We start from the raw sequence: 57671 nt of genomic DNA, 5'->3' as shown, positions 1-57671 counted from the left end.
ACGCGGCTGGTTATCGACGTTCGGCCAGATCATGGCCCACGGTAGCGACGGATCGGCAATGCGGCCCGGCAGTTCGGCGTTGATGAAATTGCCGAGACGGCCAAAGGCGTAACCGAGCGGCACCATCGGCGCGATGAAATCCCAGACGTCGAGCACGTTGCGGTCTTTCTTGCGGGCCCAGACGCCCATCATCAGCAAGACGCCGAGGAAGCCGCCATGGAAGGACATACCGCCTTTCCACACCTTGAAGATTTCGAGCGGATTGGCGAAGTAATAGGCTGGCGCATAGAACAGCACTTCGCCAAGTCGCCCGCCGACGATCACGCCGACCACGCCATAGAACAGCATGTCTTCGATGTCGTCCCTGGTCCAGCCCGCTCGCACGATTTGCGGCTGCTTGATGCGAATGCGCGCCAGCCAGACAAACTGCAAGAAGGCGGCGAGGTACATCAGGCCGTACCAGTGAATGGCGATCGGGCCGATCGAAATCGCGATCGGGTCAGGCATCGGGTGAATCAGCATGTTCTATGTCTTTCTCAGTAATTCCAGGAAGGCGTGCAGTACGGGCGAGGCATTGTCGCGCCGCCAGGCTAATCCCGTTTCCACCAGCGGCGTGCGGTTCGTCAGTTCACGATATTCGACACCGGGCCGCTTCAGGTTGGATACGGATTGTGGCACAAGCGCGATGCCCATGCCGGCCGAGACCAGGCCGATGATGGTCTGCATCTGGATCGCTTCCTGTCCGATGCGCGGTGTCAGCCCCGCTTCGTGATAGCAGGCGAGGATGGCATCGTGCAGGGCAGGGGCGATGCGACGCGGAAAGATGATCAGCGGCTGGTCACTCAGCGTTTCCAGCGCGGCTTTCGCGTTGCCGCGCACGGCAGGCAATCCTTTGGGCACGGCCAGGATCAAAGGTTCAGAAAGCACGGGCAGATAATCGATTTCCAGCCACGCTTTCTCGGGCAAGGGCGGAATCAGCAGGCCGACGTCGATGCGGCCTTGCAGCAGTTCTTCCAACTGCACATCGGTGGTGGCTTCGCGCAGATCGATTTCGACAGCCGGATAGGTTTCGCGGAATTCGCGCAGGAAGGCGGGCAGCACGCTGTAGTCGGCGGTCGAGACGAACGCCAGCGACAGCGTGCCCGATGCGCCGGAACTTGCACGTCGCAGCAGATCCGGCAGCGCTGCCGTCTGTTGCAGGATGCGCTGTGCTTCTGGCAGCAGCGCGACCCCGGCTGGCGTCAGCGACACGCTGCGGCTATTGCGGCGGAATAGGGCGGTGCCTAGCGAATTTTCCAGTGAGCGGATCGCCAACGACAGCGGTGGCTGCGTCATGTGCAGGCGCTGTGCGGCGCGGCCGAAATGCATTTCTTCGGCAACCGTGAGGAAATAACGTAACTGGCGGAGTTCGATATTCATGAGGCGAACGCGAATGGCTTATTGATACTTTAAATATATCAATAAATGTTGAATCATATATTTGACAGTCGTCATTGCGCAAGGCATGCTGGCGACTTCAAAAACCATGGAGGCATCATGGCATTCAACCGCCGCTCAAAAAACATTACCCAGGGTGTGTCCCGCAGCCCTAACCGCTCGATGTATTACGCACTGGGCTACGAGAAGGAAGATTTCGACAAGCCGATGGTCGGCATTGCGAATGGCCACTCGACAATCACGCCGTGCAACTCCGGTCTGCAAAAGCTGGCGGATATCGCCATCAAGGCCACCAAGGAAGCCGGTGCCAATCCGCAGGTATTCGGTACGCCGACGATTTCGGACGGGATGTCCATGGGTACCGAAGGCATGAAGTTTTCGCTGATTTCGCGCGAAGTCATTGCTGACTGTATCGAGACCGCAGTCAACGGCCAGTGGATGGATGGCGTGCTCGTCATCGGCGGTTGCGACAAGAATATGCCGGGCGGCATGATCGCCATGCTGCGCACCAACGTGCCAAGTATTTATGTCTACGGCGGCACCATCAAGCCGGGTAACTGGAAAGGCAAAGACCTGACCATCGTTTCTGCATTCGAGGCTGTGGGTGAATTTACCGCTGGCCGCATGTCGCAGGAAGATTTCGAAGGCATTGAGCGTAATGCCTGCCCATCGTCGGGCTCGTGTGGTGGTATGTACACGGCCAACACCATGTCGTCTTCGTTCGAAGCGCTGGGTCTGTCGCTGCCTTACTCGTCGACCATGGCGAATCCGGATGACGAGAAAGTCGGTTCGGCTGCAGAATCCGCACGCGTGCTGGTCGAAGCCATCAAGAACGATTTGAAGCCACGTGACATCGTCACGCGTGAAGCGATCGAAAACGCCGTTGCCGTCATCATGGCAACCGGTGGTTCGACCAATGCCGTGTTGCACTTCCTGGCGATCGCACACGCAGCAGAAGTCGATTGGACCATCGACGATTACGAGCGCATGCGCAAGAAAGTACCGGTCATCTGCGATCTCAAACCATCGGGCAAATACGTTGCGACCGATCTCCACAAGGCTGGCGGTATTCCGCAAGTCATGAAGATCCTGCTCGACGCCGGCATGTTGCATGGCGATTGCATGACGATAACCGGCAAGACGGTTGCTGAAGCACTGGCCGATGTCCCATCGGTGCCGCGTGCGGATCAGGACGTCATCCGCCCAATCGACAAGGCCCTGTACAACCAGGGCCACCTTGCCATCCTCAAAGGCAATCTGTCGCCTGAAGGTTGCGTTGCCAAGATCACCGGTTTAAAAAATCCGGTCATCACCGGCCCGGCACGTGTGTTCGAAGATGAATACTCGGCAATGGATGCCATCATGGCCAAGAAGATCAATGCTGGCGACGTGGTTGTCTTGCGTTACCTCGGCCCTAAAGGCGGTCCGGGCATGCCGGAAATGCTGGCACCAACCGGTGCGTTGGTTGGTCAAGGTCTGGGTGAATCCGTCGGCCTGATTACCGACGGTCGTTTCTCCGGCGGTACCTGGGGCATGGTGGTTGGCCACGTTTCGCCGGAAGCATTTGTCGGCGGTACGATTGCGCTGGTGGAAGAAGGCGATTCGATCACGATCGACGCACACAATCTGCTGATTCAGCTCAACGTGCCTGACGAAGAAATCGCACGTCGTCGCGCCAACTGGAAACAGCCCGCACCGCGTTACACGCGTGGCGTGTTGGCCAAGTTTGCCGCGTTGGCATCTAGCGCCAGCAAGGGCGCAACGACGGGTTGAGTCGATTGCGACAATGACGCATCGTGCTGACTTTCGAGATTCGCAAGATCGAGAAGTCTGATGCGTCTTGAAACGCGATGGATACGGAAGGACTGCGCTTCGTATGAGCTGAAGCGCAGTCCTTTTTATTTGGATGAATGCGTTGAGCGATCAGAAAGCGATGTCCCTGTAAGTCGCTTTGGGAATGCTCTCGTGATGCGTATGTTGCTCACTCATCCGTTACCGTCATCGCGTAGACGGCATCAACATGCTGGCATTACATAATTTGAAGGCTTCGCACCTACCTTGAACGCATCTGTCACGCCAGCACTGTTCTCCGTGATTTTCATCATCGCTATCGGTTTCTTCGTGGCGAAGATGCGATGGGTACGGCAGTCTGCGATTCATGATTTGTCCAATCTGGTGTTTTACGTCCTGACGCCTGCCTTGCTGTTTCGCACCATGATGAGTGTCAAAGTGAGCGAACTGGATTACGCCACGATTGGCGTTTATTTTCTGGCGGTGGCCGTGGTTTTCATTGTCACCCTGCTTGCTTCAGGTGTGACGACGTTGTCGGCGGCACGCGCCTTGGCGCACACCTTCAGCAATACCGTGATGATCGGTATTCCGCTCGTCAATCTGGTGTTTGGCGAAGAAGGACTGATTTCCCTGTTCACGCTGATCTCGATCCATGCCCTGGTGTTGATGACGGGCGGCACCATTGTGTTCGAACTGGCTGCGGCACGTCAGCTTGGGCGTGACGGCGGGGCGGGCAATATATGGCGAACATTGGCTGTTGCGGTGAGAAACAGCATCCTGCATCCGATTCCCATCCCCATCATTGCGGGAGTGGTGTATGCCCAAACAGGATTCGGGTTGCCCGCGATGGTTGATAAACCGTTGCAGTTGATGGGGCAGGCCCTGGGGCCGATGTCATTGCTGCTGGTGGGCGTCACGCTTGCGTATAGCCAGCTGAAGGGCAATTTGTTGCCGGCGTTGCGCATCGCCGTGGTCAAAACCATGCTCCATCCGCTGGTATTCATCCTGTGTGCCTGGTTGTGTGGCTTGAAAGGCATTCCCATGGCGACGATGGCAATGGCGGCTGCGTTGCCAGTGGGAGCAAACGTCTTCCTGTTTACGCAGCGCTACAAGGTGGCAGAGGATGAGGTGTCGGCCAGTATCGCCTTATCTACATTGCTGGCTTTTTTCAGTTTGCCGGTTGTTTTGCTCGTACTCAATCGCTGGATATGAGCACGCATTGGTAACGCGAGCTCGTGGATTTTTGCAACCCGCTAGCGCGATAAAGGCCGCCTGCCTGCTTTGATTTTTCCGCCGTAGCTCTCAAACAATCATGGTCTTCCGCTGAAAAAGTGGCGTGCCGAAAGACGCTTTAAGAAGCGTCATGTGCATTCCGCCGTGCATCTGCTGTCCGATCGTTGTCCATGCGTCTCATGATCGAAGCATGTGTTGAGATGCTTGATTTTTGTGAGCCTGGTAGCGCAAAAGAGCGGGCACTTATCTGTCGATTGTCTTGTCGCTGTGCAGCAAGGACTGCACACGATTTGCTAGTGCTTCCGAAGTGAAGGGTTTGGTCAGAATCTGCATGCCTTGTTCAAGATGGCCGTGATTGAGCACGGCATTTTCCGCGTAACCCGTCACGAATAGAACTGGCAAGGCGGGATGCCGCTCTCTGAATGCATCGGCAACCTGCCTGCCGTTCATGCCATTGGGCAGGCCGACATCGGTAATCAGAAGATCAAGAGCCGGGCAGGCATCCAGCGCTTTCAGTGCCGAGGGGCCATCTTCGGCTTCGACCATGAAATAGCCAAGATCCTTGAGGATTTCTGTTGCAACCATGCGCACCAAGGGTTCATCATCCACGATCAGGATCGTCTTGCCCGCATTACCACTGAGTGATGACTGTTGTTCGTATGGATTGTCTTCCGCTTCCTCAGTGCCGAGATGGCGCGGCAGATAGAGCGAGATGATCGAGCCCTTGTTCACTTCCGATTGAATGCGTACCGCGCCGCCTGACTGGCCAGCGAAACCGTAAACCATGGATAGGCCAAGACCGGTGCCCAGTCCGATCGGCTTGGTGGTGAAAAAGGGATCGAACGCACGTGCCATCACATCTGGCGTCATGCCGGTACCGGTATCGTGGACGCAGAGCATGACATATTGACCTGCAGACAACCCGTGTTCGATCGCAGCCTTGTCATCGAGCACACAATTCGTGGTCTCGATTTTTAGATTGCCGCCGTCGGGCATGGCGTCGCGTGCATTGATGCAGAGATTGAGCAGCGCGTTTTCTAGCTGGCCGACATCGACGAAGGTATTCCACAAACCGCTGGCAGCGATGGTCTGGACGGTGATGGCCGGGCCGACACTACGGCCGATCAGTTCATGCATGCCGCCGACTACGCGGTTGACGCTAGCGGGTTTGGGATCCAGCGTTTGGCGACGTGCAAAGGCGAGCAGGCGTTGCGTCAGCGAGGCAGCACGTTTGATGCCCGATTGTGCGGCATTGACGTGGCGCTCGATATCGGCAAGGCGGCCTTGCGTCATGCGTGCCTTGATCAAGTCAAGGCTGCCAAGAATGCCGGCGAGGATATTGTTGAAGTCGTGTGCGAGGCCGCCGGTGAGTTGTCCGACTGCTTCCATTTTTTGCGCCTGACGTAAGGCATCTTCCATCTTGAGCAGTTCGGCGGTGCGATCTTCCACACGCTGCTCCAGCGTCTCGGTGAGAGCGCGTAACGCCGTGTTGGCGCGATCACGCTCTGCCTCGACGGCACGACGCCCTTCGACATCGATCAATACGCCGGGAAATTTCAGAGGCGTACCATCGGCTGCCAGTTCTACCCGACCATTCGCTTCCAGCCAGTAATAATTGCCGTCCAGACGGCGTGTTCGATATTGGTGGGCATAGGCACCGCCGCGTCCGATGGCTTCGGCAATCGCGTGGGCAAGGCCTTCCTGATCGTCGGGGTGAACAGTTTCCACAACTTTTGCCAGAGGCAGTCCGCTTCTGGCCTTGTCAGGATCAAAACCGAAAGACGAGGCGAATGCTTCATCCACGATGAACTGATCCGTCTGCAGATCCCATAACCACGTGCCGATGATGGCACCTGCCGCCAGTGCCAATTGAACACGCTCCACATTTTCGCGTAGCGCTGCTTCGGTCTGTTTTCTAGCGGTGATGTCACGAAACAGAACGGCCACCTGACGCATATCGCGAGAACCCACGCGTTTGGCGGAAACTTCAATATGGCGTTTTGCCGAGATGAATTCCTGTTCAAAACGAATCGGCTCGCCAGATTGCAGCACCTTGCCATAGACGGCGAGCCAGGTATCGGCATGATTCGGTTCGATTTCACGCAGGCGTTTGCCGACGATGTCATGAATGCCGGTGTGACGTTGATAACCTGAGTTGGCTTCGATGTGGACGTAATCGCTCAAGGGGCCGTGCGGGCCATCGATGAACTCGATGATGCAGAAGCCATCATCAATGGCTTCAAACAGCGCTTCGCGTTGTCGTTTGTAGGAGGCGATATCGTCTTCCAGTTCTGCCAGGCGGACGGTGGTGGTATCAGTGTGCACGGCGTTCATGTCTTTCAATGCCAATGGGGCATGTAATGAGCGTGGATGGGCGATTCATGTAACAAAGGGGGGCTGCATGGTAATGCGCACCCAGCCGATTGTTTGCTGTTGTACTGCGGGCAATGCTGCGTGGATATAGATTGTGTTCAGCCACGTTCTCGTCTTGCTGCGCAGTGAAGAGAAGAGCGCTGATACGATCTGCTCGGCTCGGTAAGGGGTACGTGACGAAGATAAGGCATTGCTCATGCTGAGGCGCGCAGAAGAGACGCAAAATTCTGGAAGGGATTCTTGTTAATGGGGGCCTTGTTCGAGCTATCTGGCGCACGTCAGTCAGGGATTTTCTGATTTACAAGCTGCAAGCGAGACTCTATAGCCAGAGAGCAAACCGATCATTTAGTTCACGATTTAATGCTATCTGGAAATTTATATTTTCTGACGGAAATATAGCATGGCGCCCTAAAGTGTCTTGAGGAGACGGGCGGAATGATCATTCGTCGCGACACGCCATACTGTGCATGCGTGAAACCCAATAAAAAAGCCGGACAACGGTCCGGCTTTGGTGGGTTAGTACAGTTCTTATTGTGCCGATACGATCGGTTTATCCCAGTTGGCATTGCACCACGCACGTTCTACGAAATGCTGTTTTCCTTCCGGGCAGTAAGCCGGATTGCCGCCAGCCACTTTCGCCTTGTCGGATTGATCCACTTTGCAGCGCCATGTTGCAGATGCCGGTTGTGCAGCCGTACAGACTGGCAGTTTCGATTCGACATGTCCGGTGAAGTAATAGATGACGGCAGGCGATAGCAGCAGGATGGCGATGATCACGCCCAAAATCGAGAATTGCGCCATTTTCGAGAATTGATCGATGACGGAGGGTTTGTGCGCATGCGGAGTATGGGGTGAGGTATCGGACATTGTTCAAGAAAATGTTAAAAGAAGTGGAAGATTGTAGAGCATCACGGATCTATATCCCCTTGTGTGACCAGCAATTCGTCCAATGAGAGGGTCATGCATGCATTGTTGAACATAAAAAAAAGCCGGACGATGTGTCCGGCTTTTTTCTTGGTTCATGACGCATCAAGCGATCTGGTCGAGCGCCTTTGCAAGATTCTCTACCGTACGATCGATGTTGTGCAGTTTGTCCAGACCAAAGAGGCCGATGCGGAAGGTCTTGAATTCCGGACCTTCATCGCATTGCAGCGGTACGCCAGCAGCCGTTTGCAGACCGGCGGCGACGAATTTCTTGGTCGATTGAATGCCATCGTCCGTCGTATAGGCAACGACAACACCCGGTGCTTCGTAGCCTTGTGCTGCCACGCTCTTGAAGCCGCGTTCGGCCAGCAACGCACGAACGCGATCGCCAAGCTGTTGTTGTTCGTCGCGCACTTTGGTGAAACCGTAATCTTCGGTTTCTTTCATCGTGTCACGCAGGATGGTCAGCGCATCAGTCGGCATCGTGGTGTGATAAGCAACGTTGCCTTGTTCGTAGGCTTCCATGATTTGCAGCCATTTGCGCAGATCGCAGGCAAAGCTGGTGCTTTGCGTATGTTCGATACGTTCGCGGGCGAGTTTGCTCAGCATGATGAAGGCGCAACCGGCCGAACCGCTCCAGCCTTTTTGCGGTGCACTGATCAGGACATCCACGCCAGCTGCCTGCATGTCTACCCAGATGGTGCCCGAGGCAATGCAGTCAAGGACGAACAAACCACCCACTTCATGCACGGCATCCGATACCTTGCGCATGTATTCGGTCGGCAGCATGATGCCCGATGCGGTTTCCACGTGCGGTGCAAACACGATAGCCGGCTTGGCCTGCTTGATCGCGGCCACGACTTCGTCGATCGGTGCCGGCGCAAAAGGTGCCTGGCTGCCTGCTTCGATCTGGCGCGCTTTCACAACCGTGGTTTCTGACGGAATGCGGCCGGTTTCAAGAATCTGCGTCCAGCGGAAGCTGAACCAGCCGTTACGCAGCACGAGACACGGTTTGTCGGTGGCGAACTGGCGCGCAACGGCTTCCATGCCGAAGGTACCGGAACCCGGCATGACGATTGCCGAGTGCGCGTTGTAGACGTGTTTGAGCGTCCGCGAAATATCGCGCATTACGCCCTGAAAGCGTTGCGACATGTGGTTGATTGCACGATCCGTGTAGACCACGGAGTATTCGAGGAGGCCGTCGGGATCGACGTTGGGAAGGAGACCGGGCACGATTGTTCCAGAAGAAAAAATCCGACCGCATCAAGATGAACTTGATTAGGCCATGAAAGCGACAGAAATGTCGAAAAAGAGAGATTTTACCGCGTGAAGACATTTCTGGCTTGCGCTATCCGACTTTTTGCGCCGAACCGGTGCGTGGACGATGTGTAAATGGCACACCGGTGCCTCTGTTTCTCAAGGATTCGTGAGGAAAAGAGCGTTTGTAGGCTGGTGGGCCTGTTTATGGGGCAGGCCGTGCAGAGGTTGTTACGTATTCGGTACCACGCGCACCGAAAACGCTTCATCGATAAAGAAGCCATTGTCAGGAAAGCCGGTTTCATCCTTGAAACCGAACCAACTGAAATTGCCCTTGGGTTCGATGGTGAGCATGATCTTGCGCACGGTGTGCGTCTGATCGAGTGTGGGAGTGGCCGCCCAGTTCTGCATCAATTGCTCGATGACCAGCAGTTGCTTGGCGTACTGACCGTTATTGATGCGCAAGAAACGATCGTAAAGATCCTGATAAGCCTCGAGCGAGAGCGTGCCGCCTGGTGCCAACAACATCAGGAAGGGCGGAATGATGCGTGCGATGGTATCTGGCTCGGTCATCAGTACCTGATTCAGGTACGGGAAGGTATCCTTGTCGGCATCGCGATAGAACTGCTCGGGCGTAAAGCCCAGCGCGAGAAAGCGCTGGTAGATCTTGTGGCGCTGCAGTTCGTGATCCAGCACATTGATGAAAGTCGGCATGGCTTCCTGATCGAATACTGAAGAAATACCGAGCCGGATGCGTCGATAGCCTGCAAGCTGCAAGTCGACATGCAGCAGCTCCTGGGCCAGTGCTGCGCTTGGGTGGCGGCAACCTGCGTATTCGATGACAGCGCGCTCGTCTTCGACACTCGACAACCAATCGCTGCTTTTTGATTTTTCAAACTTGAGTTTAGTTTTCTGCTGCACGCTTTGCAGCAGAGAGGCAAGGCGGGAATCGGAACGGGCTTTGTCGATGACACTCATGGGAATTGCGAATAAATGGAATGAAGGCACGATTATGCGACACATCTGCACAGGTATTGCCAATCAAAGCGCATGTCGGACTCCAGGGACGATGCGTGCTGATGTGATGCAACGACTAGGTTGACGCCTGTTTGCGTCGTTCCTTTTCTTCGTACATGGTCTTGTCGGCGTGATCGAGCAGAGTTTGTTCGCTTTGTCCATCCAGCGGATAGCGTGCGATTCCGATGCTCGGCTGGATGTGCAGCGTATGTGCCTCAAATTGCATGGGGCGTTGTACAGCGGCACGAATTTTCTCGGCGACCAGCATGGCGTAATCGGGCTGCTGCATGCTTTCAATCAGTACCACGAACTCATCGCCGCCGATGCGGGCGACGGTATCGGCTTCGCGTATGCACTGCTGCATACGTTGCGCAACTTCGCGCAGCAATTGATCGCCGGTTGCGTGACCATGCGTATCGTTGATTTCCTTGAAGCGATCAAGATCGAGAAACAGCACGGCCATTTGCTCGTTTCTACGGCGCGCACGTGCGAGACTGGTTCGCAATCGATCGAACAGCAAGCCGCGGTTGGGCAAATCGGTCAGGGGGTCGTATCGCGACGCATGCTGCAATTGTGCATACAACTGCTTGCGTTCAACGGCCGTGGCGATTTGCGTCGAAACGAAACGCAGCAACTCCTTGTCCTGTTCCGTATATTGGGTGCCACCTGCATAACTGCGCAGGAAGATGGCGCCGATGGTGTCATCGGTTGCGATCAAAGGGACAGCCAGCCAGCACAGCGCGTGGTACCTGCCAACGCTACGCAATCCTAGCGGCAGGTTGCTGTTTTCACTGCGGCACAGTAATGCGGGTTGTCGGCTGGTGACGATTTCCGGGTACAACTGTTCGGCCGAAGTACGAAGGTGATCGATCGGTTCATCATATTGATCCACGTGATAAACAAAATCCAGCGTGGTGCGATCGGGCTTCTGCAACGCGATCGAGAAATTTTCTGCGGGGAGCAGCGAGCTGATGATCTGGTGGATGCGTTCGAAAAGGTCCTGCAGATTTTCAGCGACGTGCGCGGCTTCCGAGATGGCGTACAGCGCAGCACGGATGGCTTCTGCCTTCTTGCGATTGGTAATGTCGCGGGCAACGGCGATGCGTACGCCATTTTCGGCTGACCACCGTGCAGACCACATGATGTGGACGATCTGTCCATCCTTGCGCAAGTAACGGTTTTCGATGTTGATTTTGCTATTGCCAGCCATGATGTCTTCGGCAATCGATTGTGTCGTCGCACGATCATCCGGATGGACGAGATCAAGCATGGGTTTGCCGATTACTTCTTCCGGCGCATAGCCAAAAATTTGTTCAAACGCACTACTGACGAAGACAAAACGACCATCGGGATCGACGATACAAAGGGCATCTGGCAGAAGATCAAGAAAGCGTGAGGCAGGGATGTTGAAGTTTGTTTCCATGAGGCATGGACGTCAGCCGAAAGTAATGGTTCCTACGCAGCGACACGGCAAATGCAAAACAATGTGTCGTGGTTACTTGAAGGTGCGTTTGACGCGATCCGCGCGCGTTTTCTCGAGTTGTTCGTGCGCCTTGCGTTTATCTCGGCCCAACATGCGCTCGATGTATTCGAACCAGAGAAAGGCGAGAGCGAACAGGCCGACGACCCACCACCATGACATGTCTGCGACAGGTCCGATCGCCAGCAATTTGAGGGCGACAAAAAGGACAATCAGAATGATCAATGGCATGGCTTTCTCGTGCAGGCAGTATGTGCTGCGAGCATAAGGCGAAAATTTCCTCTGGTCAAAACTGGCAGGGGAATATTGCGACAGGGCGCTGCGGCATGTTGCGTGGATGCCAAAAGCCACGCCAACCATGCGGTGAAAAAGAAAGATTACTGGTAGTGCGCAGTGCCCGTTTGCAGAAGAAAAGATTGCCCGCCTTATAGGCGGCGGACAATCTCAGGGAAAAGAACAAACGATCAGAAGGGAATGGTGGCCGATAGCAGCAGGGCGCGTGGCGAACTGATGGTCAGACCGTTGGAGGAGGCGCTGGCCCAGTAAGTCTTGTCCAGCAGATTGGTAATGCTTGCGCGCAGTGTGACAGGGTGGCGTTGTGCCGGGAAGGTGTAACGTGCGCCTACGTCAAGCCGGGTCCAGCCGGGAATTTCCTTGATATTGGTTGCATCGACGTATTGCGACGTCGTGTGCAGCACCCGTGCTGACCATGCCATGCCGTCGAGAAAAGGCGTATCCCAATCCAAACCCGCATTCCAGGTAAAGCGCGGTGAGCCTTGTGCCACCTTGCCTTCCGTATTGGCGACACTGGAGCGTTCCGTGCGTGCATCCAGATACATGACGCCTGCCAACAGGCGCAGGCCGCGTTGCGGTTCACCGAAGATATTGGCTTCCAGGCCGCGATTGCGCTGCATGCCGCTTACGGAAAAGATGTTGGTAGCGGTATCGAAGTAACCACCGGGTTTGCGTATTTCAAAGAGACTGACACTCGCGCCAAGTTTGCCGTAGTCGAATTTGGCGCCGATTTCCTTCTGTTTTGATTTCACCGGACGGAACACGGCATCTTGATTGATTGCCGCAGTTGGGATGGCTGGCGCTTCGCTCAGGCCTTCGATGTAGTTGGCATACAGGGAGACGTGTTGCCATGGTTTGACGAGTAATGCGACGGCCGGTGTCCATGCCTGTTCATCGAATACCTTGTTCAGGGAACCATTGGATTGGAATCGCTCATTGACTACACGTTGCAAACGGCCACCGATAGTCAGTTGTACGCGGTCTTCCATCATCGAAAGTGTATCTGCCAGTGCAAAGCTGACCAGTCGTGAACGATTTGTCTTGGGCACACTGTCACTCAAACCGGCCAGCGACGGTGCACTGGTAATGGCGGGTGTGTAAATATTGGAATTGGTCGTAGGAGAGACCGAAAGGCTAAGATTGCCGAAATCCTTTTCCAGGAAAGTGGCACTAGTCGTAATCGCATGCGCAATCGATCCGGTTTGTGCACGGGTCTTCAGACCAACTTCCGCAGTCCGTACACTTTCGCTGCGCAGGAAATAGTTTGGCTGTTCACTAAAATTGCCCGTTGCATTGTTCAGGGTAATGCCTTGACGCAAAAAATCGTAATAGCCTTTGCGAATGCCAAATGCCCCGTAAATGGTGGTTTGCTCGCCTACATCATGTTCTGCCCGCGTTGCCAGGTAGTGATCACGTGATTTGGCGTATGTCCATGCCGGCGCATAGTTGGAGGCAAGTAAATTGGCATTGGGGACGGGAGCGTTTGCGCCGAGAGAGACCCGTTCCTGCGGTGCATCCACCGTACGATCCTGATAACCGACATCGGCAGATAACCGTGTATGGACACTACGGTAATCCATGCCGAGCGTGAAGAGCCCACGTTGCTGACGCTGATTATCAACGGCGGTATCGCCGCTACGGTAGGCGCCGTTGAGGCGCACGCCAAATTGGCCTTCTTCCCCGAAACGCTGTCCGAGATCCAGATGCGCGCCAACCGTACTATCGCTGCTGTAGCTGGTGGTGATTTCTCTTGTTGGGGTATCACCCGCCCGTTTCGGAACAATGTTGATGGCACCACCGACCGCGCCGCCTGGTGCCATGCCGTTGATCATCGCACTGCTGCCTTTGAGTACTTCGACGCGTTCGAGACTTTCGACGGCAACCGCGTAAGTTGGCACGATGCCGTATAAGCCGTTCAGTGCGATGTCGCTGTTCAACAACGAAAAGCCGCGGATGGAGAACTGATCGAAGCGGCTGGTACGCGGGTTGATGTTTTGCACGGACGCATCATTCGCGATCACGTCGGCAATGCTGTCTGCCTGTTGTTGCTGAATCAGATTGCTCGTATAAGCCGTCAGGGAAAACGGCGTATCCATCACGTCGCGCTGGCCAAGCATACCCAGTTGTCCGCCGCGTGCGACTTGTCCGCCAGCGTACACCGGAGCAAGATCGCCTGTGCTGGCCGCGGTCACGTTGACTTGTGGCAGGACATTTTCAATGTTGCTTGCTTCACGTTCGCTGACGATCGAGAACGAGCGATTGTCGATAGTACGAATATGCAGTGACGAGCCTTGCAGCAAACGGGAAAGTGCTTCTTGTACGGTCAGCTTGCCTTTGATGGCCGGCGCAGTCTTGCCAGCCGTAATGTCGCTGACAAACAGAATCTGTGCGCCAGTCTGGCGTGCCAATGCATTCAGTGCCTGATGCAATGGCTGTGAAGAAATATCGATATCGACGGGGGATGATTGGGCAAAGACCGACGCCGACAGCGTCAGACCTGCTGCCAGAATGGTCAGGCGGGTTTTCAGTTTTTTCATGCAGTCTTCTCCAGTAAATGAGGCTAGCTACCGGAGAAGCCGAGTCAGACTTCGTCGATGTACACCTTGTGTCGATAATTATTTTTCAGTGCGCGATACGAAGCGATCCTTGTCATTGCGCAAGTAAAGATCGTTATTTGTCTGTGCGAGAAGAAATCGCCACGCTGCCATCGGTGCGATGTTCGATCCGTACCGGCGCGAGCGTTGGCAACATGGTCAGCAATTGTTCGAGATTGTCGATGTCGAACTGCCCGCTGATGCGCACATCGCCGATTGCGGAGGCGACCATGACGGGGTGGTGACGATAGCGGTTCAGTTCGGCAGCCAATTGGCGCAGGGGCGTGCGATCAAAATACAGTTTGCCGTGCCGCCATCCGGTTGCCAGTTCGGTATCTGTTGCGTGGATGGCTTGCAAGCCGGCCTGATCGACACGGATGGTTTCTCCTGCTCGCAGGATCGGCCCGTTCTGCGTCGTGCTTTCAGGGAAAACCTGCACACTGCCCTCAACCACCGTGACATCGGCGCCGTTTTCGGTATTGCGCACATTGAATACGGTACCGATATCGACCACTCGCGTATGGTAAGCATGCACGACAAAACTGCGCAGACGCGAGTGCGATACCGTGAAGAGCGCTTCGCCGCGTTCCAGATAAACCTGGCGCGAACGCAGATGGTGGGCAATCCGTAATGACGAATCGGTGTTGAGAGCAATCTGGCTGCCATCATGCATTTCCCAGACGCTGCGTTCGCCGATACGCGTGGCGATGTTTTCCGTGTGGTAAACCGGATCAGCCCACAACAAGGCGCCGATGACCAGCATGCCTAGGGTTGTCACGGCAGCTTTCTTTCGGCGTTTGCGTGCTTCGGCGCGTCCTACGATTTCACTGATGCCGGGCAATTGCGCGCGCAAGTTTTCTTCGAACATCATGAGCGCTTCATCGTCCAGCGTGGTGGGCGACGTACGCTTGGGATTGCTGGTGGAAGTGCCGGAAGCGATCGATTCGGGCAGGCGTGAACTCACGTTTCACCGTTCATGACAGGTGCTAATCCGGCGACGGCACGCGCCATGTGACGTGCCACCATACCGCGCGAGATGCCGAGCTTGTTTGCCACTTCTGCCTGCGGCAAGTGATAGAGCTTGTGCAGAATGAAAACATCGCGACAGCATTCGGGCAGCGCCTGCACGGCGGCCAGCAGTGCCTGCTGCTTTTGCTGGAAGGCGATGTTGAGTTCTGCACCGGAGAGCGCGGCATGTGCAACCGGTTGCTCCGGAATGTCCGGCATGCTTTCGACGATCCCGGCACGGACCTTTTCCACGCGATAGCGATCGATTGCCAATTGCGTTGAAACGTGGCGCAGGAAGGCGCCCGGCGCGCGCACATTTTCTGGCGGTCGCTCCAAAAGTTGTACGCAGACGTCTTGCAACACGTCCTTGGCGAATCCCTTGTCGCCGAAACGGCGACGAAGATGATCAATTAGCTCGTCGTAACGGCAGACAAATTCGTCGATCAAGGTGGAATGGGGAGGATTTGTGAGCACTGCAGCAACAATGGAAGGCGCGAGAAGATGTTTTTAATGAATGATACTTATTATCATTTTAGGTGCTGCATGGTCTGTAACGCAACAATATGTCTGCACGCTGTTGTCTGGTTTTGACAAGACATCTTGAAACTCGGTTTGCTTTGTGAGCAAAGGTAACGTTTCCTTGCATGTGAACGTTAACAGTACAAACTTGTGCATGTGACGTTTTGTCTCATCGGTCACTCTGTCAAACACGATAGAATTACTACCTCAACCGCATGGAGAGCTGTATGAAGCGTTCGTTGTTACTCTGTCTGCTGATGGCGGGTTTCGGTCTGTCGAATGCCGCGCTGGCGGATGCCAATCTGGCGCGCTCCAAAAACTGCATGGCTTGTCACGCAGTTGGCAACAAGGTGCTTGGTCCATCCTTCAAGGACATTGCCGCCAAGTACAAGGGGCAGAAGGGTGTCGAAGACAAGCTTGCACAAAAGATCACTAAAGGTGGTAGCGGGGCATGGGGGGCCGTGCCGATGCCTGCCAATACGCAAGTCAGCGATGCCGAAGCCAAGCAACTCGTGCAGTGGATCATGACGCTGAACTGATCAACTGAATTTTTCCTGAAAAGCGCCTTGAAGAGGCGCTTTTTTTTCGTCATCGTTTTTTCGCGCACCGCTCGCATCTCGGACGAAATGATCAGCGTTGTCTATATGGCATCACCCCACTTCAGTGCGGCGAGCTGTGCATTCTTGCGCCTGGCTTACAGCCGTAGTCCATTTAAAAGCATGGCTGCACCATCAACATGCCATTCCAGTAAATATCCATAAATTCCGATTGGTATGGTTTTTGCTGAACATAATTCAAGCTACTTGAATAAAAAATTGTGCGTTTTTCCCATTCAAGTGGCCGTAAGTCATCACGAACGGTTCATTTACACGGAGGTTGAAGTGGGTAAAGCCAATGAAGTATTCAAGAAAGTAGTGCTGTCCGCGGCGGTCAGCCTGAGCGTGCTAGCCATGCCTGCATTTGCGAAAGAAGTGGTCAAGATTGCCTTTGTCGGACCGCTGACGGGTGGGACTTCATCCATCGGCCTGGGCGGACGCAACTCGGCTGATCTGGCAGTGCGTTTGCGTAATGCCGATCCCAAAGCGAAATACACCTACCAATTGGTGACGCAGGATGATGAATGCCGTCCCAATGTGGGTGTGCAGGTGGCAACCAAGCTGGCATCGGACAAAAGTATTGTCGCCGGCGTCACGCATTTCTGTTCGGCCGTGGCAATGGGCACTGCACCTGTGTTTGCGCGTTTCGGCATGCCTGTCATCGTGTGGGGTGCCGTTCTGCCGGAAATTACCTACGGCAATGACTTCAAGGAAGTCCACCGCGTGAATGGGACGATGATCAACCAGAGTGAAGTCGCTGCCAAATTCATGATTTCGCAGGGCTACAAGAAATGGGCGATCATCCATGACACCACCGACTATGGCAAAGGCCATAACAAATACTTCTCCGAATATCTGAAGAAAGATGGTGGCCAAATCCTCGGCACCTTTGGTGTGACTGCTGATCAGCAGGACTTCACGACCGAACTGACCAAGATCCGCGAACTGAAGCCCGATGTCATCTACTTTGGCGGCCTGACACCGCTGGGCGTGCGTATCCGTACACAGATGGAAAAGCTCGGCATCAAGGCACAGTTTGAAGGCACCTCAGGTATCAAATCCGACGCGTATATCCAAGGCGTAGGCGAAAAACTGGCCGAGGGTTCCCTGTCCTTCCTCGAAGGTGCGCCGTGGGAAAAACTGCCCGGCGGTTTGGCATTCACCGGTCAGTATCGTCTGCAGAAGTACAGCGAACCACCAGAAGCCTATGGTCCATTCGCATATGCCGCTGCCAACCTGATCATGGATGCAGTCGAGAAGGTCGGCCCGGATCGCAAGAAAGTGCGTGACGTGCTGAATCAGACCAAAAACGTGGAGACCCTGATCGGCAAGGTCACCTTCGATGATCATCGTCAAAACATCGTACCGCTCGTCACCAAGTATGTCGTCGAAGATGGCAAGTGGGTGATCTGGGAAGACAGCAGCTACGCAGCGGGCAAACGCAAGTTGGCAGGTCAATAAGAACGTGTAGTCAAGATGATCGCAGATCGCTTGCAGAAGCGATCTGCGATCGGACTGGCGTGGAGAAAACCATGAGTTTGATCGGTCAATATGTATTCAACGGATTGATGCTGGGCGTTATCTACGCCATGGTCGCCGTTGGTTTTACCTTGTTTTTTGGCGTGCTGGACGTCATCAAGTTTTCGCATGGCGATACCTTGATGGTGGGCGCGTTCGCCGGCCTGACAGCCTCTGTCGGCATGATGGCGCTGGATATCAGTTCGCCATGGTTGCGACTGGCGGCAGTGGTGATTACCGCGATTGCGGTGACGGGTTTGCTCGGTGCACTGATTGCCAAATTTCTGATTCTGCCTCTGCACAAGGCGCCGCCGCTCAATACGCTGCTGGCGACCTTGATGCTGGGCACCGTAATGCGCGAAGCCGTGCGTCTGTTCTATCCGGATGGTTCGAACTCGCAACCATTCCCATCACTCTTGCCCACTGGCTCGGTCGAACTGGGTGACCTGAGCTTGCGTGCGGATAACGTGATTCTGCTGTTGAGCGGCATTGCGATCATCGCCGGTGTGCATTTCCTGATTACCAAAACACGTCTCGGTATGGCGATCCGGGCAGTGGCACAGGATGGCGAGACCGCGCGTCTGATGGGCATCAACTTTGAAGCGGTCGTGCTGCTGACCTTTGGTATCGGCTCCGCCATGGCGGCACTGGCCGGCGTGATGAATGGTCTGTACTACAACGAGATCAACTTCAACGTAGGCCTGTTGCTCGGTGTGATCGGTTTTGCGGCTGCGATTCTCGGTGGCCTGGGCAATATCTACGGCGCAATCATCGGCGGCTTCCTGTTCGCTGGTCTGCAAGTGCTAGGTAGTGCGACGCTCCCTGCGCTGATTCCGAATATACCAAGTGCCTACAAGGACGTCTTCGCCTTTGCCGTCGTCATCATGCTGATGGCATGGAAACCGACTGGCCTCATCGCCGAAAAGTCAAGTGAACGGGTCTGACATGAACGCCAAGACATCTCTCAAAAAGCCGGCGACCGTGGTGTTGTTTGTCACGTCCGTCGTGATCACGATCTACATGTGGTTGTTCCTGCATGCCGAATCACAATTGGCCGTGGCAGGTCTGATCGCGGGGGCATTGGTCGCCACGATCGCCGGCAAGAAGCTCGGCACCATGCAACATATCGAACAGGCTGCAGCCAGTCGTCCTGGTCTGGCACGTCTGTGGGCCATCGGTGGTGTACTGGCATTGACGGCTGCGTTCTATGACAGTCATTTCATCCTGTTGATGATGGGTGGCGTGTTGCTGTATGCGACGGCGTGCATGGGCTTGACCTTGCAGTTTGGCTTCTCTGGCGTGGCCAACTTTGCCGGTGCTGCCTTCTTCGGTATCGGTAGCTACACCGCAGCCGTTCTCGCCACACATACCGGCTTGCCGCAACTGGTGAACATCGCCTTGTCTGGTCTGGTCGCTGCAATTCTCGGTTCGGTATTGATTCTGCCGGTGCTGCGTACCCGTGGCCACTATGCGGCATTGGTGACGATTGCGTTCGGCATTCTTTTCAAGACCTTTATCGAAGTGAATGATGTGCTTGGTGGGCCGCAAGGTCTGCAGGTACCGAGCATGGAAATATTCGGCTATCAGTTCAACGACGGCTTCACGCTGTTCGGGCTGGATGTGTCGTTCTATGTGTCGTATGTGCTGCTGAGTCTGGTGATCTGCTCCGTGACCTTTGTATTGCTTCGTGCATTGGAGCGTTCATGGGTTGGTTTGAGCATGGATGTCGTGCGTACCGATGAAACAGCCGCATCGACCTTCGGTTTGCATATCAAGCGCTGGAAGATCATCGCCTTCACCATGGGCAATCTGTTTGCCGGTATCGCCGGTAGTGTGTACGGCATGATGGCGGGCTTCATTGCGCCGAACAACTTCACGTTCTCGGATTCGCTGTTGCTGCTGTCGATCACGATTCTCGGCGGTCTGGGTAATCCGATCGGTTTGATTCCTGCTGCGTTGATCGTGATGATCCTGCCGGAGAAATTCCAGTTCATTCAGGAATACCGTGTGCTGTTGTACGCGGCCTTGGTGATCGCGATTCTGCTGTTCCGTCCGGAAGGTCTGCTGCCGCGCAAGACGCGCCTGTTCTTTAGCAAGGGAGCCGCGTAATGACTAATCAAAGCATGACGACTCAACTCATGAGTGCTGATGCAATGCCATCAGCAGAATCCAAAGCGTCGGCCGCTGTGCAGTCTCACCGTGCTGTATCGCAGAAAGATAAATTGGTTGCCGTCAGCGGCTTGACCATGCGTTTTGGTGGTTTGACCGCTCTCGACAAACTCGATCTGCATATCAATCGCGGTGAAGTGCTGGGTTTGCTGGGACCGAATGGTTCCGGCAAGACGACGTTCTTCAACGTGCTGACCGGTTTGTACAAGGCCAGTGAAGGTTCGATCATTTATGCCGGTGGCGAAGTGGTCGGGCAGACACCACAGGATATCTATCGTCGCGGTGTCGCACGCACCTTCCAGCGTTCGCGTTTGTCGCTCCCGCTGACGGTGTTCGACAACATCGTGATTGGTGACTATCAGCACATGCAGCATGGTCTGTTCTTCAACCTGTTCCGCCGCAAGGCATTTCATGCCGAATATGACGCGTATGTCGCCAAGGTCGAAGCGCTGTTGAACATCTTCAGCCCACCGCTTGTATCGCGCATGTTCGAACCGGTCGAGACTTTCACGATGATTGATCGTCGTCGTATCGAAGTGTGCCGTGCCTTGCTGAGCCGTCCGAAGCTGTTGCTGCTGGACGAACCATCGGCTGGCATGACGCATGACGAAACGGAAGCACTGATGGATGACATTCTGCAAGTGCGCGGCAAGCTCGACGATCTGACGATTGTCCTGATCGAGCATGAAATGAATGTGATCGAACGCATCACGGATCGCTGCATTGTTTTCAATTACGGCAAGAAGATTGCCGAAGGCACGTATGCCGAAATCACGGCCGATCCGAATGTACAAACCGCCTATTTGGGAGAAGCTGAATGAGCAAGCTGATCGTCAAAGGCCTCACGACCGGCTACGACAAAGTCAATGTATTGCACGACGTTTCGATCGAGGTCGAGCCTGGCAAGATCACCTGCATCCTTGGTGCAAACGGCGCTGGCAAGAGCACCTTGATTCGCTCGATTCTTGGTCTGACGCCACCACGCCAGGGCGAGATCATGTGGGATGGTCGCAATCTGGCCGGCAGGCAAACGCACTCGATCATCGCTGGCGGCATCTCATGTATTCCCGAAGGTCGCAAGGTGTTCCCGCGCATGAGCGTTGCGGAGAATCTGGCACTCGGTGCTTTCCTGGGAAAAGACAGTGCGCTGGTGCGTGATCGTCTGGCGAAAGTGTATGAAATCTTTCCGCGGCTGAAGGAACGTTCGACGCAGCTGGCCGGCACCATGTCCGGCGGCGAGCAGGCAATGGTATCGATCGGTCGCGGCCTGATGGCCGAACCCAAGTTGCTGGTCATCGACGAACCATCGCTCGGCTTGTCGCCCCTCTATGTGAAGGAAAACTTCAACGTCATCGGTCGTATCAACGAGATCGGCATCACGGTCTTGTTGGTCGAACAGAACGCACGGCAGACACTGGCGATTTCGCACTACGGTTACGTGTTGTCGCAAGGTCGAGTGGTGGCGCAAGGTACTGCTCAGGAACTGGCCAGCAATGATGATGTGCGTTCGGCCTACTTTGGTTAAGCGGAGAATGGTTTGAAAGATTACGCATCTATCTCATTGCAGCAACTGGCAGAACGCATCGCCAGTCGTGACGTGACAGTCGAGGCCGTGGCACATGCCGCGATCGATCGCATCAATACGCTCGAACCGGAAGTGCGTGCCTGGCAGTACTTCGATCCTGCGCAGGTGCTCGAACAGGCGCGCCGTCTGGATGCACAGCCTTCAACAGGTTTGCTGCATGGCTTGCCGGTTGGCGTGAAGGATCTGATGGACACGGCTGACATGCCGACGACCTACGGATCGCCGATTTATCACGATCATCATCCAACTGTGGATGCGGCCTGTGTCGGCATGACGCGCAATGCCGGCGCGCTACTGGTTGGCAAGACAGTGACGACCGAATTTGCCACTTTTCATGCTGGCCCCACCCGTAATCCGCGTGCTGCCGAACCATATACGCCGGGCGGCTCGTCGAGCGGTTCGGCGGCAGCCGTTGCCTGCGGCATGGTTCCGGTTGCATTTGGTACGCAGACGGCAGGTTCCATCGTCCGTCCAGCGGCATTCTGCGGTGTGGTTGGTTACAAGCCGACCTACGGTACCTTGCCATTGGCTGGTATCAAATCGCTCGCGATCAGCCTGGATACGGTGGGCGTGTTGACGCGCACTGTGGCCGATGCCGCGTTCTTTGTCGGTGCGCTGGCACAACTGCCGTTGTCTTCTTCTCTGGCGACGAGCAATCCAAAGGGGTTGCGCGTCGGCATCGTGCGTACACCGCATTGGGATCGAGCGAGCGCCAGCACGCGTGCGGCAATGGCACACGCTGCGCAGTTGCTGGAATCGTCGGGCGCCATTCTGCGCGACGTGACCTTGCCAGCACCGTGCGACGTGTTGAATGCCGCGCAAATCACCATCATGGCGTATGAAGCTGCTGCCGCATTTGCACCAGAACGTGCTTCACAGGCTGATGGCTTTAGCCCATCGTTTGCGAGTCTGCTGGAAGAGGGCTGTCGCATCGGTGGTCAACGCTATTTCGATGCGCAAGCATTGGCAGCAACCGCACGTGCCAAGCTGGTCACCATTTTCGAATCGGTCGATCTGTTACTGGCGCCAAGTACGGAAGGTGAAGCGCCAGCAGGTTTGGCTGCGACGGGTGACCCGGTCTTTAATCGCATGTGGACCTTGCTCGGCAACCCTTGTGTGCACGTGCCGCTCGGCGGTGGTGAGCATGGTTTGCCGATCGGCGTCACGCTGATCGGTGCGCGTTGGGCTGATGATCGCGTGCTGGCTGCGGCATCCGAGCTTGAGCGTGCTTTTGCCGCCGCGGATTAATACAAAGAAATCACGATTTAGGAAAGAATTTCCATGAATGCCTCGAACACGACAGACAGCGCTGCCGAACGCGCCCAGGATTTTGTCAACAATGCGCGTCTGCAATCATCGATCGCTGCGCTTGCCGCATTTGGTGGCCGCGACGATGGGGGCGTGTCGCGTGAAACACTGACGCCGATCGATCTGGCGGCACGCCGACATCTGATCGATTACGCACGCAGTTTGGGATGCGAGGTCATGATCGACGATTGCGCCAATCTGTTTTTCCGCCGCTCGGGAAAGACGGAGCAGTCACCAGTACTCACTGGCAGTCATGCCGATACGCAACCAATCGGCGGCAAGCTGGATGGTGCGTATGGCGTACTGGCTGGACTGGAAGTGATCGCAGCCCTGAACGATGCCGGTATCAGTACGATACGCCCGATCGAAGTCGTGGCGTGGACCAATGAAGAAGGCAGTCGTTTCGGCCCCGGCACCATGGGCTCGAGCGCGTTTGTTACGCCATCTTTGCTGACGTCGTATCGTCAGTCGGTGGACAAGGATGGCATCGTGATGGGCGATGCACTTGATGCGGCATTGAAGGAAGTGCCGGACGTTCCGCGTCGTGCGATGGCTGAACCAATGGATGCGTATGTCGAACTGCATATCGAGCAAGGGCCGGTGCTGGAACGCGCCAATGCTGCGCTGGGTGTCGTCACCGGCATTCAGAGCGTGCTCTGGTATCGTGTGGTTTGTACTGGCATGGCCGCGCATGCTGGCACCACGCCGATGAATGAGCGTAGCGATGCGATGGCAGCAGCGGTCGCAATTGCGTCGCAACTTTATGCACGTGCGGAGCAGGAAGCTGCCAGCAATATGCGACTGACGCTGGGACGTTGGCATGTCAGCCCGAATTCGATCAACACGATTCCTGGTGAAGTGGAATTCACCATTGATGTGCGTTGTGTGGATGCCTCTGTGCTGGTACGTTTCGAACGATTTCTGCAGGATCTGACAACTCAGCATGCATGGCGCGGTCGCATTGTGTTCGAAACGCTCTTCCGACGCGAGCCGACGATTTTTCCGCAAGACATGCGGGATCTGATCGACATTGCTTGCACACGAGCCACGCAGGCAGCGCAACGCGGTTTGCCGCAACATCTCACGTCCGGTGCATTTCACGATGCCATGTATCTGGCTGATCATTGTCCGACCGGCATGATTTTCGTGCCAAGCAAGGACGGCATCAGTCACAATGCTGCCGAGGAAACGGCACCAGCCGATTTGACGCTCGGTGTACAGGCACTGGCTTACACGATCGTGGAACTGGCCAACCGATAGCATCCGATGGTCGGTATTGCGATTGAAGGATAAGGCGAATGAAGAAGAAAAACGATGTGCTGACTGACGAATCTGTCGATAAAAAGGCCGGGCCTTCAGGCTTGGGCGTGCGCCTGCGTTATGCCCGCGTGATTGCCGGGTTGACGCTGTTGCAGGTTGCCCAGAAAGCGGAATGTTCAGAAAGCCTGATTTCCAAGATCGAGCGAGGGTCGGCCACACCTTCGCTCGCCATGCTGCATCGGTTGGCGACTGCGCTCGATACGAATATCTCCACTCTGATGTCGGATCAAGTGCCACCGGCCGGGCCGGTTCTGCGACAGGGAGAGCGTCCAATCATTAAAACGGGTGACATTTCCCTGGAGCGACTGGTGTTGCCGACACGAGGCGGTTTGCTTCAGGCGAATATCCATATCGTGTCGCCTGGCGGCGCTAGCGATGGCCAGATCGAGCATGTTGGCGAGGAAGTCGGATATGTACTGGCGGGGAAATTGGAACTGCGGCTTGGCGAGGAAAGTTATCTGATCGGTCCTGGTGATACGTTCACTTTCCAGAGCAGTACGCCGCATGGCTACCGTAATGTCGGCAAGGTTGAGGCAAGGATCCTGTGGGTCAACTCGCCAGCGACGTTTTAAGGCTGACGATCGTCATGCCTAGCATGCTGCATGAAAAAGCGCCTTGAAGAAGGCGCTTTTTTGTGTCGGCCACCGCTGTCTTATTTCACGACGGTGAGCAATTCGCGCTTGCCATAGCGGTAGGTATAGAGCGTCAGCATGCCGTCCTTGATATCGCCATTGGCATCGAAGGCGATGTTGCCGGTCACGCCCTGATAATTGCTCTTCGCGACTTCCGGCAAATATTTTGCCGGATCGACCGAATTGGCACGCTTCATTGCATCGACGACCGTAAAGGTGGCGTCATATGCATAGGCTGCCGTGTAGACCACATCGACACCGAAGCGCTTCTTGTACTTGGCGCGGAAATCATCGACTGCCTTGCGACGATCTTCGGCGACGCCGCCTGCTTCGGCGCAGACGATCTGGTCGTTACCGAGCGCGGTGCCAGCAAGGCCGGGCAGGGCGCCGGTGCAAATGCCGTCACCGCCCATGAACTTGGCTGTGATGCCCAACTGACGCATCTGGCGCAGCATCGGTCCGCCGACCGCATCCATGCCGCCGAAGAAGATGATATCGGGTTTCTTGGCCTTGATGGCCGTCAGGATGGCATTGAAGTCGGTGGCCTTGTTATTGGTGTATTGCGTAGCGACGATGTTTCCGCCAGCAGCCTTCACGCTCTTGGCGAACTGGTCGGCCACGCCCTGGCCGTAGGCGGTGCGGTCATCGATGATGGCGAAAGTCTTGCCACCCATCCTCTTGACGGCATAGCTGCCGAGCGTTCCGCCGAGTTTGGCATCGTTGGCTACCATGCGGAAGGTGGTCTTGAATTTTTGCTCGGTGTATTTGGGGTTGGTGGCCGATGGCGACAGTTGCGGAATGCCGGCATTGGCATAGATGCGCGAGGCAGGAATCGTCGTGCCGGAATTCAGATGGCCGATGACGGCAGCCACGCGTGCATCGACCAGCTTGGTGGCGGCATTCGTGGCCTGGCGCGGATCGGCAGCGTCGTCTTCCGCCAGCAGTTGCAGCTTGATCTTCTTGCCATCGATGGTGATGCCTTTGGCGTTGATATCCTCCACGGCGAGGCGCGTGCCGTTTTCGTTATCCTTGCCGAGATGGGCGTCGGAACCGGTGGTCGGTGCCACGCTGCCGATGCGCACGATCTGCTCCTGCGCGGCAGCACTGCCGGCAAGCATGAGGGCGAGGGCACCGACCAGAGGAATCATCTTGGACTGCATGGTTTTTTCTCCTGAGGATTGTCAAAAATACGGGTTGCTGCAACACTGGCACAATCTTGCGGCAAAGCCTTGTTTTACCGCATGCCATCATTCACGTCACTGACGGACCTTACAACATTCAAAAAGCGACGCAAAGCATTTTGCCGCTTATTTTGCACACTTCCGCACGAGATACCCATGCCCACACGCCATATTCTCGACAAGGTCGATCGACGGTTGCTGAATCTATTGCAGAAGAACAATCAGATTTCCACACGTGAACTTGCCGACGCCGTGCATATTTCGCAGCCAACCTGTCTGCGACGGATTCGCGACATGCGTGACGCCGGCATCATCAGTGCGGATGTTGCGATGATCGATCCGTTCGCCCTCGGTTACGGCATGCTGGCATTTCTCGAAGTGTCGATTGACAAGCAGGGAGATGAGTACATGCAGGAATTCGAGGCGCGCATGGCACGCGAGTCGGAGGTCATGCAATGCTATTTCGTCTCAGGCGATTACGATTACTTTCTGGTGGTGCATGTGGTCGATATGGATGCGTATTATCAGTTCGTGCGACGGGTGATTTCGGGATCGGGCAATGTGCGGCATTTTCAGTCGCGTTTTCCGATGAAACGGGCGAAGTTCGATACGCGTATCGCATTCGATGAGAAAGCCGCTGAAATCGAGGTACGTATTGGCAAGTGATGGCGTGTTAGCTACTTGCAATCGGTGCTGCGAAGCTCGCTCGTGATAGGCATTGATTGAACGGCAGCAGACCGCGGGTATGTTTCGCTGAATTTGTGCGTGGAAGAATGAAAACGGATGCCTGTTGGCATCCGTTTTTATTTTGCATCAATGCTGTTTCAGCTTGTGGCCGAACAGATTTGCGGTACGCTTCGTGCCGGGCGATGCGGCATGCCGGTGAAGCGGAAATCGAGATCCGGTTCGCGACCGGACACGATATCGGCAATCGCGCGGCCAGAGCCGCAACCCATCGTCCAGCCCAGCGTGCCGTGGCCGGTGTTGAGGAACAGGTTGCCGAATTTCGTCTTGCCAATGTAGGGTACGTTGGATGGCGTCAACGGACGCAAACCGGTCCAATACGCTACATCGTTATAGTCGCAGGCGTTGGGGAACAATTCCTGCACGCGGCGTGTGATCGCTTCGCAACGTGTCGTGTTCAGTTCGCGTGTGTAGCCGTTCAACTCGCAGGTACCAGCCACCCGCAGGCGGTCACCCAGGCGCGAGACCACCAGTTTGTAGCCGTCGTCGGTAAGCGACACGGTGGGTGCGGCATCGCTATCGGTAATTTGGTATGTCGCCGAATACCCTTTGCCCGGATAGATCAGCAGATCGATGCCCAACGGCTTGAGCAGAGGTTGCGAAAAACTGCCGGCGGCAACCACGAAGGCATCGGCATGCAGCGTCCGATGGTGCCCATGCTGATCGATGATTTCCACGCCGGTGACCTTAGCATGGGCGCCACTGTTTTCTGTGATCAGACGTGTAATAGTGGTGTTGAATTGAAAGTCGACGCCGGCTTGTGCTGCTTTGTCGGCCAGCCCGGCGGTGAATTTGTAGACATCGCCTGATTCGTCCGATGCCGTGAAATCGCCACCGACAATCTTGTGGCGCATGCCGGCCAATGCCGGTTCAATACGTACGACTTCATCGGCGCTGATCGAATCGCGCTGGCAACCGAGTTCGCACATCAGACGCGCCGCCGCCAGAGAGTCGTCGAATTCCTTTTGATCGGTGTAGAAATGCAGGATGCCTTGCGTCAGGTGATCGTAGTCGATGCCGGTTTCAGCGCGCACTTGCTGCAAGGTCTGACGGCTGTATTCGGCGATCGACACGATCTGGCGGATATTGTCGGCCGTACGTGCCGGCGTGCATTCGCGCAGGAAGTGCAGGCCCCATTTCCATTGCAGCCATTCGGGACGGAAGCGATACAGCAAGGGCGCATCCTCCTTGCCCAGCCATTTGAGAATCTTGCCCGGTGCCGACGGATTGGCCCAGGGTTCGGCATGCGAGACGGAAATCTGGCAGCCGTTGGCAAAACTGGTTTCTTGTGCTGCGCCGGCCTGACGTTCGAGTACGGTGACCTCGTGGCCGGATTTGTTCAGGAACCATGCGGACGTCGTACCGATGATGCCCGCTCCCAAAACGATGACTTTCATGCCTTTTCTCCCAATATTTGCTCATGCAACATGGGAAATATTGTAAAAATTAATGGTTTTTTTGAGTAATCAATCAATCGCCATAATTTTTTTAAAAATTATTTCATCTTCTTGTTTTTATTTTTAAAAGAAAGAATTTTTAGAAATTTTTATTTTTTGAAAAGTCCAGCTTCCGAATTTCCTCGGCAACCGAATCACGCACGAGTTGCTCCACGCTCAATTGCAGATTGGTGCGAATGGTATCCATCGCTTCGTCCAGGCTGGCGCTGATGCTTTCGCGAATCTGTTCTTCAAGCAAGGGATCCAGCCGTTCCAGAATCGTGTGCAGCGTGCGTTCGCTGATCTTTTGTTCGAGCCGCGTCCATTCTTCGTCGAGCCAATTGTCGATAGGCGCATGCTCGCGCATCGGCCGTGTCGTGCTCGATGATGGGACGACGGTTGCACTCGGTGGTGCGAACGGTGCTGAAGTGGCGGGGGATGCGGCAACGCGCGGCGGCAGGGCGGAGGAAACGGGCAGTTCCGGAATGTCGTCCGGCAAGGCGGTGTGCGCACGCGCGGGAATGATCTCGGTCAGCATCGGAATGCCGGCATCTGGCTTGGAGGTGCTCATGCGTTGTCTGCCACGAAATGCGTCAGCGGATAGCCGCGCTGTTTGTAATAGGCGTAGCGCTCGCGGCCGGCCTGCTTGTCGCCATCCTCGGCGGAAATGACTTCAAACATGCGTTCGAAGCGCGCAAAGTGAGTAGGCGCGGCATCTGACAGATTGATCAGAATGTCGTGGTGCGGTGCTTCCAGCGCTGGATCTGCGCTGAGCAGAATCGGCGTGCGTTCGGCCAGCGCGTCGTTGATGGCGACGTGCGGCAGGAAATCGAGTTCCGAGAAAGTCCACAATTGCTCGTCGAGTTGCGCCATTTGCGTACGATCCTGCACGAGGATCACGATGCGATGATCGGCATTACACGCCTTGCGTGCCAGACGGCAGGCGTAGGCAATCTTGTTGGGGACGTTGCTATGGAAGTCGATACGCGTCATGAATCAGGCTGGCGGGGGCTGGGATAGTTCGATTATACGGAAATGCCCACCGCCTTCGATGCCTGCGTGATACTTCGAAGCAAATTGCCTAGAAACGAAAATTCGGTGGCGCTTTGCCAGCAGCGGGAGGCGTTTCTGTTGATCGTTCCGTACTTGATTCTGCTGCCGGCTTTGCAGCATCGGGTGCAGCTGCCTTGGCAGGCATCGGTGCTGCGGGTTGCGGTGGCGGGTTGCGGTACGTGCGCGGCAATTGACTGTTGACCGGATAGCCGGCAGCAGTCAGGGTCTTGTTCCAGGCATCTTGCTCGAAACCGGTTTCCTTCAGATTACCGGCCACGAGCAACGGCAATTGCGTATTGCCCGCAATCTGTTTGAGGCGGGCGACATCTTCGTTGGTTTGTACGGTTTTTTCGGTGTAGGGCACGCCACGCGTGGAAAGGGCGGTGCGGGCCATATCGCAGCCGCTGCATTCGCGTGATGTGTAGAGCGTCACCGGATGCTTGCGTACGGCTTCGGCCAGTTCGAATGGTAGTTGGGTGCTGGCTGAGGTGGCGGGAAGGTTCTTTTCTTCCACTTTGCCGGTCTTGGCTGGTGGAGTGTCACCGTAGGTGACTTTGCCGTCGGGGCCGACGGACTTGTACATCTGGGCATGCGCACTTGCGGACAACAGCAGGGACAACAACAGCAACGAGGATCTCTGATGCATTCCAGTCTCCTTTGTCGGCGTGAACCGATTGATGTTGAATTAATGTCAATTTTGTCTCAACCGGTCCAGTATGCGCGCCACCGCCTGCCGAAGCAAGCAGCGGCGCACAGAATTACGCCGCCATGCCGCTGTGGCGCAACAGGGCATCAATCGACGGTTCGCGGCCTCGGAACGCCTTGAACGAGTCGATTGCCGGACGCGAGCCACCCATGGCGAGAATTTCCTGCAGGAAGCGCGCACCGGTCCTGGCCGACAGCACATTGCCTTCGGCCTTACCGGCTTCTTCAAATGCGCCATAGGCATCGGCCGACAGCACTTCCGCCCATTTGTAGCTGTAGTAGCCAGCGGCGTAACCGCCTGCGAAGATGTGCGAGAACGAATGCTGGAAGCGGTTGAAGGCTGGCGGCTGCATGACCAGAATCTGCTTACGTACGCCGTTCAATACATCCTGCACGCTCTGGTCGCCGCTCGGGTTGTAGTCGTAATGGATGTGCATGTCGAACAGGGCAAATTCGACCTGACGCAAGGTCTGCAGTCCCGACTGGAAATTCTTCGCCGCGATCATCTTGTCGTACAGCGCACGTGGCAGCGGTTCGCCAGTGTCGGCGTGGGCCGTCATGCTTTGCACGACATCCCATTCCCAGCAGAAGTTTTCCAGGAATTGCGACGGCAGTTCGACGGCATCCCATTCCACGCCCGAAATACCCGACACACCCAATTCATCGACTTGCGTGAGCATGTGATGCAGGCCGTGGCCGAATTCGTGGAACAGGGTAATGACTTCGTCGTGCGTGAAATACGCCGGTTTGGCCTTGCCATCGATCACCATTGGTTCGGTGAAGTTGCAAGTCAGGTAAGCGACCGGGGTTTGGACACCGGCGCTGTCGTTGGTCGTTTCAAGGCGACGACGACCGCGTGCATCATCCATCCATGCACCGCCGCGCTTGCCGCTGCGTGCATACAGATCGAGATAGAACTGGCCGATCAGCTTGCCGTCTTTTTCAATACGGAAGAATTTGACATCCGGATGCCAGACTGCGGCCGAGTCGGATTTGATGCCGACCGAGAACAGCGTTTCGATGGTGCGGAACAAGCCATTGATGACCTTGTTTTCAGGGAAGTACTGTTTGACTTCCTGTTCGGAAAACGCATAACGCTGTTCTCGCAGTTTTTCCGATGCATAGGTGACATCCCATGCCTGCAGATCGTCGATGCCGAGTTCTTTCTTGGCGAAATCGCGCAACTCGTTCAAATCCTTTTCGGCGTACGGGCGTGCGCGCTTGCCGAGGTCTTCGAGGAAGGCAATGACTTCATCCGGCGTCTGCGCCATCTTGGGCACGAGCGAGACTTCGGCGTAATTCCTGTAGCTCAGCAGCTTGGCTTCCTGATCGCGCAGCTTGAGAATCTCGACGATGTTCTGCGTGTTGTCCCATTCCGGGTGATCGGTCAGTTCGGACGCCTTGGTCGCGTTGGCGCGATAGATAGTTTCGCGTAGCGAACGGCTGTCTGCATATTGCAGCACAGGGAAATACGAAGGGAAGTGCAGTGTGAACTTCCAGCCGGGTTTGCCGGCCTTTTCGGCAGCGGCGCGTGCAGCCTGTTTGGTGTCGTCCGGCAAACCGGCCAGTTCCGCCTCGTCTTCGATGAACAAAGCGTAGTCGTTGGTGGCGTCGAGAATGTTTTCCGAGAACTTTGTCGTCAGTTGTGCGAGTTTTTCCTGAATCTCGGCAAAGACGGGTTTTTGCTCGTCCGAGAGTTCGGCACCGCCAAGACGGAAATCGCGCACGGCGTTTTCGATGATCTTCTTGCGCGCAGCCGAGTAGCCGGCATAGTCAGGGCTCGATTGCAGCGCCTTGTATTTGGTGAACATCGTCAGGTTTTGCGACAGTTCGGTCCAGAACTCGGTCAGCTTGGGCTGATTGTCGTTGTAGGCGGCGCGCAGCTCGGGCGTATCGACCACCGCATTCAGATGGCCCACGATGCCCCAGGCACGACCGAGTTTCTCGGTCACGTTTTCCAGCGGTTCGACAAAGTTTTCCCACGTGACGGGCGCAGTCGAGGATTCGAGTTCCTTGACCACGTTGCGACATTCATCGAGCAAGCCATCGATGGCCGGGCCGATGTATTCGGGCTTGATCGCGTCGAAGCGTGGCAGGTCGGAAAAGTCGAGCAGGGGATTCAGGGCAATATTCATTGGTTGTCTCTTTCCGCCGCTTCGATCGTGTTGACGAGCAGCATGGTAATGGTCATGGGGCCGACGCCGCCTGGTACCGGCGTGATATGTCCTGCAACTTCCTTGATGGCGTGAAAATCCACGTCGCCACACAACTTGCCGTCGTCGTCGCGGTTGATACCGACGTCGATGACGATGGCACCCGGCTTGACCATGTCGACCGTCAGCGTGTTGCGACGACCGGTGGCAGCCACCACCACGTCAGCCTGACGCGTGTGATAACCGAGATCCGAGGTGCCGCTATGACAGATGGTGACGGTCGCGTTGGCTTGCAAGAGCAGCAGCGCCATCGGTTTGCCGACCGTGTTGCTACGGCCGATCACGACGGCGTGCTTGCCCTTGAGGCTGGTGCCCGTGCTTTCGATCAGTTTCATGCAGCCATAGGGCGTGCAGGGACGGAAGCCGTCGAGGCCGGTCAGCAATTCGCCGGCGCTGAGCACCGAGTAACCGTCTACATCCTTGCGTGGCGAGATGGCTTCAATCACCTTGGTCGGGTCAATATGCTTGGGCAACGGCATCTGCACCAGAATGCCGTGAATTTTCGGATCGGCGTTCAATTCGGCGATACGCGCCAGCAAGGCGGCTTCGCTGAGGTCCGCATCGTATTTTTCCAGCAGCGAATAGAGGCCGTTGTCTTCGCAGGCCTTGACCTTGTTGCGCACGTAAACCTGCGAGGCCGGGTCTTCGCCGACCAGAATCACGGCCAAACCGGGTTGTTTGCCTTTTGCCGTCAGGGCAGCGGCGCGTTGCGCGATATCGGCGCGCAGTTGTTTGGAAAGCTGATTGCCATCAATGATTTGTGCGGTCATGAATGAAAAGATAGAGGTTGGATGAACGGAAAGCGGAAACTGATTATATAGGTGCACCTGATTCCCACGTCACGGTTGCAGAATTTGCATGGTGACGAAGGCGGACAAGCATGTGCCGAAGCGCTAATCGATTGACCTATGGATAGGCGTTTCCAAGCCTGATTGCTTGGCTTGTTTATAGAGAGGTTGCCAGTGATCCGATTCTTTCTGATCCATATTTGAATAGAACGAAAATGGTCTGCAGAAACATCAAATTTCACATTGTGGAAAATCATATCGCAATTTGGAAATTGTAAAAACTGCTGTTAAACTCCGAGCCGTTCGCATGACAATGCACCCAGCAGATTTTCAAAATCGTCCGCCCGCTTTTACAAAAAGCGGCATCAGATAAATCAGGAGACACATCTATGTCAGCCCAGCTCGACCAGGTACTCGCGCAAGCCGCCAACGATCCAGACGTCATGGAAACGCAGGAATGGCTTGACGCCCTCGAAGCCGTCATTGAAAACGAGGGCCCCGAACGCGCCCATTACCTCGTCGAGCGCATGATCGATCTGGCGCGCCGCCGCGGCTCGCACATTCCTTTCTCGCCGACCACGGCCTACGTCAACACGATTCCGGCTGACCTTGGCGAAAACTCGCCGGGCAACCTCGAATACGAAGAACGTCTGCGCTCGTGGATGCGCTGGAACGCCATGGCGATGGTCGTCAAGGCCAACCGCGCTGACGGCGATCTGGGTGGCCATATCTCCAGCTTTGCCTCGCTGGCCAACATGCTGGGCACAGGTTTCAACCATTTCTGGCACGCCCCGACCGAAGATCACGGTGGCGATCTGATTTATATCCAGGGCCACTCGTCGCCCGGCGTGTACGCGCGTGCCTTCCTCGAAGGTCGCCTGAGCGAAGAACAATTGATCAACTTCCGTCGTGAAGTCGATGGCAAAGGCTTGTCGTCGTATCCGCATCCGAAGCTAATGCCTGACTTCTGGCAGTTCCCGACCGTCTCGATGGGCCTGGGCCCGTTGATGGCGATCTATCAGGCACGTTTCCTTAAGTATCTGCAGGCACGTGAAGTTGCCAAGACCGACAACCGCAAGGTCTGGGTCTTCTGCGGCGATGGCGAGATGGACGAAGTTGAATCGATGGGCGCAATCGGCGTGGCCGGTCGCGAGCAGCTCGACAACCTCGTGATGGTCGTCAACTGTAACCTGCAGCGTCTGGACGGCCCGGTGCGCGGCAACGGCAAGATCATTCAGGAACTCGAAGGCGAATTCCGCGGCGCAGGCTGGAATGTGGTTAAGGTCATCTGGGGTTCCAATTGGGATCCGTTGCTGGCGAAAGACAAAGAAGGCATTCTGCAGCGCGTGATGATGGAAACGCTGGATGGCGAATACCAGAACTACAAAGCCAAAGATGGTGCGTATGTTCGTAAGCATTTCTTCGGCAAGCATCCAAAGCTGCTGGAAATGGTCTCGCGCATGTCCGACGACGACCTCTGGCATCTGCTGCGTGGCGGTCACGATCCGCACAAGGTCTACGCCAGCTTCAAGGTTGCGCAAGAACACAAAGGTCAGCCGACCGTCCTGCTGGTCAAGACCGTCAAAGGTTACGGCATGGGCAAATCGGGCGAAGCCCGTAATACCGCGCACCAAACCAAAAAACTGGACGACGAAGCTGTGCGCGAAATGCGCGACCGCTTCGCATTGCCGATCGCTGACGATCAACTGGCTGATGTACCGTTTTATAAGCCGGCAGACGACGCACCGGAAATCAAATACCTGCACGAACGTCGCAAGGCGCTCGGTGGTTATCTGCCGCAGCGTCGCGTCAAGTCGGATGAAAAACTGGTTGTGCCTGAACTGGCAACCTTCAAGGCCGTGCTCGATGCCACCGCAGAAGGCCGCGAAATCTCGACCACGCAAGCCTATGTGCGCTTCCTGACGATCCTGTTGCGTGACGCCAGCCTCGGCAAACGCGTCGTGCCGATTCTGGTTGATGAATCGCGTACTTTCGGTATGGAAGGTCTGTTCCGTCAGATCGGTATCTACAACCATCAAGGTCAGTTGTACGAGCCGGTCGATAAAGATCAGGTCAGCTACTACCGCGAAGACAAGGCCGGTCAGATTCTGCAGGAAGGTATTAACGAAGCGGGCGCAATGGCATCGTGGATCGCGGCGGCAACGTCGTATTCGACCAATGACCGCATCATGGTGCCGTTCTACACGTTCTACTCGATGTTCGGTCTGCAACGTATCGGCGACTTGGCATGGGCAGCGGGCGACATGCGCGCCCGCGGCTTCCTGCTCGGCGGTACCGCCGGTCGTACCACGCTGAACGGCGAAGGTCTGCAGCACGAAGACGGCCACAGCCACATCATGGCGTCGACGATTCCAAACTGCGTGCCTTACGATCCGACCTTCGCCCACGAAGTTGCGGTCATCCTGCACGACGGCCTGCGCCGCATGGTGACGAACCAGGAAGACGTGTTCTACTACATCACACTGATGAACGAGAACTACGCGCAGCCTGGTCTGAAAGCCGGTCAGGAAGAAAACATCCTCAAGGGCCTGTACCTGCTGCAGGAAGGTCAGAAAAAGGCCAAGCAACGTGTACAACTGATGGGTTCGGGCACGATCCTGCGCGAAGTCATCGCGGCCGCCGATCTGCTGAATGACGATTGGGGCATCGCTGCCGATATCTGGTCGGCACCATCGTTCACGCTGCTGGCACGCGACGGTCAGGATGTCGAACGCTGGAACATGCTGAATCCAACCGCGAAGAAGCCACGCGTTGCGCATATCACGCAATCGCTGCAAGGCACGAGTGGCCCGATCGTTGTTGCCACCGACTACATGCGTACGTTTGCCGAACAGGTGCGTGCCTTCATTCCGAAGGATCGTTCGTACAAGGTCTTGGGTACCGATGGTTTCGGTCGTTCCGACAGCCGTGCGAAACTGCGTGAGTTCTTCGAGGTCAACCGTTACTTCGTGACTGTGGCTGCCTTAAAGACGCTGGCGGACGAAGGCGCGATCGAGCAATCCGTGGTCGCCGACGCGATCAAGAAGTACGGTATCGATCCGAACAAGGCCAACCCGGTCACCCAGTAATTCCGAAAACATTATCTCCTGTCATCGGCAGGCTGCCGGCTGGCAGATGCGACGCAAGTCGGCATCGCCAGCCGCCATCGCGATGAGGGATACGCAAACGAGCGGAGAAAGAATATGAGCATGGTGGAAGTCAAGGTCCCCGATATCGGCGACTTCAAGGACGTGGAAATCATCGAAGTGCTGGTCAATCCGGGCGACACGATCACGGTGGATCAGTCGCTGATCACCGTGGAATCCGATAAGGCCAGCATGGAAATTCCTTCGAGCCACGCGGGCGTGGTCAAGGAAGTCAAGGTCAAGCTCGGCGACAAGGTCAACGAAGGCTCGTTGCTGGTCACGCTGGAAGCGAGCGAGGAAGCCGCGAAGCCTGCCGAAAAAGAAGAAGCCAAACCAGCGGCCAAAGAAGAGCCGAAGGCAGAATCCAAAGCAGAAGCAGCCAAAGCGGAAGCGCCCGCTGCAACGACGGCACCTGCACCACAACCGGAAGCCAAGCCAGCGCCCGCACCTGCAGCACAAGCGCCTGCACCCGCTGCGGCACCGCAGCCAGCAGCTCAAGCTGCCGCACCCGCACAACGCGCTGACAGCAAGGCCCACGCTTCGCCATCGATCCGCAAGTTTGCACGCGAACTGGGTGTCGATCTGGGCAAGGTGACGGGTAGTGGCCCCAAAGGTCGTATCACGCAACAGGACGTGCAGTCCTTCGTCAAGTCCGCATTGCAGGCAGCGCCTGCTGCACCAGTGGCCGCACCGGCCGCCAAGGGCGATGGTGCCGGTCTGGGCCTGTTGCCTTGGCCGTCGCTGGATTTCTCGAAGTTCGGTCCGACCAAGATCGAACCGCTGTCGCGCATCAAGAAGATCAGCGGCCCGAATCTGCACCGCAACTGGGTCATGATCCCGCACGTCACGCAATACGACGAAACCGACGTGACCGAACTCGAAGCATTGCGCAAGTCGAGCAACGAAGCACTGGCGAAATCGGGCGTCAAGCTCACCCTGCTGGCTTTCGTGATCAAGGCATGCGTTGCCGCCCTCAAGAAACATCCGGAATTCAATTCCTCGCTCGATGAGAGTGGTGAGAACCTGATTCTCAAGCAGTACTACAACATCGGTTTTGCTGCCGATACGCCGCATGGCCTCGTCGTGCCGGTCGTCAAGGATGCCGACAAGAAGAGCGTGACCGAGATCGCGCGCGAAATGGGCGAACTGTCGGCGCAGGCGCGCGACGGCAAGCTCAAGGGCGCCGACATGCAAGGTGCGACCTTCACGATTTCGTCGCTCGGCGGTATCGGCGGTACCTACTTCACACCACTGATCAACGCACCGGAAGTGGCGATTGTTGGCTTGTCCAAGACGCAGATGAAACCGGTCTGGGATGGCAAGCAATTCGTTCCGCGTCTGATCATGCCATTGTCGCTGTCGTACGATCATCGCGTGATCGACGGCGCACAAGGCGCGCGTTTCGTCACGTATCTGAGCGAAGTGCTGGCCGATCTGCGCAAGTCGCTGATCTAAGGAACGGCGCATGACTACCTGCGTCGTCATCAAGAAGAACAACGAGATCGCGATTGCCAGCGATTCGCTGGTCACGTTTGGCGACACGCGGCTGTCGCATGCCTACGAAGCCAATAACAAGATGTTCCAGGTCGGTAATTCCTGGATCGCCCTGGCTGGCACCGCAGCGCATTTTCCCGTCATGCGCAAGCTGCTGACGGGGATGGCGGAAGACTGCAAGCTCAACGACCGCGATGAAGTGTTCGATACCTTTTCTAAGGTGCATCAGATTCTGAAGGAACAGTTTTTCCTCAATACCAAAGAGGAAGACGATGACCCTTACGAGTCGTCGCAGATTGCGGCACTGGTTGCGAATCCGTTCGGCATCTTCGGTGTGTATTCTTACCGCGAAGTCTTCAGTTTCGACCGTTTCTGGGGCATCGGTAGCGGTCGCAATTTTGCGCTGGGCGCGATGTACGCGGCCTACGACAAATGCCAGACGGCTTACGAAGTTGCCGAGATCGGCGTGCAGGCAGGCGCGGAGTTCGACAAGAGTTCTGCCGGGCCTTTTCGCATCGTCAGTTTTCCGATGGAAACGATCGATTTGCAGAAGTAACTTGCGGCACTTGTTTGCAACATGGATTTGCAGCGATAAACAGCCGGTTCAATATCTATACATTGTTCGCCGTGGGCGGACACATGAAAACAATACGGAGCGAAAGCGATGAGCACGATTGAAGTGAAAGTCCCGGATATCGGCGATTTCAAGGATGTGGAAATCATCGAAGTGCTGGTGAATGTCGGCGACACGATCAAGGTTGATCAATCGCTGATCACCGTCGAGTCGGACAAGGCCAGCCTGGAAATCCCGGCCAGCCACGCCGGCGTCATCAAGGAAATGAAGGTCAAGCTTGGCGACAAGGTCAGCGAAGGTTCGCTGCTGTTGGTGCTTGAGGCAGAAGCCGAGGCGGATGCGCCTGCTGCACAAACACCATCGCCAACCAAACAGGAAGCACTAAAGCAGGCCGCTGCATCTGCAGCGCCGGCCCCAAAGCAGGCGGCAGCCCCGCAAGCACCAGCTGCGGCACCTGCGCCAGCCGCCAAATCGCAGGCTGGCGGCAAGATCGACGTGACCGTGCCCGATATCGGTGATTTCAAGGAAGTGGAAGTCATCGAAGTGCTGGTCGCGGTTGGCGATACCGTCAAGGTCGATCAATCCTTGATCACCGTCGAGTCTGACAAGGCAAGCATGGAAATTCCATCGAGCCACGCCGGTGTAGTCAAGGAACTCAAGATCAAGTTGGGTGACAAGGTCAGCGAAGGTTCGTTGTTGCTGATTCTCGAAGGTGAAGCGACGGAAGCGCCTGCATCAGCACCGGTCCAGGAAAGCAAGCCGGTTGCCCAGCCTGCTCCGGCAGCGCCAGCTGAAAAGCCCCCTGTGCAACAGCAGGTCGTTGCACCGACTGCAACAAGTTTCAACGGCAAAGCCGATCTCGAATGCGACATGATGGTTTTGGGTGCCGGTCCCGGCGGTTATTCCGCAGCATTCCGTTCGGCTGATTTGGGCATGTCTACCGTACTGGTCGAGCGTTATTCGACGCTCGGTGGTGTGTGCCTCAACGTCGGTTGCATTCCATCCAAGGCTTTGCTGCACGTGGCTGCCGTGATTGATGAAGCTGCCGCGATGGCATCGCACGGCGTGACCTTCGGCAAGCCAGAGATCGATATCGACAAGCTGCGCAGCCACAAGGAAAAAGTCATCGGCAAGATGACGACCGGCCTGGCTAGCATGGCCAAGGCACGCAAGGTCAACGTCGTGCAAGGCGTCGGTCAGTTCGTTGGTCCTAATCATATCGAAGTGACGACTGCCGACGGCAAGAAGGTTGTGCAGTTCAAGCAGGCGATCATCGCTGCCGGTTCATCGGTCGTGAACCTGCCATTCATTCCACAAGATCCGCGCATCGTCGATTCAACTGGTGCGCTTGAGTTGCGCAGTGTGCCGAAACGCATGCTGGTGATTGGCGGCGGCATCATCGGCCTGGAAATGGCAACCGTCTATTCGACCCTTGGTGCGCGTATTGATGTTGTCGAAATGATGGATGGTCTGATGCAGGGCGCTGACCGCGATCTGGTCAAGGTCTGGCAGAAGTTCAATGAGAAGCGCTTCGACAAGATCATGTTGAAGACCAAGACCGTTGGTGTTGAAGCCTTGAAAGAAGGCATCAAGGTCACTTTCGAAGCTGCTGATGCATCGGTCACTGCACCAGAACCACAAGTCTACGATCTGGTATTGGTTGCCGTCGGCCGTAGCCCGAATGGCAAGAAGATTGGTGCAGAAAATGCAGGCGTCGCTGTAACGGATCGCGGCTTCATCGAAGTGGATGCACAGATGCGTACCAATGTGCATCACATCTTTGCGATTGGCGATCTGGTTGGTCAGCCGATGCTCGCACATAAAGCCGTGCATGAAGCACACGTTGCTGCGGAAGCAGCCGCAGGCGAGAAGGCGTACTTCGACGCACGCGTGATTCCATCTGTTGCCTACACCGATCCGGAAGTCGCATGGGTCGGTTTGACCGAAGATGAAGCCAAGGCCAAAGGCGTCAAGCTGGAAAAAGGCCTGTTCCCATGGGCAGCATCTGGCCGTGCTGTCGCGAATGGCCGTGATGAAGGCTTTACCAAACTGCTGTTCGATGCTGAGACACATCGCATCGTCGGCGGCGGTATTGTCGGTACGCATGCCGGTGACATGATTGGTGAAATTGCACTGGCGATCGAGATGGGTGCCGATGCGGTGGATATCGGCAAGACCATTCACCCGCATCCGACCTTGGGTGAGTCGATTGGCATGGCGGCGGAAGTGTACGAAGGTGTTTGTACCGATCTGCCGCCTGCGCGCAAGAAATAACACACTCGTATCATCCAGAAAAAACGGCGCTCAGGCGCCGTTTTTTTATGGGTGGAAATAATTATCGCCGTGTACAAAATGGATGTCATTCATTGTCGCGAGCGGCTATCTTGTCTTGTAGATGACATCTCGACGAGAAGCGATCTCTTGATCATGGATTCTCATGCCGGTTTCCTTTCTGTGCGAGACGGAACTGTTACGTTGGCGGATTGCTGCATTAAAATTCTGTTAATGTTCAGTCCCAAATAGCGTGGGGCTCCTGGTATGGCACGTTGCTGGCCATGCCTTACAGCCTGATATTTCCACCGATGTTTAGCGTTCCTCTTCTATTGTGCAAATTCTCGAAACCAAAATTCCCGCTCCCATCGTCGCGATTCTGATTGGCATCCTGATGAAATGGTATGCACATGCCACGAACATCATGCTCGATCCCACATCGTTGCGCATGATGGTAGGCGTCGGCCTGTCGCAAATCAGCGCCGTACTGGCACTGGCCGTCGTTGTTCATTTCTGGCGTCGCCGCACGACTATCAACCCGATCAATCCGGACAAGGCATCACATCTGGTGACGTACGGGGTGTTTCGGCTTTCGCGCAATCCAATGTATTTGAGCCTGCTGTTGCTGCTGGTTGCCTATGCGATTCGTCTCGATTCGCTAGCTGTCTGGATTGCGCCGGTGGTGTTCGTGGCCTATGTCACGCGTTTCCAGATCATGCCGGAAGAGCGTGTGTTGACGAAGAAATTCGGTGAGGCCTACCTGACCTACAAGCATCGGACTCGTCGCTGGATTTGAGTGAGCAGGTCATGCTGAATGGTTGACGGCGAGCGTGATTGAATAATCCGAGGAGAGAGACTATGAACGGTCATTGTTTGTGTGGTGCGGTGAGTTTTGCCAGTCCGGATACAAAAGAAATTGGTGCATGCCACTGCGCAACTTGCCGTCGCTGGGGTGGCGGGCCTTTGTTGGCGGTGCATTGCGGGGCCGGGGTGCAATTCGCTGGTACTGAGCAGATTGCGACATACGCTTCTTCCGAATGGGCCGAGCGCGCATTCTGCAAGCAGTGCGGTACGCATTTGTATTACAAGCTACTGGCGACAGGCGAATATTTCATTCCTGCCGGTACATTCGAGACCACCGATCTTGAACTGGCGAGTCAGATTTATATCGACAAGAAGCCAGCTTATTATGATTTTGCGAATCAGACGCCGACCTTAACCGAGCAGCAAGTCATCGAGCAATACAGCTCTCCCGATAGCAGCCCTGCTTAAGAACGACGATCAAGTTTTCTCGTCGTGCAAGCCGGCTGACGTCGCAGGCCACGGACTGTTTGGCCGGTAATGCATCATCCGCTCGGCGCGCCTTCCTTTCTTTTCCCGTCGCACTTCTGCCGAAGCCATGGCAGTTTTGACGAACTCGAAGCGGAGATTCTGGCGCAAAAAGGCTAAAGCATTCTTTTTGAACTCAGCGATGTCGAACTGCCGCGTTACGTCAATCTGCTGCGCGAGGCGAACAGGGAGCATCCATTGGTGGAATGCGATTCCTGGCGCATCTGGCTGACAATACGCTCAGTTTGATCGGTGTCGAGACAACGCGTAAAAAGCCGTTTGACGTGCGTTGCGCAACAGACGCGCATTTTTTTGCGGCGCAAATTGACGATCAGGCGCACAATCAAAGCGTGCATCGTTCCTTTTGTCAGGGTGCCGAGCGCACCTTGTTTTTCGTTCGGGCGGCTCTATGTCGATCAAGAATACAGATGGCAGTAATGTCCTGCCTTTCCGGCGTCCATTGAAACCGGCGTTGCCGGCGCCGACGCCTGCCGCCGACCTGGCAAAACTCCTGATCCTTTACGATCGTCTGATTGCCTTGCTGCGTGATACCTACGACGACGGGCTCGACTACTTTACCGATGGCCTGCTGGCGCTGGTGATCGAGTGTCGTGAACGTCTCGAAGCAGGCATGGAAAACGAAGAGGCTGAAAAGATGCTGCGTGATATGCGGCACGAGTTGCACATGTTCCCGCGTAATCTGCGTGCGATTCTGCCCGGCATCGGTCCGCGTCTCGGCGAAAGCCTCGAGTACAAGCTGGGTATCCAGTTTGCAGAGTACGAAGCGACACATCGTTAGCACGAAGATTTGCCTGTACTGCATTCACATCCGCGGCGGAATGTGTGAGTATTCATCACGTTCTTCCGAAAAATAATCAATTCAAAAGGATAAAACGATGAAAGCAGTTCGAATCCATGCTTACGGCAATGCCGATGTCCTTGCCTATGAAGATGCGCCGATGCCGCAGATTGCAGCGGACGATGTACTAGTGCGTGTCGTCAATGCTTCAGTCAATCCGGTGGACTGGAAAATTCGCGAAGGGCATGCAAAGAGCATGCTGTCCTATACCTTTCCGCTGATTCTCGGTTGGGATGTATCTGGCGTTGTCGAAGCCATCGGTGAAAACGTGACACGTTTCAAGGTCGGCGATGCGGTTTTCTCGCGGCCCGATATCAAGCGCGATGGCACCTATGCCGAATATGTGGCGATCCGCGAAACCGAACTCGCGCACAAGCCGAAGACCGTCTCGCATGCCGAGGCGGCATCCTTGCCCTTGGCCGGCATCACGGCATGGGAAGTGCTGATCACCACGGCACGCATCACTTCACGCCAGCGCGTGTTGATTCATGCGGGTGCCGGCGGTGTCGGCTCCCTGGCGATCCAGTTGGCGAAGACGCGCGGCGCGTATGTGATTGCGACGGCATCGGGCAAGAACGTTTCGCTGGTGCGCTCGCTGGGGGCCGATGAGGTCATCGATTACCGTGCGCAGGCGTTTGAGAAAGTCGTCAAGGATGTAGACGTCGTGTTCGATACGCTGGGCGGACAAGTGCAGGATGTGTCGTGGAATGTGCTCAAGCCGGGCGGCATCCTCGTTTCGATTGTCAGCCCGCCATCCGAAGAGCGAGCGAAGGAGCTTGGCATGCGGGCCGGTTTCGTTTTCATCGAGCCGAGTGCGCCGATTCTGACGCAACTTGCTGCATTGGTAGATGCAGGCGCCATTCGGCCCATCGTCGGTGCCGAATATGCGCTCAAGGATATCGCCAAGGCACATGCCTTCAGCCAGTCGGGACGCGCGGTCGGCAAGATCGTGCTCTACGTCGGTCAACCCTGATCCGGATCGGTCTGCCTCATGTCTCTGCTGGCTGATATCGCCGTTGCACTGATTGCGTTTCTGCACGTGTATATCCTGGTGCTCGAAATGTTCTTGTGGGAGAGGCCGGCAGGGCGCAAGGCCTTTGGTCTGTCGGCAGAGCAGGCCAAATCGACGCGTGTCATGGCGGCAAATCAGGGGTTGTACAACGGCTTTCTGGCGGCAGGCTTGATTTGGGGGCTGTGTCTGGGCAGTGAAGGTATGGCGATCAAGGTGTTTTTCCTGTCCTGCGTGCTGGTGGCCGGTGTCTTCGGTGCCCTGACGGCGAGCCGCAAGATTTTGTTCGTGCAGGCAATTCCGGCCATGATGGCGATGGCGCTGGTATACGCCGCTGCGTGAATTACGGGAGTTTTACTTGCCGCGCCGTTTGACGTGTTGTGGCGCTTTACGTGCCTATCTGAACCACCACTTGTCCCACGTCTGTACCAGTTCGGCAAGCCGTGCATAGCCATGGGCACCCGGATGCGCGCCATCGTTGCTGGCTGCTTCACGCAACCAGTGCGGATCCTTGCGCAAATCATCGAGTACAGACAGGTAAGGGACATTCAACGCCAGCGCCAGATCGGCGAATTGTTGATCCAGTCGCTCAACACGATGCGTATGTGCCGCATCGGGCATTGGTGGTGGGCCTATCACGAGGACGTGAAAGCGATGGGCAGCCGCGCTCAGAATGTGCTGGAAATTACCTATGCTTTCTCCGGTCGCAATGCGTTGTGCCCCTTGAATCAGCGTTGTGTCGTTAACACCGAATGAAAACACCACGCGTTGTGCCGCATCTTTGGGCAAGCGTGCAGTGCATTCCTGTTGCCAGCGCAGGGCGATATCGCGGCTCGTATCGCGGCGAATGCCGAGGTTGTAATGCGTGAGATTGATGCTGCGCGCGACGGCATGCTGCGCAAGACGGCCAGCCCAGCCCAGGCAGAGCGGATCGGCAGTGCCCTGCACGAAAGAGTCGCCGACAAAGCAGACGCGTTGATCGCTCAAGGTATGCAGCATGTCACCTCCCACCAAAAGGATCAGTCGAAATAGCTGCGTGCCATTTCGAAACGCTGCGCGAAATAGCGATTGTCCATGCGGTCGATGCGCACACGTCCATTGGTCGAAGGTGCATGGACAAAGCGACCATCGCCGATATAAATGCCGACATGCGAGAACGAGCGGTTCATGGTGTTGAAGAACACAAGATCGCCGGCGCGCAGTGAACGCGGATTGACTTCGCGGCCACGCTTGGCGATATCGGCAGCACTGCCCGAGACATGCACGCCAACGGCTTCACGAAAAATATAGGACACCATGCCGCTGCAATCGAAACCGGCTTCGGGATTCTTGCCACCGAAGCGATAGCCGGTATCCATCATGCCCATCGCAAATAGCACGACTTCATTGCCGCGGGCACTTGGCGGGCGTTGTTCTGCCGGCGGCGTGATGCTGCCGCAGGCACTTAACAGAAGAATAGTTGCGAGCGCCAGCCATGCCAGTCTCATGCGCCGCCACGCTGCCATCGGCAGTAAGAACGCTGACGAAGATGACATGGCCCGCATGCTTATTGCCCCAGTTCGGTCAGTACAACCGACAGCAGCGTCAGCATCTGGTCGAGCTCTTCCTTCGTCACATTCAGCGAAGGCATGAAGCGCAGCAGATCGGGGCGCGGCGAGTTCAACAGCAGGCCGAATGGTTCAAGGTCGCGTGCCTTATCGACGATCTGTGGACCTATATCCTTGCCGAGCTTGAGTGCGCGCAGCAGGCCTTCTCCACGTTCGCCCGCAAGACCATGTTTGTTGGACAGCTTGATCAATTCCTGGCTCAGGTAGTTGCCCTTGTCCTGTACCGATTGCAGGAAGCCTGGTGCCAGCAAGGCCTTGGCGACTGCCACGCCAACCGCCGTCATGACCGGATTGCCGTTGTAGGTGCCACCCTGATCACCCGCTTCAAAGACGGCGATTTCTTCGCGTGCCAGCAGTGCGGCCAGCGGCACGCCGCCGCCGATGCCTTTGCCCAGCGTCATGATGTCAGGTTCGATGCCCGACAATTGATACGCAAACATTTCACCCGTGCGGCCCATGCCGGTTTGCACTTCATCGACGATCAGCAGGATGTTGTGCTTCTTGGTCAGTGCGCGCAGTGCCTGCATGAATTCGCGCGTGGCCGGGATAACGCCCGCTTCGCCCTGTACCGGTTCAAGCATGATGGCGACGGTTTTGTCGGTGATCAATTTTTCGACGCTGGCGATATCGTTCAGGTCTGCCTTCAGGAAGCCCGGCACCTGCGGTGCGAAGATGGTGTCCCAACCGGCCTTGCCGCTGGCCGACATGGCCGCGATTGTGCGGCCGTGAAAGCTGTGGTCGAAGGTGATGATTTCGTAGCGATTTTCGCCAGCGGCGTTCTTGTGGAGCTTGCCCCACTTGCGTGCCAGCTTGAATGCGCCTTCATTGGCTTCGGCACCGCTGTTGGCAAAAAACACGCGGTCGAAGCAGGAATTCTCGGTCAGCAGCTTGGCCAGTTCGATCGATGGTTCGTTGTAGAACGCTGGCGAAGGATTGATGAGTTTTTTCGATTGCGCGACCAAGGCATCGTGAATGCATGCTGGCGAGTGGCCGAGGCAGTTGACAGCCCAGCCTTGCAAATAGTCCAGATAGCGTTTGCCGTTATTGTCGGTCAGCCACATGCCATCGCCTTCCACGAATACCAGCGGCGGGCGGTTGGTGATGTACATCAGTTTGTTGACGTCGTACTGGCTGAATTCCATTGCGGGTGCTCCTGAACGAAAAGTGAAGATTGGATGGCGAGAACGTCCGGTTGTTCGCGACAATTAAAAACAAACACAAAAATAAAAAAGCCACAGGATGGGCCTGTGGCTGGGTGATCGGCAAAAGCCTGAGCGCACGGCGTCCTCTAACAAGGCAGGGCGTGACGGCGTCGCAGGTGGTTGGCAATCGATTTCATGCGGAAATGGTAAGCGGTTTTGCACAGGTCGTCAAAACGTTTGCGTGCGCAGGCCTTGGCGTGTGTGTCTTATTCCACCACGTTCTTGTGCAGATCGGCCTCCGAAGTGAAGGCATCGGCATAGAACTCGTCGGCAGGCAAGCCGCATATCTTGCTGAAATCGTCTTGCGCTGCTTCCACCATGGCCGGATTGCCGCAGGCGTAAACCTGGTAGCCGGACAGATCGGGCAGATCGGCCATTACGGCCTGATGCACGAAGCCGCTGCGGCCCTGCCAGTCGTCTTCGGCAGTCGCATGAGAAACCACGGGCACGTAACGGAAGTTCGGCAATGTGCGTGCCCACTCCTCACACAGCGCATGCATGTACAGATCCTGCGGACGACGGCCACCCCAATACAGCGTCATCGGCCGTTCGCTGCGTTCGTAGACGGCCTGTTCGACGATCGCTTTCAGTGGTGCGAAACCGGTGCCCGATGCCAGCAACACCATCGGCTTGCGTGAGTCTTCCCGCAGGAAGAAGGTACCTTGCGGGCCTTCAAAGCGCAGTATTTCGCGTTCCTTCATGGCATTGAACACATGATCGGTGAACAGGCCGCCAGGCATGTGGCGGATGTGCAGCGTCAGGTGTTCGTCGGCATGTGGTGCATTGGCGATGCTGTAGCTGCGGCGCTTGCCATCCTTGAGCAGGAATTCGATGTACTGACCGGCACGATATTGCAGGCGTTCGTTGGCTGGCAATTGCAGTGACAGTACGATGACGTCTTCACCAAGGCGTTCCATCTTCACCACGCGTGAAGGCAGCTTTTTCATCGGAAACTCGCCTACACCCAGTACTTCGCGCGATTCGATGACGAGATCGGTATAGGGCTTGGCACAGCAGAACAGCGCGAATCCGCGCGATTCGTCGGCAGCCGACAGGGCGCGCTCCTGATGCGGGCCGTGGTGGACATCGCCTTCCAGAATGGTGCCGCGGCAAGTGCTGCAAGCCCCATTCTTGCACCCGTAGGGCAGGCCGATGCCGGCACGAATGGCGGCGTTCAAGATGGTTTCATCGGCTTCGCAGGTAAACTGCCGGCCGCTGGGCTTAACGGTAATGTGGAACGTCATACAATCCTGATCATGCAAATTCAAAATAATCCTGCGGTCCGCCAATCTGGCAAGCTGGGCAAACCGCGCCTGCTAATCATCGGTTGCGGCGATGTCGGCATGCGCATGCTGCCCTTGCTGCGCGAACGTTATCGCGTCTTTGCGGTGACAACGCAGGCGGAACGTGCAGTGGCTTTGCGCGCGTCTGGTGCGATACCGATACTGGCCGATCTCGATCAGCCGCATACCTTGCGCCGCCTGGCGCGTCTGGCGCCGACCGTATTGCATCTGGCACCGCCACCAGCCGAAGGCCGAATTGATCGCCGGACCCGCAATTTGACCGCCATTTTACCCGAGCGGACCACGCTGGTTTATGTCAGTACTTCCGGCGTGTACGGCGATTGCAGCGGGGCGCTGGTCCATGAAACGCGACCTGTAAAGCCGAAGAATGCGCGCGCCATTCGTCGCGTGGATGCTGAAACCAGCTTGCGGTCGTGGGCGCGTCGTTCGAAATCGCGTCTGGCAATCGTGCGTGTACCCGGTATCTATGCATCTGATCGCTTGCCGATCGAGCGCCTGCAAAAAGGAACGCCAGCCTTGATCGATGCTGACGATGTCTTTACCAATCACATTCATGCCGACGACTTGGCGCGCATCGTGATTGCCGCAATGCGGCGTATGCAGCCGTTGCGTATTTACCACGCTGTCGATGATTCCGATATGAAAATGGCGGCGTACTTCGATGCCGTTGCTGATGCCATGGGCTTACCGCGTCCACCGCGTTTGCCACGTGCCGAATTGCAACACCATGTCACGCCTGCCATGTTGTCTTTCATGGCGGAGTCGCGTCGCCTTTCGAATCAACGTCTCAAGAATGAATTGGGCGTGTGCCTGCAATTTCCTACCGTCGCCGCCGGTGTGGCTGCGATTCGTTAAGCTGGCGTTAAGTTTTGTCCACCGGCGCGCTTTAAAATCCCGCTTTTTCTTCCTCTAAAGATAATCCGTAAAAAACTGCGATTTCATTGCATCTTGTGCGAGGTTTTGCACAGAGTCAGCGTATCCACAGATTGAAAATCTTCCTGCTTAAAATGAGAAAGGCGATATGGATTCCTCGATATTTTCGACAGGAGAAAGCATGATTTCTGTATCGGTTTTTTCGTCGCTATAGGCCTTATATTTCGGTTTTTTCTTACAAAACTCACGCTAAATTCGATTTTGCACCTGGTTAAGATTCCGTTAGAGTTGCTCCACCTGCCCGAACGGGACATAACCAAAAGGAAAGCCATGTAGAAGCAGGGACAACTTTCGGATCGCAATACTGAAGAAACGCCGCTTGCGGCGATGTTGAATGGCAGCACTGGACGGATGCCGAATCATTCCAGCGCAACACGATGCGAGAAGCGCGCATCCAACCAACCTTAGAGAAAATTATGGAATTTTTACAAGTATTTACGACGCCAGAAGCATGGATTGCGCTGGCAACCCTGACGATGCTGGAAATCGTTCTGGGTGTGGATAACATCATCTTCATTTCGGTGCTGGTCGACCGTTTGCCAAAACATCAACAACAAAAAGGCCGCATCATCGGTCTGGGCCTAGCGATGGGTACGCGTATCCTGCTGCTGCTCAGCCTGTCGTGGATGATGGGATTGGTCGAACCGATCTTCTCCATCGGCAATATGGGCTTCTCGGGCCGTGACCTGATCCTGTTCTTCGGTGGCGCATTCCTGCTCTACAAAGCCTTGGTCGAAATCAAGGAACTGATGGTCGGCGGCCATGAAGAAGAGGAAGAGAAAACCGGCGCAGCCGTGAAGAAAGCGACCTTCGGCATGGTGCTGCTGCAAATCGCCATTATCGACATCGTGTTCTCGCTCGACTCGGTCATTACCGCCGTCGGTATGGTCAAGGAAGTGGAAATCATGATCGTCGCTATCATGATCGCTGTCGGTATCATGATGTTCTCGGCCAAGGCCATTGGCGAGTTCGTCAACAAGTACCCAAGCATCAAGATGTTGGCGCTGTGCTTCCTGGTCATCGTCGGTGCGGTGCTGATCGCCGAAAGCCTGGAATTCCATATCCCGAAAGGCTACATCTACGGTGCAATGGGCTTCTCGCTGATCGTCGAACTGTGCAACATCCGCATGCGCCGCAATCACGAAATGGCGATCTGCGATGTGCGTGAGGAAGAAAAGCCGCATGCCAGCGAGCACCCAGTGAATGCCTGATTGGGGCATGATCAGCAGAGTGGCATAGGTCACTCTGCTGGCAGACAGGCAGAGTGTCAGTTGAACTGCAATTCGCCTAAAACAAAAAAGGAACTCTTTGAGTTCCTTTTTTGTTTTCTGTCGCACACTCGGCAGCTAGTGGGTCGTTATAGAGAGTGGTTTGCTTTGTTGTTGCCGCCTTAGCCGTAGATCAATTCAGTACAGCTGTGACCTTGAGTACTTCATCAATGGTGGTCAAGCCTTCGGCGATTTTCATGGCACCGGCGAGGCGCAAGGGTTTCATGCCATCGGCCACGCTTTGTGAGCGCAAGACATGAATGTCGGTTTCCGCCTTGATCAGTTTGGAAAATTCGGGCGTGACGGTCAGCAGTTCATAGACGCCGGTACGGCCGCGGTAGCCGGTCTGGCGGCATTCCGGACAACCAATCGGTTTATAGATAGTGGTCGGCTTGGGAAGGTCGATACCTTCCGTCAGTCCTTGCCATATGTCATCGGCGATTTCGCCTTCGGGCGATTTGCAGTGCGAACACAGCGTACGCGTCAGACGCTGCGCCATGATGCCGATCAGCGTCGATTCCAGCAGATAGTAGGGCACACCGAGTTCCAGCAGGCGCATGACGGCAGATGGCGCATCATTCGTATGCAGTGTCGAGAGCACGAGATGGCCGGTCAATGCAGCCTGGATCGCCATTTCGGCAGTTTCCAGATCACGAATCTCGCCGACCATGATGATGTCCGGGTCTTGCCGCATCAATGCCCGCACGCCGTCGGCGAACGAGAGGTCGATGCCGTGCTGTACCTGCATCTGGTTGAACGAGGCTTCGACCATTTCGATAGGATCTTCCACGGTGCAGACATTGACTTCGCTGGTCGCCAGCGCCTTGAGCGTGGTGTAAAGCGTCGTCGTTTTGCCCGACCCGGTCGGACCGGTGACGAGGATGATGCCGTGCGGACGAGCTGTCAGTTGGTCCCAGCGCGCAGCGTCGTCAGGCGGGAAGCCGAGTTCGGGCAGCGATTTGACGACCACATCCGGATCGAAAATACGCATGACGAGTTTTTCGCCGAAGGCTGTGGGTAGCGTCGATAAACGCAACTCGATTTCCTGGCCGCCGCTAGTGCGTGTCTTGATGCGACCATCCTGCGGACGGCGTTTTTCGATCACGTCCATGCGGCCCAGAAGTTTGATGCGCGCCGTCATGGCAATCATCACGGCGGGCGGTACCTGATAGACCTGATGCAGTACGCCATCGATGCGAAAGCGGATCGCACAGAAATCGCGTTTGGGTTCGAGATGGATATCGGAAGCGCGTTGTTCGAATGCGTACTGCCACAGCCAATCAACGATGTTGATGATGTGCTGGTCGTTGGCATCGACCTGCTTGTGATTACCGAGCTCGACCAGTTGCTCGAAGTTGTTGCGCAGGGCAACGTCCTGCCCATTCTGCTTGCGCGCACCTTTGATCGATTTGGCAAGCGCGAAGAACTGCGTCGTGTATTGCCCGATATCGAGTGGATTGGCGATCACCAGTCGCACGTTGCGGCGCGTCAGCTTGGCGATTTCGGCTTCCCATTCGGTATCGAACGGTTCGCAGGTCGCGACGACGAGTTCGGTCGGCGTCATTTCCACCGGCAGGATGTGAAAGCGAATTGCGTAGGACGATGACATGACATCGGCCACGCGGGTGAAATCGATCTTGAGCGGGTCGATGCGGAAGAACGACAGCTTGACACGTGCGGCCAGCCATTCAGTCAACCAATCCAGCGTCAGCGGGCGGTACGGTGGCGCAGCCGAGGTCAGCTTGCATTGCGCGATGGCCGTCAAGGGATGCATGGCGATGGAGGCATTCTTGAAAATGCCTTGCGCCTGCGTATACAGTTTCTTGACGTCGTCTTTGGCAACCACGCCATCGGCCAGCAGCCAACTGAACAGCGTTTGCAAGTCCAGTCGTTTGGACGAAGCAGTGGCAGATTTGGCGTTGGGTGTCGAAGCGATGGAGGCGGTAGCCATGTCCGTGATCCAGAATGCAAAAGTGAATCGATGCTATCACAGCGCCTTGCCGGCTTCGTCGTCCTGTTGCTGTGCTGTTGTCTTATTGTTGCGCCAGCCAGGCCTTGATGCCATTGACCCAGGATTTGGCCGGCATCTTGGTCTGTTCGGTAATCTGCCGCGCACGTTCGTAGAGCGCAGGAATGTCGAGGTTTGGTGGCGTGTTGAAGGCAATCGCGATGACATTCCCGTCATGTACTTCCGGCAGTGAAATCACCGTGTCGAAGGCGTAATGCATGGCGCTCAGGTTTTTGGCGTAGCTGGGATGGTCGCCGAACAGGTTGACGGTCATGATGCCGTGTTCAGTCAGACAATTTGAACAAGCCTGATAAAACTCGGCCGTATCCAGCACGGGCCCGCGTGCGGTCGCGTCGTACAGATCGACCTGCAATGCATCGATGGTGCAGTGATTGTCGCTGTTCATGACGAACTCCAGCGCATCCATTTCGATCACGTTGAGACGCGCATCGTTAGGCGGCAGCTTGAACATCGACGAACAGATCGCCACGACGGACGGATTCAGCTCCACTGCGGTCACACGCGTTTGCGGAAAGCGACGATAGGCGAATTTGGTCAGTGCACCCGTACCGAGGCCAAGCTGCCCAATATGCGTGGGCTGCTCGATGAACAGCATCCACGCCATCATCTGCTGCGCGTATTCGAGTTCGATGGCGTCCGGCTTGCTTATCCGCATCGCGCCTTGCACCCATTCCGTACCGAAATGCAGGTAACGCACGCCGAACTGTTCCGAGAGCGTAACCGGCGCATATTTCGGCGTGCGCGGCTTGCTGGTCGGCTGTTTCAGGCTGGCCAGCGTGGCGGTCTTCTTGCGCGCCGGGCCCGTTCGTGTGTTGGCGTCGGCTTCGATGGATTTGCGTTTGATGAGCATGAATCGGAAAACGAGTGAAAACAGCGTTGGATGTGATTATCAGGATGGCGCGATGATACTCCGCCACTGGAGTAATTTCTGCTCGAAACGCATGACAGCATAAGCGGGAGATGAAGACGGCAGGATCCGTGTTTCAAAACCCGCCTGCTCGAATACCGGCGCTTGCTTGCCCGAGGTCTTGCCGTTGAAACAGACGCGGCGCAAGGCGGGACATTGTTCGCGTAGCAAGACGAAGTCGTTGTGCCGGGCATGGCGGATGGCACTGTCGAGGCTACCTTCGCGTGCGCAGGCAGCAATCACATCCCACAGGCCGATGTGGTGGTGCAACAGCTTTTGCAGACGTTGTTCATAGGGCAGGCTGGCGAGATCATCGTCGAGTACTGCTGACAGCAGCCGCCAGAACTGGTTTTGCGGATGCGCATAATATTGCTGTGCGGTGAGCGAAGCTTCGCCAGGAAAGCTGCCAAGGATCAGGATTTCAGTCTGGTGATCGATGACGGGCGGGAAGCAGGTCAGCAAAGCGGATGGTGCGGAGGACGATGCGGTAACGGGCATGCCGTATTTTATCGCTGTGGCAAACATCTGCGCATCGCTTACCGAATGGATATGAAAACAGGAGGAGAGGCCATGCATGACAAGATCGTACTGATCACGGGCGGCAGTCGAGGTATTGGTGCTGCGATTGCGGAGCTGGCGGCAGCACAAGGATATGCCGTTTGCTTCAGTTACAAGAGTAATCGAGCTGCCGCCGATGCCGTGGTGGCGCGCATCACGCAAGCGGGTGGACAGGCGCTCGCGGTAGCTGCCGACGTGGCTGTCGAGGCCGATATTCTGCGCTTATTTGCGACCTGCGAGCAGGAGTTTGGTGTGCCGACTGCGCTCGTTAACAATGCCGGCATTCTGGAGCAGCAGATGCGCGTGGAGCAGATGGATGTGACCCGCATGCAGCGCATCTTTGCCACCAATATCATCGGTAGTTTTGTTTGCGCCCGCGAAGCGGTGCGGCGGATGTCTACACGTCATGGTGGCAAGGGCGGGGCGATCGTCAACATTTCCTCGATTGCTGCCAAAGGTGGTGGGCCCGGCGAATACGTGGACTATGCCGCTTCCAAGGGGGCGATCGATACGCTGACGATCGGGCTGGCGAAAGAGGTCGCGCTGGAAGGCATACGGGTCAATGCTGTGCGGCCGGGCGTGGTCTACACGGAAATCCACGCCAGCGGCGGTGAGCCGGGGCGCGTGGATCGCGTGAAGGTCAACGTGCCGATGCAGCGGGGTGGGCAGCCTGAGGAAATCGCGGAGGCAGTTCTCTGGCTGTTATCCGACAAGGCATCGTACGTGACTGGTACGTTCATCGATGTAACGGGTGGGCGCTAGCCAGCACAATCGCCTGTGCGTGCTGGCGCACATTGCGAGACAGCCGATTTTCGTATGCTGTTGCCACGCCGGTGCATGCATGCTGGCGCTACCGTGAAGAGGTCACCATGAAATTCGTTACCAGCCTGTTTCGCTCCATCCACGCAGCCACGGCGCTGTTCTTTGCATTGGCAGCCCTGATGCTGATCATTATCGGCGTGCGCATGGGCTGGCAAGCGTTCACTGGTGAACTGGACGCCGGCGCCGCGCAAGCCATCATTGAGGCGGTGGGCTTGTTGGCTGCGGCGGTGGTTGCCTTGCAGATTGCCGAAACCATCGTCGAGGAAGAAGTTGTGCGCGATGCTGACATCAGCGCACCTACTCGCGTGCGGCGCTTTCTCTCGCGTTTCTTCGTGGTCGTGATTGTGGCATTGGCAATCGAAGGGCTGGTCGCGACCTTCAAGGCTATTCATGATGATCTGACCTACCTTTCCTATGCGGCAGCCGTGCTGGCCGCTACCGCGCTCTTGCTGGTGGCGTGGGGCTGGTTCATCAAGCTCAACCGTTCGGCGGAAGAACTGGAACCGGAAGCCATGCAAGAAGCCAAGGAGGAAGATCAGAAAATCCGCTAACGCTTAAGGTGGTACCCGGTATGAGTAGTCTTGCGCAGCAGACTCATCCAAGCCTTGATGAGGTGGTCGGTACGGATAGATCTTTTCGTGTTGCGTAGGCATTCAAGCGCTCCTGTGATTAAATGCAGCGTTTTTGACGCAATTGGCTGTTATGCCATTTGCATTGCCATTCACAGGGAGCTTCATGAAATACGTTGCCGCTTTGCTGTTTGCGTTTTCTTTTTCCAGCCCGACCCTCGCTGAACCGACATCCGCGCCATCTCCCGCTTCCATTGAAAAATTGATGGTTGTCACGCATTCTGATCGCATCATGGATCAGATGTTTTTCAGCATGGACAGCATGATGCGCAACCTCGTCAACCAGTCTGTGCAGCAGAATGGCATGTCCAAGGAAGGGCGCCTGGTGCTGGATAACTACATGGGACGCATCATGAAGGTCATGCGTGAGGAAATGAGCTGGGCCAAGATGAAACCGATTTATGTGCAGGTATATGCCGAAACTTTCACCCAGCAGGAAGTCGACGATATGCTGGGGTTTTATGCCACGCCGAGCGGTCAATCCATGATCGAGAAAATGCCGGTGGTCATGCAAAAATCGATGGCATTGACGCAATCACATGTTGCGCCGCTCATGCAGCGCATGCAACGAGAGTTGCAGCAGGCGATTATCGAGGTCAAGGCACAACAGGCGGCACCGGCTGCCAAATAGGCGGCACTGACGTGTCGTGTAGCACGCCACCCCAAACCTAATTCAAGAATGAACAACGAATCAAAATCACCGGTTGCACCGACTGGTCAGCCACGTCGTGGCCGCATGGATGCACCGAACAAGGAAGAAACCAGCGCCTTGCCACCATTCGCCATGCTGCCTTTGCAGCAGGTGGTATTGCCGGTCACGGAGGCGGAATGCAAGGATGCGGTCGATCACTTGCTGCGCGCCACGATCATCGGTTTCGATACCGAATCGCGGCCGGTCTTTATCAAAGGTGCCACGGATGATGGGCCTCACATCGTGCAATGCGCGACGATGGAAAAAACCTGGATCTTTCAATTGCACCATCCGGCGTGCGAACAAGCCGTCAAGATTCTGCTGGCTTCCAGTCAATTGTTGAAGGTGGGCTTCGGTCTGCAATCCGATATCAGCAGCGTGGCGCGAAGATTCGGCTTGCCGATGCAGGCCGTACTTGATCTGAATACGGTGTTTCGCCAACTGGGCTACAAGAGCTCGACCGGCCTGCGCGCTGGTGTGGCGATTGCCCTCAACCAGGGGTTTCATAAGGCCAAGAGCGTATCGACCACCAACTGGGCAGCACGCAAGTTGACGGACGCGCAGATCGTCTACGCTGCCAACGATGCCTATGCCGCGCTGTGCGTGTTTCATGAACTCAACCGTCGTTATCAGCAGTGGCAACACGCCATGCCGGCGACGATACAACCGTTCCTGCAAGATCGTTGATCCCGTCACGTCGATGAGGTGCAAATGAATCGACGCGATGCATGATGAAAAAAAGGCCGCCCCATTGCGAGGGCGGCCTTTTTTATTCGAGGGACGGATGACTTACTTGCTCGCCATGCCCAGCAACATGTCGTTCAACCGTTTGACGAACGATGCCGGATCGGCAAGGTTGCCACCTTCAGCCAGCAATGCCTGATCGAACAGGATGTTGGACCAGTCCTCAAACTTGCCGTCTTCGGATTTCAGACGCTGCACCAGCGGATGGTCCGGGTTGATTTCGAGAATCGGCTTGCTGTCCGGCGCATTCTGGCCTGCCGCTTTCAGCATGCGTACGAGGTTGGCCGACAGCTCATGCTCTTCGCTGACGAGGCAGGCGGGCGAATCGGTCAGACGGAATGTCACGCGTACATCCTTGGCCTTGTCGGCCAGCGCCGTCTTCATCTTCTCGACGAGGTCCTTGTACTGCTGCTCGGTTTCCTCGTGCTGTTTCTTCTCGGTTTCATCTTCGAGCTTGCCGAGATCGAGGCCGCCCTTGGCAACAGAGGCTAGTTCCTTGCCTTCGAAATCGTTGAGGAAGGACAGCATCCATTCATCCACGCGGTCGGTCAGCAGCAGAACTTCGATACCTTTCTTGCGGAAGATTTCGAGGTGCGGGCTGTTCTTAGCAGCTTGGAAAGACTCGGCCGTTACGTAGTAGATCTTGTCTTGGCCTTCTTTCATGCGACCGATGTAATCGGCCAGCGAGACGTTTTGCGCATCGCTGTCGTTGTGCGTCGATGCAAAACGCAGCAGTTTGGCGATACGTTCCTTGTTGGCATGGTCTTCGCCGATGCCTTCCTTGAGCACCTGACCGAATTCGGTCCAGAAGCTGGCGTACTTGTCCTTCTCGGCCTGATCGTCGCTGTTGGCGAGCTCTTCCAGCATCGACAGCACGCGCTTGGTCGAGCCTTCGCGTATGGCTTTCACATCTCGCGATTCCTGCAGGATTTCACGCGAGACGTTGAGTGGCAGATCGGCCGAATCGATCACGCCCTTGACGAAGCGCAGGTAGACCGGCATCAGTTGCTCGGCATCGTCCATGATGAAGACGCGCTTGACGTACAGCTTGATACCGCCGCGCTTGTTGCGATCCCACAGATCGAACGGTGCCTTGGCCGGGATGTACAGCAGTTGTGTG

General features: G+C 56.0%; 53 protein-coding genes (1 of these 53 running past the window's edge). 27 read left to right on the top strand and 26 right to left on the bottom strand.

What is annotated here, in order from left to right; translation table 11 throughout:
- Window positions 1-522, bottom strand: the 5' portion of a protein-coding gene (gene lgt, locus QZ725_RS11400) for a prolipoprotein diacylglyceryl transferase (RefSeq protein WP_293779594.1). 306 nt of this gene lie to the left of the window's left edge; the window shows 522 of its 828 coding nt (coding positions 1-522); the start codon lies at window positions 520-522; its stop codon lies beyond the left edge, outside the window.
- A 3-nt stretch (window positions 523-525) separates the two neighbouring features.
- On the bottom strand, window positions 526-1419 hold the full coding sequence (locus QZ725_RS11395; protein WP_293779592.1) for a LysR substrate-binding domain-containing protein: 894 nt from the start codon (window positions 1417-1419) through the stop codon (window positions 526-528).
- 117 nt (window positions 1420-1536) lie between these two features.
- Here QZ725_RS11395 and ilvD point away from each other — a divergent pair, with 117 nt between their 5' ends.
- The gene (gene ilvD / locus QZ725_RS11390; protein WP_293779590.1) at window positions 1537-3210 is read left to right on the top strand and encodes a dihydroxy-acid dehydratase; all 1674 of its coding nucleotides are present in this window, start codon (window positions 1537-1539) and stop codon (window positions 3208-3210) included.
- Between the two features lie 285 nt (window positions 3211-3495).
- On the top strand, window positions 3496-4440 hold the full coding sequence (locus QZ725_RS11385) for an AEC family transporter (RefSeq protein ID WP_293779588.1): 945 nt from the start codon (window positions 3496-3498) through the stop codon (window positions 4438-4440).
- A 264-nt stretch (window positions 4441-4704) separates the two neighbouring features.
- On the opposite strand, the gene QZ725_RS11380 is transcribed toward QZ725_RS11385, so the two are convergent.
- The 9 genes from QZ725_RS11380 to QZ725_RS11340 form a co-directional block, all read right to left on the bottom strand.
- The gene (locus tag QZ725_RS11380; protein WP_293779587.1) at window positions 4705-6795 is read right to left on the bottom strand and encodes a response regulator; all 2091 of its coding nucleotides are present in this window, start codon (window positions 6793-6795) and stop codon (window positions 4705-4707) included.
- A 567-nt stretch (window positions 6796-7362) separates the two neighbouring features.
- Window positions 7363-7701 carry a hypothetical protein gene (locus QZ725_RS11375; RefSeq protein ID WP_293779586.1) on the bottom strand — a complete coding sequence of 113 codons (339 nt, stop codon included), beginning with the start codon at window positions 7699-7701 and terminating at the stop codon, window positions 7363-7365.
- Between the two features lie 162 nt (window positions 7702-7863).
- Window positions 7864-8991, bottom strand: a complete 1128-nt coding sequence (locus tag QZ725_RS11370) for an aminotransferase class V-fold PLP-dependent enzyme (protein WP_293779584.1) — start codon at window positions 8989-8991, stop codon at window positions 7864-7866.
- Between the two features lie 255 nt (window positions 8992-9246).
- Window positions 9247-9993 carry a hypothetical protein gene (locus QZ725_RS11365; protein WP_293779582.1) on the bottom strand — a complete coding sequence of 249 codons (747 nt, stop codon included), beginning with the start codon at window positions 9991-9993 and terminating at the stop codon, window positions 9247-9249.
- A gap of 115 nt (window positions 9994-10108) precedes the next feature.
- On the bottom strand, window positions 10109-11455 hold the full coding sequence (locus QZ725_RS11360) for a sensor domain-containing diguanylate cyclase (RefSeq protein ID WP_293779580.1): 1347 nt from the start codon (window positions 11453-11455) through the stop codon (window positions 10109-10111).
- 72 nt (window positions 11456-11527) lie between these two features.
- Window positions 11528-11743: a TIGR04438 family Trp-rich protein gene (locus QZ725_RS11355; RefSeq protein ID WP_293779578.1), complete on the bottom strand. Its 216-nt coding sequence runs from the start codon at window positions 11741-11743 to the stop codon at window positions 11528-11530.
- Window positions 11744-11976: 233 nt separating this feature from the next.
- Window positions 11977-14343, bottom strand: a complete 2367-nt coding sequence (locus tag QZ725_RS11350) for a TonB-dependent receptor (RefSeq protein WP_293779576.1) — start codon at window positions 14341-14343, stop codon at window positions 11977-11979.
- A 133-nt stretch (window positions 14344-14476) separates the two neighbouring features.
- A complete protein-coding gene (locus QZ725_RS11345) occupies window positions 14477-15364 on the bottom strand; it encodes a FecR domain-containing protein (protein WP_293779574.1) in 888 nt (295 codons plus the stop codon).
- On the bottom strand, window positions 15361-15855 hold the full coding sequence (locus QZ725_RS11340; RefSeq protein ID WP_293779572.1) for an RNA polymerase sigma factor: 495 nt from the start codon (window positions 15853-15855) through the stop codon (window positions 15361-15363). The genes QZ725_RS11345 and QZ725_RS11340 overlap by 4 nt, the downstream gene beginning before the upstream one ends.
- A 299-nt stretch (window positions 15856-16154) precedes the next feature.
- Here QZ725_RS11340 and QZ725_RS11335 point away from each other — a divergent pair, with 299 nt between their 5' ends.
- From QZ725_RS11335 to QZ725_RS11295, 9 genes are all read left to right on the top strand, one after another.
- Complete coding sequence (locus tag QZ725_RS11335; protein WP_293779570.1) at window positions 16155-16466, top strand: c-type cytochrome; 312 nt, start codon at window positions 16155-16157, stop codon at window positions 16464-16466.
- A 411-nt stretch (window positions 16467-16877) separates the two neighbouring features.
- Window positions 16878-17984, top strand: coding sequence for a branched-chain amino acid ABC transporter substrate-binding protein (locus QZ725_RS11330; protein WP_293779681.1), 1107 nt, complete (start codon window positions 16878-16880; stop codon window positions 17982-17984).
- Between the two features lie 71 nt (window positions 17985-18055).
- Window positions 18056-18985 carry a branched-chain amino acid ABC transporter permease gene (locus QZ725_RS11325; protein ID WP_293779568.1) on the top strand — a complete coding sequence of 310 codons (930 nt, stop codon included), beginning with the start codon at window positions 18056-18058 and terminating at the stop codon, window positions 18983-18985.
- 1 nt (window position 18986) lies between these two features.
- On the top strand, window positions 18987-20150 hold the full coding sequence (locus QZ725_RS11320; protein WP_293779566.1) for a branched-chain amino acid ABC transporter permease: 1164 nt from the start codon (window positions 18987-18989) through the stop codon (window positions 20148-20150).
- A 137-nt stretch (window positions 20151-20287) separates the two neighbouring features.
- Window positions 20288-21031, top strand: coding sequence for an ATP-binding cassette domain-containing protein (locus tag QZ725_RS11315; RefSeq protein ID WP_293779679.1), 744 nt, complete (start codon window positions 20288-20290; stop codon window positions 21029-21031).
- Window positions 21028-21735, top strand: coding sequence for an ABC transporter ATP-binding protein (locus tag QZ725_RS11310; protein WP_293779564.1), 708 nt, complete (start codon window positions 21028-21030; stop codon window positions 21733-21735). The genes QZ725_RS11315 and QZ725_RS11310 overlap by 4 nt, the downstream gene beginning before the upstream one ends.
- A gap of 12 nt (window positions 21736-21747) precedes the next feature.
- Entirely contained in the window at window positions 21748-23043 is a 1296-nt protein-coding gene (locus QZ725_RS11305) for an amidase (protein WP_293779562.1), read from the top strand.
- Between the two features lie 33 nt (window positions 23044-23076).
- Window positions 23077-24363 (top strand): M20 family metallo-hydrolase, encoded by a 1287-nt coding sequence (locus tag QZ725_RS11300; protein ID WP_293779560.1) that lies wholly within the window; start codon window positions 23077-23079, stop codon window positions 24361-24363.
- Between the two features lie 38 nt (window positions 24364-24401).
- Window positions 24402-24995, top strand: a complete 594-nt coding sequence (locus QZ725_RS11295) for an XRE family transcriptional regulator (protein ID WP_293779558.1) — start codon at window positions 24402-24404, stop codon at window positions 24993-24995.
- 80 nt (window positions 24996-25075) lie between these two features.
- On the opposite strand, the gene QZ725_RS11290 is transcribed toward QZ725_RS11295, so the two are convergent.
- Window positions 25076-26215 carry a branched-chain amino acid ABC transporter substrate-binding protein gene (locus tag QZ725_RS11290; protein WP_293779556.1) on the bottom strand — a complete coding sequence of 380 codons (1140 nt, stop codon included), beginning with the start codon at window positions 26213-26215 and terminating at the stop codon, window positions 25076-25078.
- A 177-nt stretch (window positions 26216-26392) separates the two neighbouring features.
- Here QZ725_RS11290 and QZ725_RS11285 point away from each other — a divergent pair, with 177 nt between their 5' ends.
- Entirely contained in the window at window positions 26393-26902 is a 510-nt protein-coding gene (locus tag QZ725_RS11285; RefSeq protein WP_293779554.1) for an Lrp/AsnC family transcriptional regulator, read from the top strand.
- A 158-nt stretch (window positions 26903-27060) separates the two neighbouring features.
- Here the strand turns inward: QZ725_RS11285 and QZ725_RS11280 are convergent, their stop codons facing one another.
- The 6 genes from QZ725_RS11280 to folD all read right to left on the bottom strand — a co-directional run bounded on the left by QZ725_RS11280 (window position 27061) and on the right by folD (window position 33157).
- Window positions 27061-28377: a D-amino acid dehydrogenase gene (locus tag QZ725_RS11280; protein WP_293779552.1), complete on the bottom strand. Its 1317-nt coding sequence runs from the start codon at window positions 28375-28377 to the stop codon at window positions 27061-27063.
- Window positions 28378-28516: 139 nt separating this feature from the next.
- Window positions 28517-28987, bottom strand: a complete 471-nt coding sequence (locus tag QZ725_RS11275) for a hypothetical protein (protein WP_293779550.1) — start codon at window positions 28985-28987, stop codon at window positions 28517-28519.
- Window positions 28984-29409: a DNA polymerase III subunit chi gene (locus QZ725_RS11270; RefSeq protein WP_293779548.1), complete on the bottom strand. Its 426-nt coding sequence runs from the start codon at window positions 29407-29409 to the stop codon at window positions 28984-28986. Before QZ725_RS11270 ends, QZ725_RS11275 begins: the two co-directional genes overlap by 4 nt.
- Before the next feature lie 88 nt (window positions 29410-29497).
- Entirely contained in the window at window positions 29498-30115 is a 618-nt protein-coding gene (locus QZ725_RS11265; RefSeq protein WP_293779546.1) for a glutaredoxin family protein, read from the bottom strand.
- A 112-nt stretch (window positions 30116-30227) separates the two neighbouring features.
- Window positions 30228-32309 carry a M3 family metallopeptidase gene (locus tag QZ725_RS11260; protein ID WP_293779544.1) on the bottom strand — a complete coding sequence of 694 codons (2082 nt, stop codon included), beginning with the start codon at window positions 32307-32309 and terminating at the stop codon, window positions 30228-30230.
- Complete coding sequence (gene folD / locus QZ725_RS11255; RefSeq protein ID WP_293779542.1) at window positions 32306-33157, bottom strand: bifunctional methylenetetrahydrofolate dehydrogenase/methenyltetrahydrofolate cyclohydrolase FolD; 852 nt, start codon at window positions 33155-33157, stop codon at window positions 32306-32308. The genes QZ725_RS11260 and folD overlap by 4 nt, the downstream gene beginning before the upstream one ends.
- A gap of 407 nt (window positions 33158-33564) precedes the next feature.
- On the opposite strand from folD, the gene aceE reads away from it, so the two are divergent.
- The 9 genes from aceE (at window position 33565) to QZ725_RS11210 (ending at window position 44199) form a co-directional block, all read left to right on the top strand.
- Window positions 33565-36264, top strand: coding sequence for a pyruvate dehydrogenase (acetyl-transferring), homodimeric type (aceE, locus tag QZ725_RS11250; RefSeq protein WP_293779540.1), 2700 nt, complete (start codon window positions 33565-33567; stop codon window positions 36262-36264).
- A 114-nt stretch (window positions 36265-36378) separates the two neighbouring features.
- The gene (locus QZ725_RS11245; RefSeq protein ID WP_293779538.1) at window positions 36379-37776 is read left to right on the top strand and encodes a dihydrolipoyllysine-residue acetyltransferase; all 1398 of its coding nucleotides are present in this window, start codon (window positions 36379-36381) and stop codon (window positions 37774-37776) included.
- A gap of 10 nt (window positions 37777-37786) precedes the next feature.
- Entirely contained in the window at window positions 37787-38371 is a 585-nt protein-coding gene (locus tag QZ725_RS11240; RefSeq protein ID WP_293779536.1) for an MFS transporter, read from the top strand.
- A 108-nt stretch (window positions 38372-38479) separates the two neighbouring features.
- Window positions 38480-40663, top strand: coding sequence for a dihydrolipoyl dehydrogenase (gene lpdA, locus QZ725_RS11235; RefSeq protein ID WP_293779534.1), 2184 nt, complete (start codon window positions 38480-38482; stop codon window positions 40661-40663).
- A 421-nt stretch (window positions 40664-41084) separates the two neighbouring features.
- Window positions 41085-41456 (top strand): isoprenylcysteine carboxylmethyltransferase family protein, encoded by a 372-nt coding sequence (locus QZ725_RS11230; protein WP_293779532.1) that lies wholly within the window; start codon window positions 41085-41087, stop codon window positions 41454-41456.
- A 62-nt stretch (window positions 41457-41518) separates the two neighbouring features.
- Window positions 41519-41932 carry a GFA family protein gene (locus QZ725_RS11225; RefSeq protein WP_293779530.1) on the top strand — a complete coding sequence of 138 codons (414 nt, stop codon included), beginning with the start codon at window positions 41519-41521 and terminating at the stop codon, window positions 41930-41932.
- 466 nt (window positions 41933-42398) lie between these two features.
- On the top strand, window positions 42399-42788 hold the full coding sequence (locus QZ725_RS11220) for a hypothetical protein (RefSeq protein WP_293779528.1): 390 nt from the start codon (window positions 42399-42401) through the stop codon (window positions 42786-42788).
- 97 nt (window positions 42789-42885) lie between these two features.
- Window positions 42886-43821 carry an NADP-dependent oxidoreductase gene (locus tag QZ725_RS11215; RefSeq protein ID WP_293779526.1) on the top strand — a complete coding sequence of 312 codons (936 nt, stop codon included), beginning with the start codon at window positions 42886-42888 and terminating at the stop codon, window positions 43819-43821.
- 18 nt (window positions 43822-43839) lie between these two features.
- A complete protein-coding gene (locus tag QZ725_RS11210) occupies window positions 43840-44199 on the top strand; it encodes a DUF1304 domain-containing protein (RefSeq protein WP_293779524.1) in 360 nt (119 codons plus the stop codon).
- Between the two features lie 54 nt (window positions 44200-44253).
- Here QZ725_RS11210 and QZ725_RS11205 read toward each other — a convergent pair whose 3' ends face one another.
- From QZ725_RS11205 to QZ725_RS11190, 4 genes are all read right to left on the bottom strand, one after another.
- Window positions 44254-44856, bottom strand: coding sequence for a GDSL-type esterase/lipase family protein (locus QZ725_RS11205; RefSeq protein WP_293779522.1), 603 nt, complete (start codon window positions 44854-44856; stop codon window positions 44254-44256).
- Between the two features lie 20 nt (window positions 44857-44876).
- Entirely contained in the window at window positions 44877-45392 is a 516-nt protein-coding gene (locus tag QZ725_RS11200) for a C40 family peptidase (protein ID WP_293779520.1), read from the bottom strand.
- Window positions 45393-45403: 11 nt separating this feature from the next.
- Window positions 45404-46606, bottom strand: coding sequence for an acetylornithine transaminase (locus QZ725_RS11195; protein ID WP_293779518.1), 1203 nt, complete (start codon window positions 46604-46606; stop codon window positions 45404-45406).
- Window positions 46607-46872: 266 nt separating this feature from the next.
- On the bottom strand, window positions 46873-47910 hold the full coding sequence (locus QZ725_RS11190) for a CDP-6-deoxy-delta-3,4-glucoseen reductase (RefSeq protein ID WP_293779516.1): 1038 nt from the start codon (window positions 47908-47910) through the stop codon (window positions 46873-46875).
- 12 nt (window positions 47911-47922) lie between these two features.
- On the opposite strand from QZ725_RS11190, the gene QZ725_RS11185 reads away from it, so the two are divergent.
- Both QZ725_RS11185 and QZ725_RS11180 read left to right on the top strand, forming a co-directional pair.
- Window positions 47923-48825 carry a sugar nucleotide-binding protein gene (locus tag QZ725_RS11185; protein ID WP_293779514.1) on the top strand — a complete coding sequence of 301 codons (903 nt, stop codon included), beginning with the start codon at window positions 47923-47925 and terminating at the stop codon, window positions 48823-48825.
- A gap of 494 nt (window positions 48826-49319) precedes the next feature.
- Window positions 49320-50114: a TerC family protein gene (locus tag QZ725_RS11180; protein WP_293779512.1), complete on the top strand. Its 795-nt coding sequence runs from the start codon at window positions 49320-49322 to the stop codon at window positions 50112-50114.
- A gap of 190 nt (window positions 50115-50304) precedes the next feature.
- Here QZ725_RS11180 and QZ725_RS11175 read toward each other — a convergent pair whose 3' ends face one another.
- From QZ725_RS11175 to QZ725_RS11165, 3 genes are all read right to left on the bottom strand, one after another.
- Window positions 50305-52122: a GspE/PulE family protein gene (locus QZ725_RS11175; protein ID WP_293779510.1), complete on the bottom strand. Its 1818-nt coding sequence runs from the start codon at window positions 52120-52122 to the stop codon at window positions 50305-50307.
- 82 nt (window positions 52123-52204) lie between these two features.
- The gene (locus QZ725_RS11170) at window positions 52205-53050 is read right to left on the bottom strand and encodes a spermidine synthase (RefSeq protein WP_293779508.1); all 846 of its coding nucleotides are present in this window, start codon (window positions 53048-53050) and stop codon (window positions 52205-52207) included.
- Between the two features lie 39 nt (window positions 53051-53089).
- On the bottom strand, window positions 53090-53569 hold the full coding sequence (locus QZ725_RS11165) for a DNA-deoxyinosine glycosylase (protein ID WP_293779677.1): 480 nt from the start codon (window positions 53567-53569) through the stop codon (window positions 53090-53092).
- Window positions 53570-53677: 108 nt separating this feature from the next.
- Between QZ725_RS11165 and QZ725_RS11160 the strand changes: the two genes are divergently transcribed.
- The 4 genes from QZ725_RS11160 (at window position 53678) to QZ725_RS11145 (ending at window position 56494) form a co-directional block, all read left to right on the top strand.
- Window positions 53678-54427, top strand: coding sequence for an SDR family oxidoreductase (locus QZ725_RS11160; RefSeq protein WP_293779506.1), 750 nt, complete (start codon window positions 53678-53680; stop codon window positions 54425-54427).
- A gap of 107 nt (window positions 54428-54534) precedes the next feature.
- Window positions 54535-55038 carry a hypothetical protein gene (locus QZ725_RS11155; protein ID WP_293779504.1) on the top strand — a complete coding sequence of 168 codons (504 nt, stop codon included), beginning with the start codon at window positions 54535-54537 and terminating at the stop codon, window positions 55036-55038.
- A gap of 184 nt (window positions 55039-55222) precedes the next feature.
- On the top strand, window positions 55223-55747 hold the full coding sequence (locus QZ725_RS11150) for a DUF2059 domain-containing protein (protein WP_293779502.1): 525 nt from the start codon (window positions 55223-55225) through the stop codon (window positions 55745-55747).
- A 48-nt stretch (window positions 55748-55795) separates the two neighbouring features.
- Window positions 55796-56494, top strand: coding sequence for a 3'-5' exonuclease (locus tag QZ725_RS11145; RefSeq protein ID WP_293779500.1), 699 nt, complete (start codon window positions 55796-55798; stop codon window positions 56492-56494).
- Window positions 56495-56596: 102 nt separating this feature from the next.
- On the opposite strand, the gene htpG is transcribed toward QZ725_RS11145, so the two are convergent.
- Window positions 56597-57671 (bottom strand): molecular chaperone HtpG (gene htpG, locus QZ725_RS11140; protein WP_293779498.1); only part of this gene is annotated, 1075 nt, incomplete at its 5' end.

Source organism: uncultured Oxalicibacterium sp. (genome assembly GCF_913776015.1).
Classification (GTDB): Bacteria; Pseudomonadota; Gammaproteobacteria; order Burkholderiales; family Burkholderiaceae_D; genus Oxalicibacterium.
Note: the sequence above shows the minus strand (reverse complement) of the source record. Positions and strands in the feature narration are given on the sequence as shown.

Excerpts from the sequence above, each read along its gene's own strand:
- QZ725_RS11325 (WP_293779568.1), top strand. The coding sequence starts at position 18,056 with ATGAGTTTGATCGGTCAATATGTATTCAACGGATTGATGCTGGGCGTT.
- QZ725_RS11335 (WP_293779570.1), top strand. The coding sequence starts at position 16,155 with ATGAAGCGTTCGTTGTTACTCTGTCTGCTGATGGCGGGTTTCGGTCTG.
- QZ725_RS11360 (WP_293779580.1), bottom strand. The coding sequence starts at position 11,455 with ATGGAAACAAACTTCAACATCCCTGCCTCACGCTTTCTTGATCTTCTG.
- QZ725_RS11290 (WP_293779556.1), bottom strand. The coding sequence starts at position 26,215 with ATGCAGTCCAAGATGATTCCTCTGGTCGGTGCCCTCGCCCTCATGCTT.
- QZ725_RS11265 (WP_293779546.1), bottom strand. The coding sequence starts at position 30,115 with ATGCATCAGAGATCCTCGTTGCTGTTGTTGTCCCTGCTGTTGTCCGCA.
- QZ725_RS11280 (WP_293779552.1), bottom strand. The coding sequence starts at position 28,377 with ATGAAAGTCATCGTTTTGGGAGCGGGCATCATCGGTACGACGTCCGCA.
- QZ725_RS11365 (WP_293779582.1), bottom strand. The coding sequence starts at position 9,993 with ATGAGTGTCATCGACAAAGCCCGTTCCGATTCCCGCCTTGCCTCTCTG.
- QZ725_RS11195 (WP_293779518.1), bottom strand. The coding sequence starts at position 46,606 with ATGGAATTCAGCCAGTACGACGTCAACAAACTGATGTACATCACCAAC.
- QZ725_RS11190 (WP_293779516.1), bottom strand. The coding sequence starts at position 47,910 with ATGACGTTCCACATTACCGTTAAGCCCAGCGGCCGGCAGTTTACCTGC.
- QZ725_RS11260 (WP_293779544.1), bottom strand. The coding sequence starts at position 32,309 with ATGAATATTGCCCTGAATCCCCTGCTCGACTTTTCCGACCTGCCACGC.
- QZ725_RS11395 (WP_293779592.1), bottom strand. The coding sequence starts at position 1,419 with ATGAATATCGAACTCCGCCAGTTACGTTATTTCCTCACGGTTGCCGAA.
- QZ725_RS11175 (WP_293779510.1), bottom strand. The coding sequence starts at position 52,122 with ATGGCTACCGCCTCCATCGCTTCGACACCCAACGCCAAATCTGCCACT.
- QZ725_RS11285 (WP_293779554.1), top strand. The coding sequence starts at position 26,393 with ATGCCCACACGCCATATTCTCGACAAGGTCGATCGACGGTTGCTGAAT.
- QZ725_RS11200 (WP_293779520.1), bottom strand. The coding sequence starts at position 45,392 with ATGTCATCTTCGTCAGCGTTCTTACTGCCGATGGCAGCGTGGCGGCGC.
- QZ725_RS11295 (WP_293779558.1), top strand. The coding sequence starts at position 24,402 with ATGAAGAAGAAAAACGATGTGCTGACTGACGAATCTGTCGATAAAAAG.
- QZ725_RS11170 (WP_293779508.1), bottom strand. The coding sequence starts at position 53,050 with ATGCTCATCAAACGCAAATCCATCGAAGCCGACGCCAACACACGAACG.
- QZ725_RS11245 (WP_293779538.1), top strand. The coding sequence starts at position 36,379 with ATGAGCATGGTGGAAGTCAAGGTCCCCGATATCGGCGACTTCAAGGAC.
- QZ725_RS11215 (WP_293779526.1), top strand. The coding sequence starts at position 42,886 with ATGAAAGCAGTTCGAATCCATGCTTACGGCAATGCCGATGTCCTTGCC.
- QZ725_RS11205 (WP_293779522.1), bottom strand. The coding sequence starts at position 44,856 with ATGCTGCATACCTTGAGCGATCAACGCGTCTGCTTTGTCGGCGACTCT.
- QZ725_RS11160 (WP_293779506.1), top strand. The coding sequence starts at position 53,678 with ATGCATGACAAGATCGTACTGATCACGGGCGGCAGTCGAGGTATTGGT.
- QZ725_RS11315 (WP_293779679.1), top strand. The coding sequence starts at position 20,288 with ATGCGTTTTGGTGGTTTGACCGCTCTCGACAAACTCGATCTGCATATC.
- QZ725_RS11145 (WP_293779500.1), top strand. The coding sequence starts at position 55,796 with ATGAACAACGAATCAAAATCACCGGTTGCACCGACTGGTCAGCCACGT.
- aceE (WP_293779540.1), top strand. The coding sequence starts at position 33,565 with ATGTCAGCCCAGCTCGACCAGGTACTCGCGCAAGCCGCCAACGATCCA.
- QZ725_RS11300 (WP_293779560.1), top strand. The coding sequence starts at position 23,077 with ATGAATGCCTCGAACACGACAGACAGCGCTGCCGAACGCGCCCAGGAT.
- ilvD (WP_293779590.1), top strand. The coding sequence starts at position 1,537 with ATGGCATTCAACCGCCGCTCAAAAAACATTACCCAGGGTGTGTCCCGC.
- QZ725_RS11310 (WP_293779564.1), top strand. The coding sequence starts at position 21,028 with ATGAGCAAGCTGATCGTCAAAGGCCTCACGACCGGCTACGACAAAGTC.
- QZ725_RS11230 (WP_293779532.1), top strand. The coding sequence starts at position 41,085 with ATGCTCGATCCCACATCGTTGCGCATGATGGTAGGCGTCGGCCTGTCG.
- QZ725_RS11275 (WP_293779550.1), bottom strand. The coding sequence starts at position 28,987 with ATGAGCACCTCCAAGCCAGATGCCGGCATTCCGATGCTGACCGAGATC.
- QZ725_RS11350 (WP_293779576.1), bottom strand. The coding sequence starts at position 14,343 with ATGAAAAAACTGAAAACCCGCCTGACCATTCTGGCAGCAGGTCTGACG.
- folD (WP_293779542.1), bottom strand. The coding sequence starts at position 33,157 with ATGACCGCACAAATCATTGATGGCAATCAGCTTTCCAAACAACTGCGC.
- QZ725_RS11210 (WP_293779524.1), top strand. The coding sequence starts at position 43,840 with ATGTCTCTGCTGGCTGATATCGCCGTTGCACTGATTGCGTTTCTGCAC.
- QZ725_RS11375 (WP_293779586.1), bottom strand. The coding sequence starts at position 7,701 with ATGTCCGATACCTCACCCCATACTCCGCATGCGCACAAACCCTCCGTC.
- QZ725_RS11225 (WP_293779530.1), top strand. The coding sequence starts at position 41,519 with ATGAACGGTCATTGTTTGTGTGGTGCGGTGAGTTTTGCCAGTCCGGAT.
- QZ725_RS11220 (WP_293779528.1), top strand. The coding sequence starts at position 42,399 with ATGTCGATCAAGAATACAGATGGCAGTAATGTCCTGCCTTTCCGGCGT.
- QZ725_RS11355 (WP_293779578.1), bottom strand. The coding sequence starts at position 11,743 with ATGCCATTGATCATTCTGATTGTCCTTTTTGTCGCCCTCAAATTGCTG.
- QZ725_RS11150 (WP_293779502.1), top strand. The coding sequence starts at position 55,223 with ATGAAATACGTTGCCGCTTTGCTGTTTGCGTTTTCTTTTTCCAGCCCG.
- lpdA (WP_293779534.1), top strand. The coding sequence starts at position 38,480 with ATGAGCACGATTGAAGTGAAAGTCCCGGATATCGGCGATTTCAAGGAT.
- QZ725_RS11320 (WP_293779566.1), top strand. The coding sequence starts at position 18,987 with ATGAACGCCAAGACATCTCTCAAAAAGCCGGCGACCGTGGTGTTGTTT.
- QZ725_RS11180 (WP_293779512.1), top strand. The coding sequence starts at position 49,320 with ATGGAATTTTTACAAGTATTTACGACGCCAGAAGCATGGATTGCGCTG.
- QZ725_RS11240 (WP_293779536.1), top strand. The coding sequence starts at position 37,787 with ATGACTACCTGCGTCGTCATCAAGAAGAACAACGAGATCGCGATTGCC.
- QZ725_RS11270 (WP_293779548.1), bottom strand. The coding sequence starts at position 29,409 with ATGACGCGTATCGACTTCCATAGCAACGTCCCCAACAAGATTGCCTAC.
- QZ725_RS11185 (WP_293779514.1), top strand. The coding sequence starts at position 47,923 with ATGCAAATTCAAAATAATCCTGCGGTCCGCCAATCTGGCAAGCTGGGC.
- QZ725_RS11155 (WP_293779504.1), top strand. The coding sequence starts at position 54,535 with ATGAAATTCGTTACCAGCCTGTTTCGCTCCATCCACGCAGCCACGGCG.
- QZ725_RS11380 (WP_293779587.1), bottom strand. The coding sequence starts at position 6,795 with ATGAACGCCGTGCACACTGATACCACCACCGTCCGCCTGGCAGAACTG.
- QZ725_RS11330 (WP_293779681.1), top strand. The coding sequence starts at position 16,878 with ATGCCTGCATTTGCGAAAGAAGTGGTCAAGATTGCCTTTGTCGGACCG.